The following is a 57671-nucleotide window of genomic DNA, read 5'->3' as shown; positions in this document are numbered from 1 at the left end:
GCCCCGGAACAGCACGCCCTGGACATCCTCGATTCGATCGGCCCGGCCCGCTCCTGGGATCGGTCCCCTGCACGCGACTCGACCGTCCTGTCTCGGGTCGCCCGTCGTCTCGCATCGCTCTTTGGAGCCTCCCGCCTGCTCGCCGAGCAGGACGCGGCGATCCGTTCCGTCCTTCTTTCTCCGGCCCCAGCGTCGCCCAGCGGCGATCCCGGCCGGTCTTGTGTGGGCCCGACGTCGGTACTGACGCCGGGTGCAGCCCCGTGTGGTCCAATCTCATTCGAGGGAGCGCGTTATGAACCTGACACCCAAGCAACTCCGCATTCTGCAACTTATCCGGGACTCACGCCTTCGCCGTGGCTTTTCCCCGACCATGCAGGAACTCGCCGACGAGATCGGCGTGAGCAAGGTCACCGTCTTCGAGCACGTCGAAGCGCTTATCAAGAAGGGCGCTTTGGTGCGCGAGCCGAACAAAGCTCGCTCTTTGTCGATCGCTGAGGGGATCGCCGTCCCCGATGAGTCCCGCCCGCTGCACTTCCCGCTCGTGGGCCGCATCGCCGCGGGCTACCCGATCGAGAAGATCGAGGACCGCGACGAACTCGACGTCATGGACATCATCGGCCCCCGCCCCGGCCGTCCCGGCTCCATCTTCGCCCTCCGAGTCCAGGGCGAGTCGATGCGCGATGAGGGGATCCTCGAGGGCGACTATATCCTCGTCGAACGGGCCGATACCGCGGCCAACGGCGACCGCGTCGTCGCGCTCCTCCCCAACGGCGAGACCACACTCAAGACCTTCTACCGCGAAGACGGCCGGATCCGCCTCCAGCCGGCCAACCCCGAGTACCAGCCCATCTACGTCAAGGACTGCAAGGTCCAGGGCATCGTCCGCAGCGTGCTCCGCAAGTACTGAGCCGCCCCGCCACCCGTACCAGGGGAAGGCAAACGCCCGGGCCCGTCAGCCGCCGGCCCGCGGCACGCACTCTCCAACCACAACGCACGCGCCCCGACTCAGCGGGCGCGTGCGTTTCTGATTGCAGACCCGTGGTACTTTGTTGCACGATTTGTCCACCTCGCAACATCCGCGGAGCCGCTCTCAATGCCGAAGCACGAGTCCAAGTCACCCGAGGAGATGTTCTGGAACTGGTTTCAACGGAACAGCGCCGCGATGCTTCAGGCGAACGACCCGGATTCGCCCCCAATCTCCGAGATGCAGGAGCAGCTGTGGAAGGTAGGGGATGGCCTCTCCTGGGAACTGTCCCAATCAGGAGTCACGCCCCGTCAGATCATCATCAGCGCCGATGGTGATATCGACAATGTCGATGCTGTCGAGCGCCTCTGTGATGCTGCCCCTGCCATTCCGCAGTGGCAGGTCATTCGATTCCGGCCTCGCATCCCCGACTCGGTTCTCGAGTCTGAGGGCGCCGGCCTTGCGTTCGAGGATCTCGAGTTCGATCTCGCCGAGATCGAGGCCGCCATCTCCCCCGGGGAAGATGGAAAGATCGACATTGAGCTCTTCCTAAAAGGATGCAAAGAGGTGAACGATGAACGGTTCATCAACCCCGGGTTCATCCTGTTGGACATGGCGCTGGGGGAGTACGACACCATGTGCAAAGTTCAGTTCCTGCAGGTCTCACCCCTGCGGAACCGCTCCGCGGCCGGCACACCGCGATTCCCATTTGTCGAACTCCGCGCAAGGTTCGACCATCTCTTTGAAAAGCTCAACGCCGGTTGATCCGGATGGTTGAGGCGCCCGACCCCTACGCCCCCCACTCCCCGGCGTACGCGGTCGAAAAGGTCGAGCCATCCCTCGCGGCCAGCTGGTACAGCCGCTTCGCGATCTGTCTCAGGTGCAACGCATCATGCGCCGCCCACGACACCAGCAGGTCCCCCGCGGCGATCGGCCCGAACTTCGGATGCCGGTGCACCGCCGACCAGTCGGGAGCGACCTGCGAGCGCAGCCACGCGACGTTCGCCGCGCGGGCCCGCTCGAACCGCTCCAGCGCCGGCCCGAGTTCCTGCTCGTTGTACCGCTGTTCAACCGCCCGCCCCTCCGGGTCGATCGGCGCCCAGGCCGAACCCGGATCCCGCAGCACCGACTCCAGCCGCGCCCGGAAATCCAGCACCTCCTCGTCCGCCAGGTGGCAGACGATCTCGAGCACGGACCAGGCTCCCTTCGGATAGTTGGGGTGTTGCGGCTTCCAGCGGGCATCATCCGCGCTGACACACCCCACCGCGCCCTTCAGGGCCGGCGGAAACGCGGCGAGTCGATTGGCGATGGATTCCAGCATGCGCGACCCGACAAAGCCGCCCCGAACGCGGCCTCAACTGCTCCCAACCCGCATCCGGTCCAGGCCCTCGGGGAACGGATACGTCGGGAAGACTCCGACGTGGGCGAATCGCCACATCGCCGGGGCCGTGTAGACGTCGCCGCGGAACCCCGCGTTGAACATGGTCCGGAGGACTGTTTCGAAACTCGGCTCGCCCTCGGCTCCCTTGCCGGGCCCGCCCTCAATGAGGCGGTTCGCTCGCGCCGCGAGGAACGACACGCTGCACACCGGCATGCGCTCGCGCCGGTCCCGCAGCATCTTGGTGATCGTGCCGAACCCTCTCGCGAGATCCTCAACGGTGAAGTGGTCCCGCCCACGGGGCCGCAGCAGGGCGAGGATCAGCAGGCTGTCGAGGTCGTACTTGAGGACGTACGGCTCGCGGTCGCCCGCGGCGTGGACCGACACCGACTCCTGGAACATCTTCGCGAAGGACGTGACGGCGCGGGCGGTCCACTGGCTCGTGTGGATCAGATCGACCAACTGGGCGATGATGCCGTGCGAGTTGTCCTGGTCGTTGACGCCGCAGATCACGGCGCGGTAGCGGCCGTCGAGGACGTCGCGGAGCATGTCCTGGCCCCACAGGATGCGGATCCGCTCTCCCGCCGCGGCGCCGCTACCGCCGCCGGCCCACGCGGCAGAGCCGGGGGCGTTGCTGGGCAACAGGCTGACCCGGTCGGGGAACTGGTCGGAGCGGAGCAGTTCTTCGGCGTTGTCGTCGTAGATCCGCACCTGGGGACGCTCGGTCTTTGCCGGTGGCGAAGCGGGATTGGGCATCTGTGATGCTAGCGGCGTCGGGCCGCGCCGGGCAGGCGATCATTCAAATACCGCGGACGGCTCCTCTGCAACGCCGTACGCGTCGAACGTGACAAGCTCGAACCTCCCCGGCGCCGCCTCTCGGACGGAATAATTGAAGGGCGAGTCTTCCTCTCTCACCTGACGGGCAGGGCGGCCGGGCGGGCGGCTTCGGGCGTCTGACTCGACCGCGGCCGCTAGCCGGGCGCGGATCCAATCCGCTGTCGGCGTGAAGTCCGAATCCGCCTCTCGAGCTCGCGCGATCTCAGTTGAGACTGCCTCGCTCGCGTTCCGAAGGTTTGGGGAAGTCGGTCGGCTCGCCCGTTCCGTCGGCGCGGTGGGGAGCGTCACGTACCATCCCACCGCGACCGCGGCTGACGCCAGCACCACCATCAGGCTCCCGATACGGCCCTTGGCCGTCCCGGCACGACTGGCGACGCACAGCATTGCCAGCACCAAGGATGCGACCACGAGGACGGCGCCACCATAGCCGGCCGCAACGGACGCCGCGGCCCCGTAGGAGTACACCTCGCGGCCGATGTCCTTCGGCGGCTCGAAGCGGATGGTCGCATCGCGACGCATCTGGTCCGGCGTGAGCGTCGCCGTGAGTTTGGTCAGTGTGGTCGACTCCGGCACGAGCCGGCGGAGCTCTTCGTGCGCGATCCTGGGCTCACGGATACTCGGGCGCCATCCCGTCGAATCAACGGGCGCGCTGACGACATCGGGGGCGCACCGGACTGCGCGAAAGCCGTCCGCCGCGGCAAGGCCGTCGCCGAAGACATAGAGGTCGACCGCGAGAGAAGTCCCGCCGGTCCCGGTGAGGACGAGCGGATACACGGCCTCTGGAGTCCTGAATCTGAACACAAGAGGATGCGGGGCGAGCCGTGCTCCCGGCCCGGAATCAGACGCCCCCAGACGCGATGCGACGAAGACCCAGCCCCGCGCGGCGTAGTCGGCAAGAACAGACTCAACACCTGGCGGGAGGTCGAAGTGGTTGGTCCTCAACCACGCCGCGAGGTTCGCGCCGGAATCGGCCGCTGGCACCGACGGGTCACCGGCGATGATCGCAACGTCGAACGAACCCACAAATGAACGCTCTAGAACTTCGACACCATCCGCCGCGGGTAGCATTGATCGCGCCCTCCCAAGCGCGGGCAACGCGAGCATCACGCAGAGGATCAGCGACAAGAGGGTCATGCCGGTGATTATGACCGGCGAACGGAAGCGAACGCAGCAACCAAGCAGAAAGGGCAGCGACAACGCGATCGCCGCGACCCAAATGCCATCGGTGTTGCTGATGACCCGGGGCGAGAAGACATGGCGAAGCGTCGGGAATACGCCGCGGGTGGTCGCCGAGACCTCCGGGATCCCCCCGGCGCCGGGGACAGGGACCACCCAAGCAAACTCACTGTCGGCGGCGGGCTGGTCGGTTGTTGCCGGACCATCAACGACAAAGCGGGTCTCGATCGCGAGGGTCTCGACGCCGTCCTTGAAGTAAACAAGCGCCTCCTGGTCGGGGATCGTCGTGGTCACGACTCGGGCGAAGACCTTGCCGTCAGCGTGAACGGGGTCGTGGCAGAACAGGAGGGCCGTGACCAATGCAGCAAACAACAGCGAGAAACGAGTAGGCATGCCCAATCTCCGAGCATTGCCGGAGGCGGAGAACGACGACCACGCCATGTGATGCGCGTGCGGATTGCTGATGGATCCGTCGCCGGACTGGAGCATGGGCAGAGGGGGCGGCGCGGCAAAGAGCAAAACAAAAGACCCCGCCCAGGTTTACCTGAACGGGGTCATACGCCGGCGACGACCTACTTTCCCGCGATGCAGTATCATCGGCGACCCAGGCTTAACTGCTGTGTTCGGGATGGGAACAGGTGTGACCCTGGGTCAGTAGTCACCGACAACTCTCGGAAGCCCCCTTTCGGGAGCCCCGAGCATGATGCTCGGATGATGGACAGGTGCCTTGAAGAAACCGATCGAGAGCGGCGAACACAATGAATCGTGCTCGAGACTCGTCCGGGCCGTCCCGTCGCTCGTCGCCCGAGTGGGGCGAGAGGACGCGGCGTCCGGTTGATGTGATCAAGCCTTCGACCGTTAGTACCGCTCCGCTGAAGGCCTTACAGCCCTTACACGCGCGGCCTATCAACCTGGTGGTCTACCAGGGGTCTCACGTCTTTCGACAAGCAAGTCTCATCTTGAGGGGGGCTTCCCGCTTAGATGCTTTCAGCGGTTATCCCTGCCGTACGTAGCTACCCAGCTGTGGGCCTAGCGGCCCAACTGGATCACCAGGGGTACGTCCAACCCAATCCTCTCGTACTAAGGTTGACTCCTCTCAAACTTGCAACGCCCACAGCAGATAGGGACCGACCTGGCTCACGCCGGTCTGAACCCAGCTCGCGTACCACTTTAATCGGCGAACAGCCGAACCCTTGGGGCCGCCTTCAGTCCCAGGATGTGATGAGCCGACATCGAGGTGCCAAACCGCGCCGCCGCTATGGACGCTCGGGCGCGATCAGCCTGTTATCCCCGGGGTACCTTTTATCCGATGAGCTACGACCCTTCCACACGGGATCGCAGGATCATTAGAGCCTACTTTCGTAACTGCTCGACTCGTCAGTCTCGCAGTAAATCCGGCTTGTGCTCTTACACTCGAGGCACGGTTTCCATCCGTGCTGAGCCGAACTTTGCACTCCTCCGTTACCTTTTTGGAGGAGACCGCCCCAGTCAAACTACCCAACACCCACTGTCCTTCGCCCGGATTCACGGGAATCGAAGTTAGGTCACAAACGTGCACAGGGTGGTATTTCACTTGGTGGCTCCATCCCCGCCGAAACAGGGACTTCAAAGCCTCCCACCTATGCTACGCAGTGTATGCTCGTGACCAATGGATGCCTATAGTGAAGGTCCACGGGGTCTTTCCGTCTTGCTGCGGGTAGGCGGCATCTTCACCGCCACTACTATTTCACCGAGTCGGTCGTGGAGACAGTGCTCCAGTGATTACGCTATTCATGCGCGTCGGAACTTACCCGACAAGGAACTTCGCTACCTTAGGACCGTCATAGTTACGGCCGCCATTCACCGGTGCTTGAGTCGCGAGCTTCGCCTTGCGGCTGACCCGCTCCCGTGACATTCCGGCATCGGGCAAGCGTCACTCTGTATACATCCTCTTGCGAGTTAGCACAGAGCTGTGTTTTTGATAAACAGTTCCCAGAGCCTTTTCTCTGCGGCCTCCCCTTGCGGGGTAGGCCCCCCTTATCGCGAACTTACGGGGTTAATTTGCCTAGTTCCTTCACGACCGTTCTCTCGAGCGCCTGAGGCTATTCGCCTCGCCTACCTGTGTCAGTTTTAGTACGGGCCTCGCTTTGCCCTCGCGGCTTTTCTAGGAACCCGCTTTGCACACTTCGGCCACAAGGGCCTGGACGTCTGACAGTCCCGTGCACTCTGCGAATCCGCACCGCGATTTGATCTCTGCGAGGGCTGGGGAATATTAGCCCCATGTCCATCGACTACGCCTTTCGGCCTCGTCTTAGGCCCCGGCTAACCCTGGGCGGATTTACCTTCCCCAGGAAACCTTAGGCTTACGGCGAACAGGATTTTCACCTGTTTTATCGTTACTTAAGCCGGCATATTCACTTCTTATCGCTCCACGACCGGTTCCCCGACCGCTTCGCCGCTGACAAGAACGCTCTCCTACCGCTCTTTCGAGCCCACAGCTTCGGCTCAATGCTTATTCCCGATAATTATCGGCGCCAGACTCCTCGACCAGTGAGCTATTACGCACTCTTTAAATGGTGGCTGCTTCTAAGCCAACATCCTGGCTGTCACTGCAGTCTGACTTCCTTTCGAACTAAGCACTGATTAGGGGCCTTAGCTGGTGATCTGGATTTTTCTCCTTTTGACGACGGATATTGTCACTCGCCGTCTATCTCCCAGGACTTGGATGCCGGTATTCGGAGTTTGGTTGAAACGTCTAGCCGGGTAGGCCGATCATTTCATCCAGTCGCTCTACCCCCGACATCTGCTCCCTGAGGCTAACCCTAAAGTTATTTCGGAGAGAACGAGCTATCTCCCAGTTTGATTACACTTTTAGTCCTCCCGTCAGTTCATCCCAGACCTTTTCAACGGTCACGAGTTCGACCCTCCAGGCGGCATTACCCGCCCTTCAGTCTGACCGACGGTAGATCACAAGGTTTCGCGTCTAGCCCGCACGACTCAACGCCGTTTCAGACTCGCTTTCGCTCCGCCTCCGGCCCGATGGGCCTTAGGCTCGCCGTGCAGACTAACTCGCCGGCTCATTATGCAAAAAGCACGCCGTCACCCCTCTTGCGAGGAGGCTCCGACCGCTTGTAAGCACACGGTTTCAGCTGCTCTTTCATTCCGCTCATCGCGGTGGTTTTCATCATTCAGTCGCCTTACTGATTCGCTATCGGTCGTCCAGTAGTACTTAGCCTTGGAGGGTGGACCCCCCATCTTCAACCCGGGTTCCACGAGCCCGAGTTTACTCGAGGGCTGATCAGCTTCCGACTACAGGGCTTTCACCTTCTTTGGCCCGGTATTCCATCCGGTTCGTTCTTCCGCCGATTGATCCGCGTTCGCTCGCCGCTACTGACGGAGTCGCGTTTGCTTTCCTTTCCTGTAGCTACTGAGATGTTTCACTTCGCTACGTTCGCTTCGTACGCCTATGCATTCAGCGTACGATACCCTTGCGGGTGGGTTGCCCCATTCAGAGATCCCAGGATCACAGTTCGGTTACCAACTCCCCTGGGCTTATCGCAGGTTCCCACGTCTTTCATCGCCTCTGGACGCCAAGACATTCACCGTGTGCCCTTCGTGGCTTGATCACATCAACCCGACGCCGCGTTCGACGTTGAGCCGTGCGCCCCGCTGCCTTCCGGCCTCGGGATTCCACGAATCTATGAGCACGATATATTTGTTCGCTTGACGCTCTCGATTCGGTGTTCTTCTTTGCAGCACTCCGGCCACGACGCCCAACGAGCGGCGGGGATACCGACCGCCCTTGGAGCCGTATTCGGCCGGAGGCAAACACCTGTCCGTATCCGATTGTCAAAGAGGCCTGTCTTGGCCGGGATCTTCCCGGTTTCGACCCCGGTCCGGCGGGAGCCGGATCGGCTGCGTCATTTCGCGACGCGAGGGGAAGCATAGGCAGGTGCCGGCGGGTGTCAAGGGTTGGTCATATCTGCCCAATAATCCCGACTTTTCCCGACACAATCCACGCAGGGTCTCCACTTTTCAACCGCCGCCCGTACTCTTGCCGCCTCCCCGACCCCCGCCGCCCGCAGGATTCGGCTGTTCCCCCGGCCGGGTCTGGGGAACCACTGGCTTCTTCTCTTCCTTCGGCCGCACAACCTCCTCCCCCTTCGCCGCCGAGTGGGAGATGGCCTGGTACTCCGGGCTTGACCGGTCGGTATCAGGCACCCGCACGCTGATATTGCCATTACGGTCACGGATGTAGGCCTGAAACTGCACGCCGGTCGTGTTCCGGCCCTCGGCCGGGATCGCCGCGACGTCCAGCAAGAACGCATCCCGGGAGACCGGCACTTCCTTGAACCGGATCGGCTCCGACTTGTCCCCCCCTGCCGCCCCACCCGCCGGGGGACTCGCTGCGGGTCCGCGGGCGGTGCCACCGCCTGCCAGCCGTCCGCCACTAGGCCGCTCAGCCTGCGGGGCGATGTTCGGGTCACCCGGCTCGGAGATCGTCGCGAGGAGACGATCAAGATCCGGCACCCGCACCGTTCCCGCGATGGCATCGCCGGGCTCGAGGCTAATGGTTCCCTTGCGCCAGTAGCCGCCAAAGAACTTGTACAGCTCCGCCGCGGCGCGGGCGCCGCCGAGTTGCCGCGCATTCCCGCCATCCTGGGCACTGGTGATGAAGTAGTACGAGTCGTCGGGGATCTTGACGGGGGCGGTCCAAGGCGAAGGGGTGCTCAGGGCAATCGGATTCTTCGCCTTCTCCTCTTCCTCGGGCTTCAGGCCCGCCCCGTGCCCGTAGATCGGGTTGCTCAGCGCGAGGATGACGCGATAGCGGTACGTCTTGCCGCGCTCGGCGGTGACGTCGTGGCTCCAGACCCGCACCGACTCGGCCTGCAACAGCGGGCCATCGACAACCTCGGGCTTCTCTGCCACGGCGGCGGCGGTGGCTCCCTCGACCGGCTCACCGAGTTCGGCCAGGCGCTCGACGATCTTCTGGCGGTCGGCCTCGTAGCGGGCAAGCGATTTTTCGATGGCCTTCTTGCTCTGCTCGCTGGCCTTGGTGGCCTGCTCCTTCAGGCGAGCGATGGCGCCATCGACATCGGCGAGCTTCCGCTTCTCGGTCGTGATCTCCTGCTGATTGCCGGCTTTGGCGTCCTTGCCCGCCTCGGTCGGGGGGGTCCAGTCCTCGCCGAACATGATCGAGTAGTACTGCGGCCGTCGCACCTGCGTGGACGACTCCGTCGCGAGCTTCACCATGTCTCGCAGCAAGTTCGGGTTGACTGGCTCCTTGGCGATCTCGGCCAGGATGTCGAGCCGGCCGGGCATGGCGGGGACCACCACGGGGTCGCTCCACGTGCCGTCGACCCGGCGCTCGGACCGCTCGAGTCGGATGCCGAGGATCTGCGTGCTGTCGCCGGTCCACCAGAATGCGGGGATTGGCTTGGCGGGGCCGGGTCCGTCCGGATCGGCCTCGAGCGCCTTGCGCAGCGCGACGCCGCTGAAGGTCGCCTCGACGGAGACGCCGGCCTTGTCGTACGGCAGTTCGGCCGGAAGGTACTTCTTCAGCTCCGGAGCCTCGGTCGCCTCGCCCGGGCTGATGGTGGCCATGTAGACCATCGCCACCGGCGACGCGGGGGCGGGGATGGTCAGCGCGACGCTCTGGCCCTCGCCGATCCCGGTCGTCGGCGCATCTTCGATCCGGGCGCCGCGGACATCGCCGCCCCAAGCCAGCCGCGGCTGGACGGCGACCGGCGCCCTGTACTTCGTGGTGAACGCGGCGAACTGCTCGACGGCGGGAACCGCGGGGGGATTGACCTCGGTCTGCTGCATCTTCCCCTGGACCTCGCGCGCCTTGCGCTCGATCTCCGGGTAGGCCAGGTCATACGAGAGGTCCTTGGGCCCGACCTTCACCGTGTTCTTCGGGCCGACGAACTGCCAGGCAACGATGCCCAGCACCGCGGCGCCGATCACGGCGACGAAGATCTTCTCGACGTGCTGCTCGAATGAGTTGATGCCTTTGAGTGCCATGATCCGCCTCGTTTCCCGCCGCGTCCGCGGCAGGCGTATTCGTTCGTTCTCGTCTCACCCACCCCAGGTCGGGACGGGCCCGCCACGTCGACTCAGTCCGGCAGGTCGATAGCCCGCCGGCCGCCCCGTTTGCCGCCGCCCTCATCGGGCGGGGGCGGCGCGGCCCGAGGCGGGGGAGCGACCGGCGCCGAGATCGTGGCGTCGGCCGCGGAAACGCCGGTGCGCTCGACGCGGATCTCCTCGGGCATGTTCACGGTTGTCCAGTCGCGGAACCAGACGGTCTCGATCTTGAGCGAGGCCTCGACGACATGCTCATCGCCGTAGTAGAAGCCCTGCTCGAGGTCCGCGTGGGTATCGACGCTTCTAAGTTCGCAGCCGACAACGGCGGCGAAGTTGGTCTGTGCCAGCGCATCGATGAACTGCGGCAGGCGCCGCGTCGAGGTCACAACGTTGAGCGTGATGAACCGCACGTCGTAGAGCATGTTGCCCGAACCCACGCCGGAGGTCCGGCCGGTGATCGACTGGCCGAAATCGGGGACGAGAAGGCTGGTGATGCCGTCGGACTTCGGCGCGGCGCTGGCCCCGGGGAATGATGGATCGCCGCCGCCCTGGGCGGAGACCACAGGGCCGACCGTGGCCTTGATGATGCGCTTGATGACGGAACCGGGCACGCCCGATGTGGCCCCGCGCCCCGAGTCGTTGACAGAGGCGATCGCCGCGACGAGGTCCTCGAGGGCCCAGATCTGCTCCTGCCACTCCCAAGCCTGCCGGAGCGACGGGGCGGAAGTCGGGGCGGTGGCGGGCAAGTCGGTGAAGACGGCCGCGTCGGCGTAGACGCGGATCTCGGAGGCCCGCCGGCGATATTCGCCAAGCCGGAGCTGAACGAGTTCGTCGACGATCTTCTTGTTCGCCTGCTCGCTGAGTTCCTGGCCGCCGGCCGTGGCGAGCTGGGCATTGTGCAGGCGATCGTATTGATCCTTAAGTCTCGCCGCGAGCCGCTCGCCGTCGGGGGGCATGCCCGCATCGATGGCCTTGAGCAGCGCGGGGGCGATCGTCCGCACCAGCGTCTTGGCGAACTCGACGGGCTTGGACTGCTTGTCGAGTTCCGACGGCGCCGGGAAGACGCCCTCGATCAGGACGCTGTGGTTCTTCTTGTTGAACTCGACAGCGGTCGACCAGACCTCGGCGGCCTCGGCCGACGTTCTCGTTCGCGCCTCGGCGAAGTACTGGATCAGCTTCTCGTTGGGCGCATCGGAGTGCTTGATGAGGCTCTCGCCGGGCACTACAGGGGACTTGACCGCGTACTCGAGCTTGTCCTTGCTGACGGCGTTGAAGTCGTCGCTCACCTTTTTCTGCATGGTCTCGCGCAGCGTGGCGTCCATGCCGGAGGAGACGAAGATGCTCGCGGGGAGCACCGCCAGGGCGACGACCGCGAGCACCGCGATCACCCAGTTGGTCTTGAGCCAGGCGACGAACGAGTTCATGGGTTGGCCTCCGTCTTTGCCTCGGTCTTCGCGGCGTTGGGGTCACGCGGGATGGCCTCGACGTAGACCTGATACGTGGTGACAGTGGAGCCCGGCTCGGCGATCGGCGGGGCCTTGGGGAGCGGCGCAACGCCGGCCAGGTTGGCGGAGCCGACTGTGCCCGAACCGCCGGGGCGCGACGGCGCGACGCCATCTCCTATCGGCTGGCCGCCACCGGCGCCCTTGCCGCCGATCCGGCCCGCCGGGGGCCGCTCGCCCATCGGCTGAGGCTGGGGTGTGCCGCCCTCGTCCGCGGGCTTCTCGGCCTCGGCGATCTGCCGCTGGCCCTTGTTGGTCATGAGGATGGAACCGACGTCGTAGGTGTAGGGCACCCCCGCCCGCGCGGCGCCGTCTGCGTGATCGGCGAGCCACTGCACCACGGTCGTGCGCACAAACCGGTCCGGGTTGGGCTGGGTCGTCTCGACCTCGAGCGTCACGCCGATGCGCGGCGAAGGGGCCGCGGCCGGCTGATCGAACGCAGGCGGCGCAGCCGTGCGACCGCCGCGGCGGCCGCTGCGCTCGTCCATCGGCGAATCCATGCCCCCGCCGCCGCCCGGGCCGGCGCCGTAGTTGGTGTCCCACCTGCGGAAGATGAACCCGACTGCCTGCGAGGATCCTTCCTTCGCGCCGCCCTCGATCGCCTTCTTCTGAGCGTCGACCATGATCTGCCCGAAGTCATCAAGCAGGTAGGCGTAGACCTCTCGCCGCGAGAGGAGGTTGGCCGCGTTGGCGGCGCGGAAATCGTCCTTGGCGTCCTTGGTGGCCTCCTGCCACTTGGCGTTCAGCACGCGGATCTCGTTCTTGACCTGCTCGACCTGCTGCGAGCGGCCCGCGTTGTCGACCTGCGGCTTGTCCATGAAGTAGCGGGCGAACGACGCGACGCCGCCCACCACCGCGAGGCCCGCGGCGAGGCCGAACCACTTGACCTTTCGCTTCCACATCGCGTCCCGAATGACCTTCACAGGCATGAGGTTGGCCGTGCACGTCTGCAGACCCAGGCCCTGCAGGGCGAGGCCGTAGCAGGTCGACATGCGGCTCGCGGCGGCCTGGAGCTCGATATCGCGGGCATCGTCGAGTTTCAACCTGGAGAAGTTCTCCAGGCGGACGACTTCCATCTGGAGCTGCTGGCTGAGGTACTTCCGCAGGCCGGGTAGGCTGAAGGTGCTTCCCAGGCCGATCAGGCGAGTGAGGTTGGCATCCTTCTGGAGCGATTGGTAGTAGCCGATCGATCGCTGCACGTCCTGGGCGAGGTCGCCGAAGACCGGCCGCATGGCCTGGAACACGTGCCGGGCGTGTTTGCTCGCCTCGGCCTCTCGCTTGAGTTTCTCGGCCTTGAGGTAGCTGAGTTTGAAGGCGCTCACGAGCGCCTCGGTGAACTGGTGGCCGCCGATCGGGAACGTGCGGATCCACATGCGGCCCGGCTCGGCGACGATCAGGTCGGTGCTGGTCGTGCCCACGTCGAGGATGACGGTGCCCGGGGTCTTCTCGCTGAAGGCCTGGTCGAAGGCGACCGCGTTGTACACGGCGACAGGGCTGAGCGTCACGATGTCGGGGGTGATCCCCGCCTCGGCCCAGAGGCTCAGCCGCTCCATCACGCGCTCGCGTGTCATCGCGAAGATGCCCACCTCGACGTCGGGGGAGTCCTTGCTGACGAACGTCTGGTAGTCCCACTCGACTTCTTCGAGCGGGAAGGGGATCTGCTGCATCGCCTCGAACTTGACGATGTCCTTGATCTTCTTCGGATCGACCGGCGGGAGCTTGGCGAACCGGGCGAACGCGGAGTGGCCGGGCACGCTTACGGCGATCGTGGCCCCGGTCAGGTCGTGCTGGCTCGTCAGCGTGCTGATCGCGAGCCGGTTGGCCTCGGTCACATCCAGGTCCGGCGCCGAGAGCACCCGTTTGTGCGGGATCTCCACCCACTCCTGGACCTCCACCCCGTCGCCCACGCGCAACAGCTTGAGCGCCTTGAGCGCGCCCGCGCCGAGTTCAATACCCCAGCAGACGTTTGATGCCGCCATCGGTCGGGCCCTCAACCCCTCCACCGCCCGTTCCCATCCCCGCCCCGCAATCCCTCCGAAGCCACGCACGCGCCACCGGCGTCACCCGCTTGCCACCGAAGGCTTGGCCGGCCGCGTGAACCCCGCCCCCGGTTCCCCGCACCACACGCTAGGCCCGTGCACACAGGCTTGATACGTGCCCGCCGGGGGCCGGGTTTCGCCGCCGCGAGCGGCCGTGACACACCGGTGACGGCCCGCCGGCGGTCGGCAGGGGCCGCATTCGACCATCCCGAGGCCGCCGCGTCAACCCCGCCGCCGGTCAACCGCCTCAAGCCAGAGCGAGCCCGTGACCCACACGAGCGCGATTCCGACCACCCAACCCCAGTACTCCACGGGGATCGCGACCGGCGTGGTGACGAATGGCGCCAGCCCCCAGACGACCAACTGGTATCCAAGCAACAGGCCCACGACACCGAGGCTCAGGCGGGTCGGCTCGGAGCACGCCGCACCCCGGGGGCCCAGTCTCTTCTTCCACAACACCCAACTCCCCCCGAGCGCGACGGCGGCGCCGAGGGGCACCATGGCAAGCGTGGCCACCTCCGCGAAGGTCATCGCAAACCTCCTCGGCCGCGGCAGCTAGTACATTGCAATCGCGGCGCTGGTCACCATCTGCATCCCCTGCTGGTCCATGGCCCCGCCGTAGTTCAGCAGGTCCACGCGTTCCGGCGCGACCGTCAGGAGAGTGGCGACGAGGTTCCCCGTGGAGCACCATCGGGTGGGATTCTGCTGCCACGCCATGGCGGAGATGAGGTCACCGGGCTTCTTCTTGACAACCAGGTCGAGCATCTCGCGGTCGTGCGCCACGACCTTGTTGCGGAAGTCGACGGCCTCCTTGGCCTCGCCGGCCAGTGCGACCTGGTCCCCGAAACCAGGGCCAACGTGGCTCAGGTCGGCCGACGAGACGATGAGGGTTTTCCCTGGGAGTTCCGCGATCGCCGCCCGCAGGGCCTCTGCGAATGGCTGCACGGCGATTCCATTCCCGTCGTAGGACTCACCATTGTTAACAGCCGGATCGTGGACCAGCACCCCCAGCACCGTGGGATATTCCCCAGCCCCTCCCTCTCCACCGGGCCCGCCACCGCCAAAGACATGCTGGATCCACGGCACATGCAACTCGATCGAATGCTCGCGTTCATGGTCGTAACGGTTGGCCAGGAGGCCGTCGCCGAGTCGAGAGACCAGGGCCTTCAGCAGCGGTTCATCGAGTTCGCAGGTCCCGAGGGGCGTCGAGAAGCCCTTGTCGCAGGCCGTCACCCCCGTGCTCAGGCCAAAGTGGTTGGTGCCGAGGATCACGACCCGGTCGGGGCGGTCGACCACCCGGAGCCGTCCGTAGACCGCCCCGTAGTTGAACCAGCCTCGCGGGTAATCAAGGTGGGGCGCCACAATCGCCTTCGGCAGCGACTCAAAGCTGGGATTCGCGGCGTCCTTGAGGGCCGTCGCGATGAACTGATCAAGGGCCTGCCGGAGCAGCCGGGGCCCTTGCTCTGTCTTGTCGGCCTCGGTTGCGTCCTTCCCGACGCTCTGCATCACCAGCGCATCCGCGAACGCGGCGGTTGTTGCTGGGGGAAGCACGGAGAGGCCGTCGTACTCCTCCCGCATCGTCTTGAGCATCCCCTCAAAGACGGGGCCGTCGAGCAGCCCGGCATCGTCCAACTGGGCGACCAGTTGCTCCACAATGGGTCGGGTCAGGCCCTGGCCAACCTCAGCAACAATCTGATCAAGGGTGTGCGCCCCATCCATTTTGGGAAGGATGAGTTGGGCGCCGGGGGTCGTAAAGACAACTTTGTCCGAGATCTGTCTGGCGTCTGAAACGCCCATCATCGGGATCTTCCGGCCGGTCCCCTGCTCCTCGGCCTGAACACCGAAAGCCCGGACCGCCCGCAGTTTGGGCTGGTTCTGATGGGGTGCGGAAGGGTTGAACACCGGCTGGGCACCTTGGCCGCCGTTGGGTGCAGTTTCGCTCATGGTTCGCGATGGTAGGGTGGGCGCGGGGCACCGACGCCGCGGCGACGCACAATCCGGGCGGATTCGGGCGGCGACGGGGCGCCATCAACCGCCGAGACTGTTCCGAGTGAAACCGCCCGCCTATCCTTCGGCCCTTTGCGATTCTGAGGTTCTGCCATGACCCAACTCAAGACCGGCCAGTCCATCCGCTGCACGATCACCAAGGCTCCGCGCGTCGTCGACCGCGAGCAGACGCTGCTGCGGCTCATGCGGAAGGACCCGGCGATCTCTCGCGGCCTGCGCAAGGCGCAGCGGACGCGCCGGCAGGACATGGTGATCTACAACCGCGGCAATCGCGACTGGGTCAAGCGGGCTACCTGCGGCAAGATTGCCCGGGTGACCAAGGGCGCCCAGTGGACGATGACCTACACGCCCGATCTCGCCTCCGATTTCGCGGCGGTCAAGGACTACATGGAAGTCCAGCCGGCCTGACGGATACGCGGCGCGTTCGTTTCGGGGGTACATCATGAGTGAGAATCGAAGCCAGTTCCTCGGGCGGGCCGTGGGACGGTTGTGTACGTGCCTGCTGCTTGCCGGGGGGATGCTGTCGGGCTGCGAGAAGCAGCCGGCTCCAGCGCCGGCTGCCAAGGACGCCTCGGATGCCCGGACCTATGTGGTCCGCGGACGAGTGGAGTCGCTCCCGGTCGCGGGCGTCGCGGACAGCGAGTTCGAGGTGCACCACGAGGCGATCCCCGAGTTTGTCGGGCGGACGGGGAAACTCGGGATGTCGTCGATGGTCATGCCGTTCCCGCTTGGGTCGGGGGTGTCGGTCGCTGACGTCGCGGTGGGTGACGTCGTGGAGGTGACGTTTGTGGTCACCTACACGCCGCGGACTCGATTTGAGGCGACTCGGGTGCGCCGGCTTCCGCCTGACACGGTGCTGAACTTTGGCCGCGCCGATGGTGGCGAGGCGCCGGCCAAGCACTAGATCAGGGTCCAAAAACAAACCCAGCGCCAAGCACGAAGCCAGGCGCCGGGTCTCGTGGGGGTCTGGATGGAAACCTGGGCAAGGGGTCGCCCGCGGTCATGGAGTTATTCTCCGGCGGCTGTCCGAAGGTTCCGAGTCTTCCCAGATTTTCTCTGGGACGCCTGGGAGGGGGGTTGCCTCCCCTAGTTGGGATTCTGGCCGAGCCGATCCCGGGCCTGCTGCAGATCGGACCAGACTTTTTCGCGGTTTTCCCGGGTGTAGGACCGGAGCAGGAACGCCGGGTGGTACGTGGGCATGACCGGGATGGCTGCCGCGGGATCAAGCCCGGGCAAGCCGGATCGGCTGAGCCGGAATGCCCCCCACCGGCCACGAAGCCGGCTCATCGTCTCATCGGAGTTCAGCACGGTCCGTGTCGCCGGGAGTCCGAGGGTCACGATGACCTCCGGGCGGATGATCTCGACCTGCTGGAAGAGGAACGGCGCGCACTTGGCGCACTCCTCGGTGGTGGGCGTGGCGTTGTTCGGGGGGCGGGTCTTGAGCACGTTGGCGATGTAGACATCCTCGCGGCGAAGGCCCATGGCCTCGATCATCTTGTCGAGCAACTGGCCAGCCCGGCCGACGAAGGGCCGGCCGGTTTTGTCCTCTTCCGCGCCGGGGGCCTCGCCGATGAACATGAGACGGGCGGCGGCGTCGCCTTCCCCGAAGACGATCTTTGTAAATGCGGTCACAAACTGCTTATGCGGCGCTTCGCGCTCGTAACGCTCGCGCAGCTCGTCAAGGCGGCGCTGGTTGTCGGCGCGGTCGCGGCGGGACGCCGCGGTTGTGGCTGTCGCAACGGGCGGCGGCGACGTGGCGGGTACCGGAGCCTGGGGAGCGGCGGCGGGCTGGACCGTGGCCGGCTCGGGCGCCACGGCGGGTGTCGCGGCGACTGCCGCGGGGGACCGGCGGTAGGCGGGCACAAAGTCGACGCCCATCAGGCGCGCGGTTTCGGCGTGCTGGCGCACCAAGAGACCGAGGCGATCGCCCGGTTTCGGTTCGATGACGCTCTGGGCTGGAGGAGGCATGGGCCTAGGGCCTGGGGGGCGGTGGCGAGCCGGTGGGCGGGGCCGGCGGGGTCTCGTGGCCGGTGGGATCGGCCTTCTTGGCCTCCTCAAGTTTCTTCATCGCTTCTTCTTCAAGTGCCTTGAGTCTCGCCTCCTGCTCGGCCTTTGCCCGGGCCTGTTCGGCGTCGTGGCCGGCGCCCCGAGCAGTCGAGGGGTTGGCCTCCGGGAGCGTGGTCGGGGTCGACAGCACGGTCGGGAGGTAGGCACCGGCGAGGCCGCCGACGATAATCCCCACGACAAGTCCGCCGACAAACATGCCGAATCCGCTGGTTTTTCCGTTTTCACCGGCCATTGGTGACACTCCTGAGGACCTAGATCGAATCCCGCCGCATCCGGTGGACCCAGCGAGCGTAGTCGAGTACTGCCTTGATCGTTTCGGCTCTCGTGGCCGGATACCCCTTCCCGAAGGCGGTCTGGAGCCGCCAAGTCCAGTAGTCACCCCGGAAGTCGAATCGGGTCATCACGGCAAGCCGCAACAGTTGATAGAGGCCGCCGATGGTGTCGAGGGTCCAGCGCATGGGACCATGATACTGGGGGGATACGGCGGGGGCACGACGGGAGAAGCTACGCGTCGGAGGCACCCGCAAAGACGGAGCGGTACCATGCGACTGTCTCGCCCAGACCCTCGGCGAACCCGACCGCGGGCTCGTAGCCGAGCAGGTCTCGGGCGCGGGAGACATCGGCCAGCGAATGGCGGACGTCGCCGGTCCTCGCCGCCTCAAAGCGGGGTTCGAGGTGGGGCACGCCGCAGAGCTCGGCCATCTTCCTCGCCAGTTCGAGCACGGTGGTGCGAGTGGCGGTGCCGATGTTGACGACCTCGCCGTGGAACTCCCGCTCACTGGCTCCGGCCAGGAGTGTGGCGAGGACGGCGTTGGCGACATAAGTGAAGTCGCGGGACTGGGCGCCGTCGCCCTGGATGCTGACCGGCTCGCCGGCGAGCAGCCGCCTGGCGAACGCCGGGATGACGGCGGCGTACCCGGAATCGCTGGGCTGGCGCGGCCCGAAGATATTAAAGTACCGAAGGCTGACGCCGGAGAGACCAAACGACCTCGACCACGCCTGCACGGCGGTCTCCGCGGCGACCTTGCTGGCCGCGTACGGGGAGAGAGGCGAAGGGGACTCGTGCTCGGTACGGGCGTGGGGCCGCTCGTTGGCGGGGGCGTCCGAGGCGACGCCGCCGTACGCGGAGCTGGAGGCGGCGTTCACAAATCGCCGGACACCGAGGCGGCGAGCGGCCTCGAGGACACGCACGGTGCCCGTAGCATTGACGCTCCAGGCCCGCTGGGGGTTCTCGATTGACTTCTGCACGGACCCGACCGCGGCGAGGTGGAACACCACGGCGGCGGCTGTTCGCCCGGCGCCGCCGGCGAGGGCTTCCTCCACGGCTTCATCGTCGAGCACCGAGCCGTGGACGAAGCGGACGCGGTCGGGGTCGAGGTCGATGAGTTCGGCGACGTGCTCCGCGGTCGAGTTGGAGAGGTCGTCGAGGACGGTCACCGTGGCGCCGACCGAAAGGAGGGCATCCAGGAGGTGGCCGCCGATGAATCCGGCGCCGCCGGTGACACAGACGGCGGCGCCCTCGAGGCGGCGGCGGAGTCGTCCGACGATCTCGGCGGGGAGACGCATGGGGACTCATCTTACCCGCGGACACATCACCCCGCCCCACGACATGCCCTGGCCGACGGGATTCAGCAGGGCGTGACGACCGATTGGAGCCACACGCTGATATACGCCGCGATGTCGGATGGCGAGATCTGGCCGTCGGCGTCGAAGTCGGCATCGGGGTTGTAGTTCGCGAGGCTCGCGGCCCAGATCGCCACGAAACCGGCCACATCCGAGGGGTCGACCACGCCGTCGCAGTTGATGTCGGCCTCGCAGAGGGACAGGCTCGCGGCGGAACTGGGAACAGAGCCGCACGAGCCGGTGACGACGCACCGGTACTCGCCGCGATCGCCGGGCCGGGGGTGGAGGATCCGGAGAGTCGGCGAGGAGGCGCCGGTGATCACAGAGCCGATGCCGGTGGCGCCGTCGAGGAGCGGGGCGCCGTCGCGCTGCCAGCGGTAGGAGATGGGTCCAGCCCCGGAGGCGGCGACGGCGAAGACCGCGTCCTGCGTCCGGCAGCCGGCGACCGAGGCAGGCTCCAAGGTCAGCGTCAGGCACGGGGCCTCGACGAGGAGGCTCTGAACGTTGTAGGCATAGTTATTGAGGATGCGCAGGCGGATGGCGCCGGGGCCCGCGGTAAGCGCGAGGTTGGCGGTCGCGGTCGGGGCGAAGATGGTGCTGGAGCCGGTGAAGGGCGCCCACAGCACGGCGACCTGGCCCGGCCCGGTGGAGACCTGGATCGACGAGGGCGTCTGGTCGGAGCCCATCATGAGGCGGATGGGGTAGATTCCGGACTGGCCGGCGCGGACGGGGAAGTAGTACTCCTGGTTGATCGCGAGCGAGCCAAGGAAAGGTTCTTCGATCGCCGCCGGGAGGTGGTACGCGTGGAAGCGGGCGTCGATCTCACCGGGGATCACCTTGCCGACGGTGGGCGAGGGCGGGCTCGCCGCGAGGATCGAGGAGATGGCGTCGAGTTTCGGGTTGCTGGTGTCGGAGATCGCCTCGACCATGGTGAACGTGCCGTTCTGCGACTGCCAGGTACCGGCGCCCGCGACGTACCACATGAAGAGGCCGCCGCCGGCGCGGGCCCAGTCGTTGAGGTAGTCCTCGCAGATGGTCTGCATGCGCGGGCTGTAGGACGCCGCTCGCTTGGCCTGGATGTAGTCGGGGCCGACGGTGTCCGGGCCGCCTTCGTACGCCAGCAGGCGGAGGCGGTGGAACGAGGCGAGGGTCGAGAGCACCCGCATCTCGCGGGACTGGGCCCAGTAGGAGGCGCTCTTGGCCATCGCGGTCAGGAGCGCATCGGCCTGGTCGGCGATGGTGCCCGACGGGGTGTGCGGGACCACGGCATTGTCAGGGCCGAAATAGGGCGCGCCGGCGATGGCATAGAAATAGTTCGACGGCGGACCGTAGTTGTCTTCGATGAAACTGAGGCCGGTGTCGTGCTGGCCGATGAAACTGATCTGGGCGGCGTAAACGGGGCGGATGCGGCTCATCATCTGATCGGGGCCGAAGACTTCGCGGAAGTCATCCGAGATCTGCTTGAGGCGGAAGGCGACGCGACGCCACGACCAGACCTGCTCATCGGTAAGCCCGTCGTAGCCGTAGGGCGCGACGCCCGAGGTTCCCTCGCGGACGGCCTGCTCCAGGTTCCACACCGCCTGCGGGAGCCCGTAGTTCCACACTTCGTTGCTGTACTCGACGTAAACCTTGAGCTGCGGCTGGAGCCGATTCTGGATCAGCGCCGCGAGCTCGGTCACGTACTCGTCGTCGGCCATGTGCGGGATGTTGACCCACAGGTCCGCCCCGACGCGGTTGCACAGGTCGATGCAGACCTCCCACGGGACGCCTTCGTCGCCGGCGTAGGAGACCGACGAGGTTGTCGCACGATCGGACCAGAGCCTCTCAGGGTCGCCGTTGGTGCGTGTCCAGTCCATGAACCGCAGTGTCCGGAAACGCTGGATGTGATTCAGGAACGGCGTCGTGAATACGGCCGTGTCGGAGTAGCCCGGGCGGATGACGCGGAGGTTGCGGATGCCGTTGACGGTGCCGGTGAACGCGAGGTTGAGGCTGCTGGCGGTAGCCTCCGGGTAGTCGAGCAGCGCGGTGACGACGCCGGTGGCCGGGTTGCGGACGACATCGTGGATGGTGCCGGGGCACACGACGGTCGAGATCGTGGGCGTCGTCACGCACTCGAAGGAGATGCGGTAGGTCCCGCCAAAGCCGGGCTGGCCATCGACGCCGCTCATGAGGACGACGCCGCAGTCGCCGATCGGCCAGCCGTTGGCATCGAGCGGGCTCGACTCGTCCCAGGGCGTGCCGGGGGAACCGAAGGGGCGGGACTGCTTCACGACATCGACGAACGCGTTGTCATACCCGAAGTCGTTGACCTGCTGGAGCCCCGCGCCGACACGACACCCCTCCGGCGGCCCGGCGAAGGCCGCCTCGACGCACCACAACGCGGCGCCGAACAGGATGGTTCGTGCGAGCACAAACAAACGCATGAAAAAGGCCCCATTGCCAGTATCCCCGGGACCACTCACCCTACTGCCAAGGGTGTGGCGGGTCAACGGCTGGCTCATCGGTTTGATGCATTCTCCACGTGCATTTGTGCGGTGGCGCGGCGACCTTGCCTATCTCCGCACAGGGTGGTTGAAGGGCGTCCGAATGACCCGTTCGGGGCATCGGCCCAACCCTCATCTTCACCCGGAGCTGGAAAACTGGGCAATTCTCGGACTCAGGGCCTCAGCACCCGTTCGAGACGCCCGCGAACCAGACGCCGATGAACGTCGCGATGTCCACTGGGTCCACCGCGCCGCTGTGGTCAAAGTCGCCCTCGAGGGTGCCGTTCTGCACGCTGGTGAACCAGACGTTGATGAACGCGCCGATGTCCGCCGGGGCGACCTCGCCGTCGCAGTCGTAGTCGCCGGGACAGCCTTGGCAGATCGAAACCCAGAGCAGGGCCTCATCGCGGCTCGTTAGCGTGTTGTAGCCAAAGCCCGCGATGTAGGTCGTCGATCCCTCGGTCCAGATGCCGCGGGCGTCGGAGGAGCGGAACGTCGCGGGGAGGTAGGCGTGCAGGTCGACCCACGTGGCGGCGGAGCCGCTCCACACGCAGGCGTGGCGGTTGCCGCCGAGCGTGGCGTGACCGGCCTGCTGCACACCGTTGGTGGCGTAGGCCTGCGACTCGGTCGCCCCCTCACCTCCCCCGCCGCCAATGGGGTGCAGGTCCACCCATGACGCCGCGGTGCCGGTCCAGAGGCCGGCGCGGCGCACGCCGCCGATGGTCGCGAAGCCCGCCTGCTGGTTGCCGCTCGCGGCGGAGATGCCCGAGCCGGTCGACCCCGCGGGGTTGAGGTCGACCCACGACTCGGGTGTACCGGTCCACATGCACGCGTGGTCCTCGTTGCCTATGCGGGCGTAGCCGGACTGCTGGGAGCCGGTGGTGGCGTAGACGTAGGACGAGGCCGCGCCGGCGGGGTGCAGATCAACCCAGGTCGCCGCGGAGCCGGACCAGGTGCCCGCGCGGGTGACGCCCGCGATGATCGCGAAGCCCGCCTGCTGCATGATGGGCACTTCGGAGGTGGGGCTCACGGCGTACGCGGCGGAGTCGGTGGCGCCGGCGGGGTTGAGGTCGATCCAAGACGCGGCGGTGCCGGTCCAGAGCCCGGCGTGGGGAAGGCCGGTGTCGAGGAAGACGACGCCCACCTGCTGCGCGCCGTTGGTGGCGTAACAGGTCGATGAGATGGCGGCGGGGAGCGCGGGGTGCAGATCGAGCCAGGTGAGCGCAGAGCCGGACCAGGCGCTGGCATGGAGCGCACCGGCCACCCCGCCGACGCGGGCCCGGCCGACCTGCTCGGCCGCGCTGACACCAAAGGCGCCCGAAGAGGATGCGGAGGCGGGCTGGAGGTTGGTCACGGTCCACTGCTGCGCCGGGGCAGCGGGGGCGAGGAGCGCGATGGAGAGGATCGCGGCGGCGACGGTGCCGGGGCGGACGGGGTAGGCGGGGATGGTCACGGGATCCCTCTCTCTCTCTGGCAGGTGTGGACGTATGAGTCACGGTACCAGAGCGGGAGGGATGTTCAAGAGGGTTGTTGTTTGCGGGGCGTTCGTCAATCTACCGGCCCAGCCGAAGCCGGGGCTCCGCACTCCGGGCATGGTGTAGACAGCGACAGTCCCCCACGGTCGTAGCCGCACATGCGACACATCCCCCGCCCATGAATCGCCCTCTTGAACCAGCCACGGCTCACCACACCGGTGATCGCGGCCGCGCTCAGGATGCACGCCCAGAGCCACCAGCGCGAGTACCACACGCGAACAATCGCGTTGTGACCGTACTGATACAGGTCGAACGTCTGCGCATGGGCACCTCCTGCCAGGAGCTCTGGTGGCACCGGCGGGATGCTGTAGCCCGCGTTGGATATGCCCTCCGCGACGGCCGCTCTCCACGCGACTGCCGATGTCGCGGGCGGGCCCGACTCGGTCGGTTCAATGTCCGTCACCGTCAGGGACCACTCTCGGGTGGTTTTCTCTGGATACCCGGAACTGGTCACGTCCAGTTCGATCATTGCAGTGCCAAGAAGGACTCCAGCGGGCGACTGGTCATCCGGATCGTTTGCATCAACACACCGGCCCACGGCGATGCTGCCGTCGTCAAGCCGAATGAGTTCATAATGCGCCGCCATCTCGGCACCGAGACTTACGACGTCAGACGGGTGGTACCTAAACGCGTCGTGCTCGCCGAGCAGCGGATTGGCAACGAGCACATAGCCACACACGGCGTACGCCAACAGAAAAACAAGGACGAACACGAGCATCGACCGCCGCACAACCGGGACCAACCTGGCGGCGAGACTGGGCCTCGCGCGCTCTTCGGCTTCGTGTGTTTCCATGCACGCGCGCCGCACTTCCCGGTCGTCCATGGCCTCCGCGCCGGCGCCCGTTCGCTTGTAGAACCGCATGTCCTCGCCGGCGTGGCACATATGAGGGGCCGCCCTGCTCTTCTCGGTCGCCAGGAGCAGGACCACTCTTCCGCTGGGCAGTGAAACGACCGCGTGCCGGAGTGACACACGCGGGTGGATGCTCGACTCGGCGCACTGGGTCAGTCGAGCGAGCAGTGCGTCGACTCCGGCGTTCTCGATCCCTTCGCACTCGCTCGCCTGCCCGTCCTTCTCGGCAACGCCGATGATGATGCAGCCGCCCTCGGTGTTCGCAAAGGCAGAGAGATCTCGGCACCACTCGCGGTCTCCCTTGTCGTTCGGCTCGTATGGCTGCGGCTTGAAGCGGAGCACCAGGCGCTCGCGCACACCAGCCGACACCAGGCCGGCGAGGTGTTCGGCGGTGATCTGGCGGATGTTGCCGGCGTCCGGAATCATGCGGAGAGAATACCGTACACCGACCGCCGCATGGCCTCATGTAGCCGCGGGCGGGTGCACGGGGAGCGCGGGCGGGGTCGAACGCGAGGTCAGCCGCGTGCGGTCATCCACGCCAAGCCCAGCAGCGCCGCCAGGGTGGCGACGCCGCGTGCCCTAGCCTTCTTGCATGGCTCGGATCGGCGGGCGAAGGGTGCGACGGATGTATGCCGCGTTGGCGGCGGTCGCGGCCGTGTCCTATGCCGGCCTGTTCCTGGAGTGCTTCTGGAGCCCGCTGCGAGTGACCTCGCCGGTTCTTGTCAGTGTCGGGGTCTGCCGCGGGTGCTTCGTGGTGGAGAGCGATTGGAGGAGTCCCCCACGCGGGTGCATGGGTTACATTCATTCGACGGCCGCGGGTCTGAATCGATCGGGTGTGGCGTGGTGGCCGATCGTCGCGGTGAACACCGTCCGATGCACCGGCATGCTGGCGTGCCCGGTGTGGATCCCGCTGTGCGGCGCGATCGGCATGGCGGTGTGGACGTATCGGCGGCATGCCGCCACTGAGGATCATCTCTGCCAGCGATGCGGGTACGACCTTCGCGGCTTCGGCCACGGCCGCGAGTGCCCGGAGTGCGGGGCGACCGCGGCCGAGGGTACCAGAGCCACCACACCCGACCCACACCTCAAAGCCCGCAGGTAAGAGTCCGTCGATCACGTTGTGACCATCTTGATACATGTCGGACATCCGAATATTGCTAGCCTCACTGCATGGCTGGCAACAGCGGTCGGCGTCTGTGGCTCATGTACGTCGTCCTCGCGGTTACGTTGGTTGTTTCGTGCATCAGTTTTCCCCTGGTGTGTTCCTGGTATCCGTATCTGCCCGGACGCCTCCCTCTTCGTGTCGGCGCGGGGTTCGAGCGTGGGAGCATCTCGGTCGGAATCCTGGCCGACGGACCGCGTCCCGTTCGGCAGTTCGGTCCATGGCCAAGCGGTGCTCTCCGCTCGTCGCTTGACTACTGGGGGCCACCACCCGGCAATCTCTGGTGGCCGAAGTTCGAGTGGCGGTGTTCCCCATCCATTCTCGGCCCCAGCGACTTCCAGACCATGACGCTGTACTGCCCCACGTGGATCCCGCTGGGCGCGGCGATCGCCGCGACGGTGTGGATGCGGCGGTGGGGCGAGGGCAGGGATGCCTTCCGGTGCCGGCGATGCGGGTACGACCTCCGCGGCCTTGACCGCGGCTGGGCGTGTCCGGAGTGCGGAACGGCGCCGCGGGGGTCCGGCGCGGGCGGGGAAGACCTCCCCGGTCATCGGGCGGCGCCGCGCTGGCTCGCCCTCTGGACGCTCCCGATCGCCTCTGGCATCGCGGGGTGCGTGGCCGCGTACATGATGATCACGGCCGCCGCGGACTGGAGGCACGCGGCGACGCTGGCGCTCGGAGCCCCGATCGCGTTCCTCTTCTTCAACCTGACGCTGACCCTGATCATCACGATCGCCACGCGGACGACCCGCCGCGCGGCGGACGCCCTGGCGGCCGCCACCGGCGTGGGGGTGATGACGCTGATTGCGGTCTCCCTGGTTGGTTACACGGCGATGTGCACGTTCACCGAGCGCTGGCACTGAGGCTCGCCGCTCACCAGCCGACGAATCTCGCGGCCAAGGCGAAGTAGCCGGCAACGAACGTCACGCCCCCAGTGCCCAGGGCGGTCGCCAGAATGATCCCCTTCTCACGAAACGACCGCGTGAGGACCGCGGTCCCGGCGGTCACGAGCATGCTGCCGACGGCGAAGACGGGGGGAATGAGCATGCCCCAGCGCTCGCCCTTGCCGAAATACTGAACCGCAAACCCCGTCACGAAAACGACCATTGGCAGGGCCCAGAGCCAGAGCCAGCGCGGGGGCGGGCGCGACACGGGGCTTTCCCGCTCCGTGGATCCGCACTCGGGGCAGGGGGCATCGGGGGCGAGGCCCCTGAGGGGGTACTTGCACTTCGCGCAGCGCTGGTGCGAGGAGACACCGGGCGGCGGGGGCGGAGCGGCGGTGTCGGTCATCGTGGCGGCAGCATACGGGCGAGATCGAACAGAGGCTCGCAGTTCACCAACCGGCGAATCTCGCACCCATGGCGAAGCCAACGGCAAGGAACGTTGCGCTCGCCGCACCCACGGCGGCCACCGCGAGGGCGATCTTGTCGCACGATGGCCGGGCGATGATCACCGTCGCGACGGTCACGAGCGCGTTGGCGATGGCGAGCACGGCGGGAAGAAACGGGTGCGGGAAAAAGAAGTACGCGACTGCGCAGCCCGCCACGAGGGTGGCTACCGGCAGAGCCCAGAGCCAGAGCCACCGCGGAGGCGGGCGCGACACGGGGCTTTCCCGCTCCGTGGATCCGCACTCGGGGCAGGGGGCGTCGGGGGCGAGGCCCCTGAGGGGGTACTTGCACTTCGCGCAGCGCTGGTACGGGGAGACACCGGGCGGCGGCGGCGGAGCGGCAGAGGCGGTCATCGTGGCGGCAGCATACGGGTGATGCGGAGGTGCACCGTGCCCCCCAACCCCCCCACCCCCCGAGGGCCTGGCCGACATTGGACCGCATGCCCTCTGGTTGGTACCTACCCAGACGCTCATCCGCCGCCCGCATCACGAACCACACCATTCTCGCTCGGAACCGCCGCAATCGCTGCCTTCGTTGGTTTGGTCGCAGCCGCACGGTCGAGTGGAGCAATCGGATTCATGCTAACTGCCAGCTCTCGAGCGAGAGCCCCTAGGTCTGGGAAAAGGACGCTTGCCCTTGCACCGAGCATGGTCGCCAGTTCTCGCAAGCCAGCTTTCATTTCGTGAGGGATAATGATTTGAGCAACGAAGTCACCTGCATCAGGTCGTTCGCACAGCTTGGATGCCGAGCCATGAAGCGTAAATCGGCTCAACTGCATCATCATCCGGGCATCGCACTCGGTTGGAAGTACTGGGTATACAACCTCTGAATTATTCTTATAGTTAAAAGCGTCCCCCAAGAGTTTATCCACATCGGTGTCGTGCATCATCCTAACCCGTCCGGCTTGCCCCGACATTGACTCATTCAGCTTCCCGGGTGACAACAACCAGATCGCCCCGTCCTTGTCGTCGTGACTGCAATCCTCCACAGCGAAATACATCGCCGTGAGCAACGAACCAGTCCAATCCAGCAACCTCGTCGGCAATCCATAGTGCTGCATCAGGCTGAGCCAGCTTCCGTGATCACCGACCGACGGACAGTTTGCATGCCGCGGCGGAGCGGCCAGCTTAAACCTCCAGCACATGTCGGACTCGTAGTCCGCAGACCGACCCAGCCGCACCTCCGCACGGAAGACCTTTGGCAGCAATGCCCAATCGGAGCAAGCATGACCTCGGAACCAGAGTTCCCCTTGTCGGGAGTCCATCCTCTCGCCGTGCTTCAAGACCAACTGAACTAGGTGCTCAACCGGCGACATGGACGACAGGAATGAACATTGGACTAAGGGGTGCATCTCGAAATGCTAGGTGCCGGGATGGGCCATCGGGCCCGAGTCCACTCCCCCCCCACCCCAGTCGGCGGAGCGGCCTGGCGCGGCCAGCAGCGCCCCGTGACACCCGGCCGCAGCGCGCTGTGCCCCGTCGCGGGTCCATGTAGAATTCCCCGCCGGCTGGGGTGTGGGCGGCCAAACGGCGGGGGTTCCGGGTCTTCCCTCAGCCCACTCCCCCAAACTCCGGCTCGCCAGCATCTCCGCCCCTCATCCCTCCAAACCCGCCCGGAACAACTCCGAATCCTGGCGAAACAACTCCTGCGCCGGCCCATATCAGACGTTCTTCAACCACCCCACAGAGTCGTGTGCTCTGCCGCCGCGGGAATGGGGACCTGGGGTTTAGCAGCCGTTGCTCACGGCCGCGAACCAGGCTCCGATGAAGCCGCCGATGTCGGCTGGTTCGACGACGCCGTTGCCGTCAAAGTCACCTGGAGCGGGAGGCGGCGTGCCGTTCTGAATGCTAGTGAACCATGCGTTGATGAAAACGGCGATGTCGGTGGGTGAGACCTCTCCATCGCAGTTTGCATCCGCCGTGCAGAGCGTGAGCATCGCCGGGGTGCTGGTCGCGGTACCGCACGCGTTCGTGACAACGCAGTCGTAGGACGCGACGTCCGCCGCGGAGACGGCAGGGATTGTGAGGGTCGCCCTCTCCGCCGTTGGATTGACGGCAAGGTCGATCGGAACAGTGTTCTTTCTCCACCGGCACGTGAATGGGCCCGCGGCGGATGTCGTGATGGAGAGCGTGGCCTGGCCGCCCGGGCACGCGGTGATCGGCGAAGGCGACGCGGTGATGCCCGGGACGTCGGCGCACGGGCGAAGGGTCATGAGGCACACACTCTGGCTCTGCACCGAGAGGCCAGACGTTTGACCATGGACGTATCCGTAGCCGAGCATGGACCCAAGCCCGTACGAGGTCGTGGCGCTCCAGAGTTGGCTCCAGCCCGAGTCGCCGAGGCCGACGGTGATGAGTTCACGCAGGTCTGTGAAGCCAATGTCCGGGCGGAAGGCAAAGGCACGCGTTTCGCCCGAGCCGACGCCGCCCGCGAAGTAGGTGTACGAGCCGAGCAGAAAGCCGTCCTCGGTAAGGACCCTTGGTATGGAGTACTTGTAGTTGTCTGTCGTGCGAACGCTGCCGACAATCGGCGTGGTGAGCCCGGTGGCGGGGTCGTAGTACCAGGCGACAAGTCCGCTGTTGGTGTTCACGCCGCTGATCCGCATTGAGTACCCAACCGTTTGTCCGGCGGAATTCAGAGACACCACACTGCTCAACTGGTATCCCGCGCTCCCGGTAAACTCGGGGTCAGTCAGCCCGACCTGTCGTGTCGTCATTCCATCCCATATCCAGGCATCCTCTCCATTGGACGTGTTCACACCGAGGTACCGCCGCGAGGTTCCCGCGGCCTTGTCCGCCGTAGGCGTCAGCAGGTAGTAATAAGGATCGCTGTATCGGTACCCCTCGCTGCCCGTGTGGGCCTCTCCGGCAAGTCCGAGGCGATGAGTGGTTACACCGTCCCAGATCCACGCATCACTTCCGTTGTTCGTCGCCACGCCGCTCACACGAATGGCATACCCACGCACCCGCCCGTTCTCACTTATTCCTAATACTGAGTTATTCTGGTACCCCTCGCTCCCGATGTAGTCGGCGCCTGTGAGCCCGATCTGCCGCGTCTCGGCACCGTCCCACAGCCACGCGTCCCAGGCGTATGTGCCGCCGGGAAGCTCTCGCCCTGACGCGCCGGCGACCTGCCCGGACTCGGTCAGCTTGGAAGCAACTCCATGCCGATAGCCCGCGCCCTCGAGGCCGATGCGAGTGGTCGTGCCGCCGCTCCAAAACCAGGCGGTGCTCCCAACTTCTGTGTTCACGCCGGTGTACAGGTATGACCTGCCGATGATCTGACCGGCCTCGTTCTGAGCTTGCAAAGTGCTCCGCTGATAGCCCGCGCTGCCGACGTATCCTTCGCCTGTGAAACCGATCTGCTGCGTGGTGGAGCCGTTCCAGACCCAGACATCATAACCGTTGGCTGTGTTCAAGCCGGTAATTCGATTGGTGTATCCTGCAACCTGCCCGGCCGCATTCAGCAACTGCGGCTCGCTGTGCCGGTAGCCCCCGCTGCCCTGGTACGGCACGCCAGCGAGGCCGATCCGCTGCGTTGACTGACCGGTCCACACCCAGGCATCATCCCCATTGGAACCCACCAATTTCGACGTCCCAGCGACCTGGCATGCGGGGTTTCCCAGCATTGCGACGCTGTACCGGAACCCCGTAATGGGATGGGTGTGCTCGGCATCAACGAGCCCGATCTGCACGGTCGAATCGCCGGTCCACACCCAAGCGTCCTGGCCGTTCTCTGTCCTTCCCGCTCCGGTATAGAGGTAGGAATAGCCCGCAAGGCACCACACCGGCCGGTAATAGGATGTATCAAACTCGAAGAAGCCGCTGGTGCGAGTCCCGAAGGACCCGGTGTAATCCTGACCAAATAGCCCAATTTGCCGAGTGGCCGAACCATCCCATACCCACGCATCGCGCCCGTCCGGCACGGCCCGCCCTAGATTGTACTGGCCGCTGGTCCCGGCCACGAGATTGGCAGGGTTGTTCGGTGTATCTGCAAAGAAACTACTGGTTTGGTGTATCGTAGCAGAAAGGTAGATACCGCCGGTCAGTCCAACCTGCCGCGTACCCATGCCGGGGGTGTAGACCCACAAATCCTGACCCTTTGCAGTGTCCACGTACATGACGCGAGTGGACATCCCCAGGATCCGACCGTCGGCGGGTGGGGTGACCGAGTGCACCGAGGTTCTCTGCACCCCAGTGCTGCCGGTGTACCCCGGTCCAAACAGCCCCAGACGCTCGATCGAGTAGTCCTTGTAGTTAGGAACCCACTGGGCGATGGCGGGCATGGAGACACTCGCGGCGAAGCCCACGCTGAAGAGCCATCGCAAGTGGAAGGGGGGGCAAACCAGGGGCCTTGCTAACGTTTGTGAGCACCTCGTCGCCATGTCATCGTTCCTCAAGTTCGACTCCGCGATCTTGATTAAGGTGGCCACCGACACTCGTCTAGGGCCCGGATGCAGGCAGACAACATAGTGCCGGATGACTTTTCATTCAAGGCCTATTTTCATTATCCGTTCGGATCCGCGATGCAGCGCGAAACGAAGAGGGCCCGGCGAGCGATCCTCGCCGGGCCCTTTTGTTCCTTCGCCGACCGCAGCCGCCCATTCACGCGGCCGCGCGATTCCCCAGCCCCCGCCAAGGCGGGGGAGGGGGGGTTAGCAGCCGTTGGAGACGGCGTCGAACCAGGCGTTGATGAAGGTGGCGATATCGGCGGGCTCGATGATGCCGTTGCCGTCGAAGTCGCCCGCGAGGTCCGGCGGGTTGTTGAGGCTGTTGAACCAGGCGTTGATGAAGGTGGCGATGTCGGTGGGGTCGACGGTGCCGTTGCCATCGAAGTCCGCCGGGCAGGTGCCGACGTTGATGCGGATCAGCGAGTAGGGCGTGCCGGAGCCGCCGTTGTAGTCGGCCCCGCCGGCCGCCTCGGTGCGGAGCTGGGCGATGACGTAGACGGTCTTGTCCGGGGCGATGCCGATGATGTTGGAGCCGCTGCCGGAGAAGGCGGCGAGCGCGGTGTTGGCGCGGCCGATGTAGACGGTGTCGCCGTTCACCGAGACGGGGTCTCCCTCGCGGAGGACGACCTCGCCGTTGACGACGATGACGTCATCGAAGGCGGGGTCGGCGTTGTCGGACTTGCCGGCGATGACGTAGTCGCCGTTGCTGTTGCCGGAGATGGTGAGGAAGGTGCCGCCCCAGTTGCTGCCGCCGCCGATGGGGTCGCCGGTCTTGGCGATGACGGTGCCGTTGCGGACGGCGAAGGCGCCGCCGGAGTAGGCGCCGCGGGCGTACCAGTCGTTGTTCGAGGCGACGCTGGTCTGGTTGATGCCGGTGACGGAGATCGTGTCGCCGGGGATGGTCTGGCCGACCTGGAGGCGGACCTGGCCGTCGACGACGACGGCGTCAGGGTCGGCGGGGATGTTGGTGCCGTTGCCGTCCTGGTCCGGGCGGGCGCGGACGACCGTGCGCGTGCCGTCGGGGGAGGTCCAGAAGAGCGAGATCGTGCCGGTGGAGGCGATGTCGGTGATGAGGATCGAGCCGACGCCGGTGATGGGCGTCACGCTGTCGAGGCGGGCCTGGAGGTACTTCACCTTGTCGTAGGCCAGTCCGGGCCGGCGCGTGGTCGAGATGTTGCCGATGGTGGTGTCGTGGGTGCCGATCCGGCCGTCGTTGAGCAGGTGGACGGTGCCGACGGAGTTGCCGAGGATCTCATCGCCGGAACTGCCGACGGGGTTGTCGACCATGCCGGTGTAGAGATCGCCCATCTGGAAGCGGAGTTCGCCGACGTCCGCGGAAGAGAACCGAAGAACCTTCTGGAAGACCGAGGCGACGCCGCCGCGGGCCCGGAGCGCGATCGCCCACTCGTTGTTCTGGTTGAAGGGGTACATGTTCGAGGTGGAGATGAAGTCGACGATCTCGCCGCCGACGGCGCCGGGGAAGGGTCGGCCGTCCTGGAGGATGACCGATCCGGCTCCGCCCGAGCCGAGCATGAGCAGGTTGTCGGCCGTGGTGGCCTGCGTCGAGGTGCCCTTGAGCAGCCACTTGGAGCCGTCGGGGCTGAGCCAGAACTCCAGCATGGTGTTCCACGCAGTGGCGGCGGGAGAGCCGTCGTTCTCCTGAGCTCCGGGGATCGCAGAGGTCGCGCCGACGCGGCTGTAGAGCACGTCGACATCGGGCACGCCGGCCATCGCGCCCGCCGCGAACATCAACGAGGCCGCCCCCATGCACACGCGAGTCTTCATCTGGGAATCTCCTGCTGAGTTTGAAACGTCAAACGACACCGCAGCCGCGAACAGCCTGCCGCACCCCGTCACGAGTCAACACCCCCTCCGTCCCATCCTCCTGCGTCCCCTCGCCCATACCTCCTGCGTTTCCGTTCCAACCGGGCGCGCACGCCATGAGGCGCGCCCGATGGGAGCCTCTGTCCTCGTCCAGCCTAATGGGATGTCGCGAGTTGTCAAACCCTTCCCGGCAAACACGGCTGCGGCCTGGATTTCGCGGGCCTCGCAGAGGCCGACAACTCCGTTCGCAAACTGATTGCAGACTGGGGCTTCCCCTCGCACACGGCGATGACCTGAGAGCGAGGCCGCGGATGGGCCGCTCAAAAAAGAACTCCCCTCGCCTGGGCGCGGGGGGAGTCGTGCAACACAGATTCACCCGTCTCCAGCGGGGCTGTCAGCACCCGTTGGTCAGTGCCGCCACCCAGGCGCTCACGAATGTCGCGATGTCCGCGGGCTCGACGGTGCCGTTGTGGTCGAAGTCGCCACCCAGGTCGGGCGGGTTCGTGAGGCTGAAGAGCCACGCGTTCACGAACGCGGCGATGTCGGTCGGCTCGATCGAGCCGTTGCCGTCGAAATCGGCCGGGCAAGGCGTGCCGATGGTCAGTGTGGCGGGGCTGCTGATCGTGCTGCCGCAGGGGTTTGTCAGGACGCAGTCGTACGTCCCGGCATCCGATTCGGCCGCGCTACTGATCGCGAGTGTGGCCAGCTGCGCTGCCGGGATCGGAACGCCGTTGCGACGCCACTGGTGGCGGATGGGGCCGGTGCCGGAGGATCCGACGGTGAACGACACGGGATCACCGGCCAGAACAGCCTGCGTCGCGGGAGGTGCTGTCTGGGCCGGCGCTTGGCAGGGCACGGACGGGGCGGTGGTGAAGATCCCCTCCGAGCCGCCCGCGAAGATGATCCGCACCGCGATATCCCCCTGGTCATTGAACGCCGTGGCAAGGCTGCCGCCGGTAGCCGCGGTATTGAAGACCGGGTCGATCTGGGAGATGAACCGTACGTCAGAGCCATCGCCGTACAGGTCGAGCGTGGTGAACTCCTTGACCACCGGCGCCAACGTGCCGTCCGCCTGCTCGATCCAGATGGCCTGTGTGAAATCGTTGTGCTGGGTGATGAACGCGACGCGCCCGGCCGCGTTGACCCAGAACCGGCTGAACTCGCCGAAGTTGAGGCCGTCATAATCCGGCCCGGAACCGGCCGGAACCGGTGAGCCCTCCCGGACGACGAGCCGGAGATTGCCGGGCAGCCCCGTGGTGGTTGATCGGGTGGACCAGATCCCGGTGTCGTTCCCGGCGCCGACGCCGGCGCTCTGCAGCAACTGCCCGCGGATCACCACGACGTTGTTGTCGGCCAGGGCTGAACTAAGGACAAACTGGGCGTTGGTATTGAAGACGACACCGGCTGGGGTGCCCGGGGCCGGACCGCCGCTGAGGGCGACCAGTTGGAGCGGGCCGAACCTTGCATCAGACCAGAACCCGCCGGAGGCCCCCGGGCCGCCCTCGTTCAGATCTGCGGCGAACGCGATCCTCCCGGCTGAGTTCAGGTGGAAGTTCAACAGGCTCCAGACGCTCGAGAACACGGCGGCCGTACCCGGCGCGATCGTGATACTGGGGATGAAGATGCGGTGAAGCGGACCAACACCCGGAACACCGAACCCGCTCCCGTCCAACGCGCGGTTGGTCCAGGGCTGAAGCCCGCCCGCGACGTCGGTCAGCCGGACGGTGAGGAAAGCGCCGGAGTCGTTGATTCGCGGATTGCTGCAGCCGGTGAAGTGGATGGTCTGTGTGCCGTCGGTCCAACTGTCGCCGCCGCGGTAGTGCTTGGCGAGGGGGCCGCCGACGTCGGAGTACACACCGAAGAGCGGGTTGAACTGCGGAGCGGGCGGGTTGAAGTCCCGCACGAAGCACCGCAGGGCCGTCTCGCCGAGGCGGTTGAGCGCCCAGCCGTTATTGCCCCACGGATCGCCCTCAAGATTGGTCCCGCCGAAAACAATCGGCGGACTGGTCTCGGGAACAATCGTCACGCCTTCGCGGATCAGCGCCATGGGCCAGCCGGACCGCTCAGAGAAGGTGCCCTCGTCCATGCCCACGCTGGAGTCGTTCCCGCCGATCATGGACTGGAACGTCACCGCCCCCGTGTCACAGATCTGCGGCGCCCTAAAGAACTCGCCGAAGGTGTAGCCGGCGGCCAAACCAGGGACCGCGTCGCCACGGCGGGCCACCAGAGAAAGGACCGATCCGCCGCGCGCCGCCCAGATGCCCGAGCCGTTTGCGGTGGTGATACCGGGGCCCCCGAGCACGCCGCCGAACACGACGGCGCCCGTCCCGCTGATGGAGGGTCCGGCCGGGAGGAAGGTGCCGAACTCGGGATGTACGGTTTTGATCAACTGCATCGAACTGAACGTGATACCGGGTCCCAGCCCGGGGCCGAGCGGGCCCGAGGTACCTGTCAGCGCGACGGGGCGCAGCGGCCCTACGGCCAGGCACACGGGCGCGACCACAGTGGCGGCCGCGAGAATCATGACTTGCTGGTGCTGAGGACGCATGGCGGACTCCAGGCCCCACGGCGCAGTGTGTTCAATCTGGTGGTCGGACGATCAAGATCTACCGGCGGCGCCGCCCAGCGAGAACCGCTCCCGCAAGGAGCAGCCCCGCGACCCCGCCCGGCGCCGGGACGACGAATGCAAGGCCGGTGGTATTCACCGCGGCGGCCCCTCCCGCGAAAACGAACGTTGCCGCGCCGGTGCTGAGATTGACGGTGAACACGTCCCCGTTGTTGGAGTTGACGGTGTATCCCGTGCCGGTATCGTCGAAGCGGAGGGCCTTGAATCGGTTGGATCCCTGGCCGAACGACCCGATGAGCGAAGCGGTCCCTGTCTGCAGGTTCATGCTCATGAGCGAGTAGTTGATCGTCCCTTCGATCGCGCTGCCCATGTCAACAATGCCGTATGCCAGCCCGGTGGTCGGGTTCACGGCGAGCGCTTCGACGTAGCTCCGCAGGCCGTTGAAGATGCCTGCGGTGTCCACGAACGCGCCGGTCGTCACGTCAAGCGTGCCGAGGTGTCCGTCGGAGTTGCGGTTGCTGTAGAACAGCCCGTCCGCTGGGCGGTACGCGATGTTGGCGTGCCTGCGAGCGGTGGCACTGCTCATCGACGCCGAGAGCAGCGCGCTGCCCGTCGCCAGGTTTGTAATCCGGTAGACCTCGTTGAAGTTGGTCGGAGGAAAGACGCCGTCGCTGAATCCTCGGACCGCGTACAGCTGCCCGTTCCCGCCGAACTCCAAGTCTTCGAACCCAGTCGGACTCGTCGGTCCGACCTGGATGTTCCCAATGGTCGTCACCGTGTGCGCCGACATATCGAACCGCGTAAGGACGCCGGTTGTGGTGACACCATAGAACTGCGAGGCCTCAGCCCCGCTCGCCATCAAACTGGAAATGGCGACCACGCCGACACATAGACCGCGCTTGATGTCCATAAGCCGTCTCTCTCCTCCCCCGGCTGGGGCCGGGAATGATCTCTCAGTCACTTTCTCAGTGACTCTCTGAGAGAATACTGCCATTTGCCGCCCCGTCAAGTAGAATGTTGGTGGAGGACGCGAAATGACCACCCAGAATGGAGAACGCCAGCCGAGAGCGGGCGCGCGGCGGGCCATGTCCACCACGAGAGCGCCGGGCACCGAGCGGCTCACCGAAAAGGAGCAAGCCTGGGCTGCCAATGTCGGGCGGCGCCTGCAGGCCGAGTTCTCTGCACTGGTCAGCGAGCTTCCGGCGCACGAACGAACCGGGCCCGGCCTCGAACGGCTCCTGGGAGTCCATCGGGCGATCGCGTACCGGGTCATCTCGGCCCTGGCGGCGACCGACGACATCGAGGTTCTGAACCGCATCCCGGGAGTTGAGGGGTTGCGGAAGTGCGTCGTCGGGGCTCGGGGAAAGCTGGGGGCGGATTCCGAGGCGGTGCTTGCGGGCGCGGCCTCGGCCATTGAGGACTTTCAGGAGTTGATCCGGGCGGGTGGCGGCAGCCATGCGAGGCTTGTCGCTCGAATCGGCGCGACGAAAGGGAACCTTGCGAAGGGCCACGTCGCGGCGCCGCCCGGGCGGCGCGAGGATGTCCGACGGGCGATGCACGAGGCGGTCCAGGTGCTCGCGGGGCGCAGCGTCGTTGCGCGCACGAGCGTGTCCATCATTCGGCCGCGGCCCGATTCGCCCGGCGAACTCGAGTATGTCCATGCCCGCGCGCACATCGGGTTCCGCGCCGTCGCCGGCGGCCTGCCGCTGGTGCTGTCGTCATGGGTGACGCAGCAGGACAACGTGAGCGGGCGGCTGCCCGGCCTGGAATACTGCGACCTGAAGGGCTCGCTGCTGGAGGGCCGCGGTACGACCGGCTTGCTCGATGCGTTCTGCTCCTCGCCCCTCCCGATCGTCACCTCGCGCGATACGACGGGTCGGCTGATCCAGGTGCTCGACCACCTGCACGCTGAACCAGGCGCCTCGATGGATGCGGTCATGGCGTACCGCCTCCCGAGGGTGGGGCCGATTCCGCAGCACGACGACCCGCCGGTCTTCCTGCAATCGACCAACCTGTCGGTTCCTGCCGAGCGCCTCGTGGCGGACCTGTACGTCCACCGATCGCTCGCGAGCGGCTGCACGCCCTCTCTCCATCTGTACCTTGGCCGGGGGACGGGAGGGTGCGACCTGATCGACCGCTGGCACGAGCAGATCGATGGCGCCCCCCTGCTGAGCCTGCTGGGGACGGGGCTGGGCAACGCGCACTCGGACGCGTGGGAACGCCATGCCGAGATGACCCGGCACGTGTTCGACCAGCTGGGATGGGATCCGCGCGAGTACGTCGGCTTCCGCGGCGACGAAACATGGCCGCTGTGGAACTGCGACTACGTCACGGCGCTGGACTACCGCGTGCGCGCCGATGAGGGAGCCCAGTCGCCAGCCTGACGCCGGACCCATCGGGCGGTTACTTCGCCTTCCAGCCGCCCTTGAACTTCGCCATGGCGTCGATGAGCTTCTTCTCGAGGTCGGCGTCGAGGGCCTTCTTCTGTTCCAGTTCGTCGCGGATGGCGCGGCCGGAGGTCTCGAAGTACTCCAGCAGGGCCTTCTCGAAGGCGGGGACGTCCTTGGTGTCGACGTCGTCGAGGAAGCCCTTGGAGCCGGCGTAGATCGAGAGGACCTGCTCGGTCACCGTCTGCGGGACGTACTGCGGCTGCTTGAGCAGCTCGACCATGCGGGCGCCGCGGTCGAGCTGCTTCTGCGTCGCCTTGTCGAGCTCGGTGCCGAGCTGGGCGAAGGCTTCCAGTTCGCGGTAGCTCGCCAGGTCCAGTCGCAGCGAGCCGGCGATCTTCTTCATGGCCTTCACCTGGGCGTTGCCGCCGACGCGGCTGACCGAGATGCCGACGTTGACCGCGGGGCGGACGCCGGAGAAGAACAGCTCGGGCTCGAGGTAGATCTGGCCGTCGGTGATCGAGATGACGTTGGTGGGGATGTACGCCGAGACGTCGCCCTCCTGCGTCTCGATGACCGGGAGAGCGGTCAGCGAGCCGGCGCCGTTCTCGTTGGAGAGCTTGGTGGCGCGCTCGAGGAGGCGGGAGTGGAGGTAGAAGACGTCGCCGGGGTACGCCTCGCGGCCCGGCGGGCGGCGGAGCAGCAGCGAGAGCTGGCGGTAGGCGACGGCCTGCTTGGAGAGGTCGTCGTAGATGCACAGGGCGTGCTTGGGCCCCCCCTTGCCGTCCTTGCCCTGCCACATGAAGTACTCGCCCATGGCGCAGCCGGAGTAGGGGGCGATGTACTGCATCGGGGCCGGGTCGGAGGCGGCGGCGTTGACGACGATGGTGTAGTCCATCGCGCCGTACTTCTTGAGCGTCTCGACGACGCCGGCGACGGTCGATTCCTTCTGGCCGACGGCGACGTAGATGCACACGACGGCCTCGGGCGTGCCCCAGTACTGCTTCTGGTTGATGATGGTGTCGACGGCGATGGCGGTCTTGCCGGTCTTGCGGTCGCCGATGATCAGCTCGCGCTGGCCGCGGCCGATGGGGATCATCGAGTCGATGGCCTTGATGCCGGTCTGCATCGGCTCGGTCACGGGCTGGCGCTCGGCGATGCCGGGGGCGATGATGTCGACCTTGCGGAACTCGGTGGCGCGGATCGGGCCGGCGTCATCGAGCGGGCGGCCCAGGGGGTCCACGACGCGGCCGAGGAGGGCCTCGCCGACGGGGACCTCGAGCAGGCGGCTGGTCGCCTTGACGACGTCGCCCTCCTTCACCTCGAGGTAGTCGCCGTAGATGACGGCGCCGACGGTGTCCTCTTCCAGGTTGAAGACCTGGCCCATCACCGAGCCCTTGGCGGTCTGGAACTCCAGGAGTTCACCGGCCATGGCCTTGGAGAGGCCGTAGATGCGTGCGATGCCGTCGCCGACCTCGAGCACGCGGCCGACTTCGGAGACCTCGAGGTCCGCGGAGAACTGCTCGATCTCCTGCTTGATCACGCTGGTGATTTCGTCGGTCCTGATCTTCACGGCTGCGATCCTCTTCAAGAAGGCCGGCCCGAACCGGGCGGCCGTAGGCGGCGGGACAAGCACCCAACCAGAACCCGGTCGGTACCGGGCCCCGTGGTGGGGCCAAAGGGTAGCGGGGTCGGTGCTGGGAATCCTGTCGCCAGGAAAGCGGACGGCCGCGTACAGGGGCACGCCTTTCTCGCTCATTGGCAAGGCAAGGAACGGCGCGTTCAAGCGGCTCCAGATGGGCGAGGTTCTTTCCTCGGTGCATCAGGGTCGCGGCGCGGCACCGATTGGGGGGCCGACGACGGCTGGGAGATCAGCTTCCGGTTCGCCCCACACACATCCCCGCCCCCCCACGGCGCCCGGCGTTGAACGTCATCGCAACCGATATGTGCCGTCACTGTCAAGAAACTCGATAAAGCCCATGTCGCGAAGTTCCTGACACTCGCGTTCAAGCGTGCGCTCCGGCGTCGCGCCACGCGAGCCGTATCTCGCACGATTTGTGACAACTCGCTCTCTCGCAACTCGTCAAGCGTGAATAGGCGAGCGGGGCGACTCCCCGCGAGGCGTGTGATCGCCTGTAGTGCTTGATGAGCTGGTCGACGACCAGGACGAACGTGGGCGGCTCCTCAGGGTCGCCGGGCTCCCCCCGTTGAGGCAGTTTCCGCCGCCGACCGAGCCTGTCTCCTCATGGGCGCGGTTGATCTGCAGCAGGCGCCCCCAGGCGTCGTACTGGTAGAAGTACGTCCCGTCGAAGGTCAGGTTGCCCGCGGCGTCGTGGCGGGTAGTGGCCTGGGTGGTGGTGGACCCCAGCGTGCGGGTGATCCCCGTCACCTGGTTCTGTGGGTTCACCGCGTGAGTTCGTCACACTCGATACATCTGTAGATTCTGGTCACGCTATTTAGGCGACACCGGCCCTACGGACACTGGAGAAAAGCTCAGATCGGCAAGCATCGCCCGCGAGAGGCGATTCACCACATCAACCGACATGATCAGCTCGCACCCGGATGGCTTTGATACAAGCGGCCTGTTCGCAACCATTCGAGCATCAAGCCACCATTCTCCGTTGGTGGGTGCTCCGAGCTGGCGACCACACACAGGGCACGTACGAAAGACACTTGGGTCTGCCGCGTACAGATTGCAGCGGCGGTCCGTGGGAACAATTACCGTGCGGTAGACTGCGTGGCCAAGTGGCGGTGGACTGCCACACGGGTGAGCGTAGCCCGTAGGGAAATCACCGAGTTCCATTGCCAACGCCTCAAAGAGATCGTTCCTCATCACGATGACGGGAACGGTGTACCACGTCGATGGGAGAATGTGGTCCGGGTATCCAATCCAGTCCAGATCGACATCCAACGGCTCTTCCCGATGCATCGGGAGGAGGCCGCCGCACTGATTGCACAGCTTGTCGGAACAGCGCCGGAGCCAGTCCGGTGTTGGCCGGATTAGTTCGTCGCCGCGTGACAAGGCCGTCCAGTAGGTCGTCATTGGGATCTCTTGTCGTTGGATTGGCCCTGCCACCGGATCCACTGCGGTGTGTGAAGCACTATTCCGAATACACGGGCTGGATCCACGAGGCATCGCGGATGTGCTCGGTTTGCATGTGCTTCATCAGGACTTCGATGGCGGCTCGATTGAAGAGAACCTGTGGGAGACCGTAAAGATGCTCGTAGGTACGCTTGATGGGATCGAATCTTGGGAAGAGTTCTTTGGGCTCGTACATCGCCACGACGGCGTGCTTCTGCGCGGCGTCGATCGCCGCCTGTGGGTATGTGAGCCGGACGGGTTCCTCCTGAGAATCTCCCTGCACTTCTCGCAGGCACACGGGACACGGGCTGATGGCTTCCGCGGGCTGTCCGATATCCGTCCGTCCGAAGCTCTTCCCCCACATGACCCCCTTGGACTTGCGGCTCAACGGCGGCATCGTGGCGCAGGGCACCGGCTCCATCCAGTCTTCGATGGGCTCCCCAGATCGAGTCACGGGGTGCCGCATGCACCAAGGCTGCTTCGTGGCCTTCACGATCTCTCTGCCGATCTCCGCGCGGATGATGATGCGAGACGACTCTTCGACCGCCAGGAAGTTCCCCTGCCGGTATTTCCGGGCGCCGGGCGAGAGCACGCACGGCTTAGTCTGTATAGCGCCCATGCCGCACCGCGGGCAGGCGCCCGAGAAATCAAAGCCGTCCTTCGGAGCAATGGTTGTTGCTGTGCAGTCGCTGTTGGCGTGGAGCAGGCCGAGGCCTCCAAGGAGGGCGTCCTCCCTCCCATACTCTGTCCGCACACGCAGCGAACAGGTCATGCCGCGCTTGTGTGCTTCCTCGTAGGCCCGACGGATGTACGCGCCGTCTTCTGCAGTCGCTATCACTGAGTCCTCGATGTTCAGTTCGATCTCAAGCTTTGGGAACTCCGATAGTATGCCTCGTGCTATATGTCTTGATCGACGTGGGAATTCCATGTCGAGTGTGTAGATGTGCCTCACAAAACCTCCTGCCGTGTCTATTCAACGCCCATCCAGCCATTTCCAGGCGGCATTGCGCACGCGCGGCGCATCGTGGTAGACTTTTTTAATAATCTCCTTCGCATCCGCCGTCTTCAGGTTCTTGATATCCATCCCGCTGCTTGCCCTATTAAACCGCTTGCGCATCTCACTCAGGTGAAACCGACTGCCAAGATTTAGCGCCGGGCCTGTACCCTTGAGGCCCGTCCGAAACGATCCCTTCATCTGCAGTTCAACCACATGATGGGAGTGCGCCTCCACTCCGCCTGCGCGTCTTGCCGCCTTGGCGATCTCGTACGTCTCGTGAATCACCGCGTTCCCAAGCTCGCGCGCCGTGGAGGCCATCTTAAGAGCCCGCTTGGCGGCAGAGCCTCCTCGGGAGTACCGGCTGCTCATCAGCCAGTCCCCTGCAGCCTCGATTTCGTCCATAAAGAACGACTCGCGGACCTGCTGCATCATCCCGCGGTAGAAGCCCATCGCGAAGGACAGCTTCACCCACTGGTTATCGCCGCGAGTGTGCCAGTCGTCCCCCATCTCCCAGTCCGCTGCCCACTCGACGTCGGCGGACATGTTGTCGGCATACTGACCGAGCATTTCCTCCATGCCGCCGCGCATGCCACCGACAAACCACATGACCGCGTCGTCATACCCAACTAACAAGCCTAGAGAATCCGAGTGAACCCCAGGGTTGCTCCTTAGGTATTGGTACAGGCTTCCGCCGTCCCCATACATCTCTTCCATCGAGAAGGCTGCGGCAATGGCGCCAAGCCCTCGACCGTGGTACACGCTGGCCTCGATGAGCACCGCCGCCGTGGCGTTGGGATCGCGCTGGAAGAACCGCCCCAGGGAGGGCGAGTACACGCGGTTGCGCATGTGGACGACCAGGTGCGCGTACGGCTCCAGGCGAGCGTTCTCGCTCCCGTCGCCGTCGGCGACGCCCACATCCAATCTGTCAAAGAACAGCGCCTTGTGGCCGCAGTGGACCTCGGGAAACCCTGCGAAGACGTCGGCCGTCAGAGCCGCGCCGTAGGCATCGTACGTCCACTGGCCCGCCACCGCGGCGGGCTGCGGCGTCCCCTGGGAGCCCAGCGGCACCTCGGCCACGGCCGCCACGTCCCCGCCCGCATCCTGCAGCACGTACCAGGGCTTGGTGCGGTTGGAGACCTGGTTGGCGCCCAGCCCCTCGGAGCCGTACTGCACCAGGAGTTCGTCAACGCCAGGAGCCGCGTCGCCGGGGCCCCAGATGTACTCCCGCGCGAGCACGGTCATCAGCAGCGGAGCCGCCCCGCCTCCCCCTCCGAAGGCATTCATCTGCATCTGCTCGAAGGTGATGGGCGTGGCGTCGCCGTCGACCTCCAGGGCCTCGGGCGCGCCCGCCGCGGCCATCTGCTGGAGCTCGAGGTTCTGGGAGAGTTCCGCGCCCTTGAGGCTGATGAGGGGATCGGTGACGACCTCCTGGAGGCGGCGGATGCCGTCGTAGTAGAAGCGTTCGGAGCGGAGGTTGCCCGCGGCGGCGGTGTCGGCGTCCGGGAAGGGCGACTGGGTGCGGATCAGCCGCCCTAGGCCGTCGTAGGTGTAGTGCTTGATGAGCTGGTCGACGACCAGGACGACCGTGGGCGGCTCCTCAGGGTCGCCGGGCTCGCCGCCGTTGAGGTAGTTTCCGCCGCCCCCCTCGCCGCCGACCGAGCCGGTCTCCTCGTGGGCGCGGTTGATCTGCAGCAGGCGCCCCCAGGCGTCGTACTGATAGAAGTACGTCCCGTCGAAGGTCAGGTTGCCCGCGGCGTCGTGTCGGGTATTGGCCTGGGTGGTGGTGGACCCCAGCGTGCGGGTGATCCCCGTCACCTGGTTCTGCGGGTTCACCGCGTGGGTCACTGCGTCGGCCGCGCTCGACCCGCCGGCCAGCAGGGTCTCGCGGCCGGGTGTGACAACCGCGCCCTCGGTGTCGCGCACGCCGGTCCAGTTGCCGAGCAGGTCGAGCGTCCAGGCGTCATCGCACAGCAGCGTGCCGCTGGCAATCGAGGGCGTCCCGTTCCCGGCGAACGCGACCGCGCCCACCTGGGTGCCGATCAGGCGATCGAGGGCGTCGTAGGCGTTGAGCTGGGACTGGGTGTTGTTCCGGCCGCCGCTAGGGCCCGGCGCATCCACCTGCGTGATCTTCGCGGTCACGCGGCTGCCGGCGGTGTCATAGGTGTACTCGCCGCGGAACAGGGTGGCGCTGGCCGAGTTGGTGTAGTGCAGGTCGCGCAGGCGGCCGAACTTGTCCAGGCCGGGGAGCCCGACGACGCCGGTGCCCGTGAACGCCTGCGTGATCGCCGAGCCGCCAAGGGACATCGACGCCCTCCGGCCGGTGCCGGAGTAGGTGAACGCGGCGATCTCGCTTGGGCTCGCCCCATCGAGGGTCGTCGTGATCGTGGCGAGGCGGGAGAGGAGCGAGTCGATCGAGTTCGATGACCCGTAGCCGAGCGTGACGGTCCGGAGCGGCTCGACCACGTCGACGGGACGTGGGTAGTCGATCGAGGCCAGCCGGAGATGGCCGGTCTGGCCCGGGGCAGTGCCGGTGGGCTCGTAGTCCCAGGCGTACCCGGTCATGGGAACGCCGACCGGCGGCTCCGGGATCATCCAGCCGTGAGACTGGTAGTCGGCGACGAGGTTGCCGCGATGGTCGTAGACGTATCGCGTATGGGCGATCGGAGCCTCGGGCTGCACCGGCGGCGTGGCGGCGCTCCGGTTCTCGTACGCGATGATGTCGGCGAGACGGCCGTTGGCGTCGTAGGCGTAGGCGGTATAACCGATGCGATCGACGGGCGATCCGCTCGACGGCGTCATCGACGACGGGTATCCCGCGGCGAACGTGCCCTCCCCATCGGGCTCGTCGTAATGACCCACCTCAACCGAGGCGAGGCGATCCTGGTCGTCGTACCGGTAGCGGAAGGCCAGCCCGCGCCGATCGATCCGCTCGGCGACCTGGCCGCTGAACGTGTACCGGAGGACGATGTCCGCGTGCTGCTCGTAGATCGGATCGTCGCTGCCCGCGCCGCGCGGCAGGAGCATGCGGCCGATCAGGCTGTTGTTCTGCGAGACACGCGAGAAGTCCTGGTTCACGATGTCGGCGCCGTAGGTGACATTGGTCACGTCGGCGTCGGACGGCGAAGTCGGCGCATCGCGGTAGGCCTTGATGTGCGTCAGCCGGCCGATGCTGTGGGCGTACTCCGTGATGCGGCGCATCGAGGCGTCGGAATCGAAGCAGTTCTCCGTCTTGCGCGTGAGGCGGCCGAGATTGGAGTACTCCGAGTGGGTGACCGACGCGGTAGCCGTGGTGGCGTGCCCCGGGTTGTTCCGGTTCGCGACGTACTCCTGGTTGCCCTTCTTGTCGTAGACATAGATCGAGATGGGCACATCGGCCGGGAGGCCATGCGGATCGATCTCACCGGTCTGAGTGTCGAGTTCGGGGCAGTCGCCCCGGGCCAGGGGCGTGCCGTTCACGTAGCTGCCCTGCCCGTCTTCGGCGCCAAGATCCGCCGTGGCGATGAGCCGCTTCTTGAGGTCGTACCAGTTCAGCGTGCGCGTGCGGACCGCGTTCGAGGTCGTCAGCTCGTCGCCCGTCGGCGACGTCCGCTCCCAGCGGGCCGTTTCGATCGTGTTGCCGAACGCGTCGTAGACGTAGTCCGTGCGTGAGAGCTGGTAGGCGTACGGATCGACACCGGAAACCCCGGGAGCGACCGTGATCGAACTCGCGACGCGGCCGACGCCGTCCTGCACCGTCAGTTGCACGCCCTGCGATGGCGTCTGCGTGAAAACTTCCTGCCCGCCCTTGCCGGAGTAGTGGTAGTCGGTGTGGAACGGGAGCGTGCCCGTCTGGTTCCAGGCCGTGTCGTAGGTGCGGCGCTCGGTCATTGTCCCGTCGGGGTCGTAGGACATCGACGAGATCGAGATCGGCCGCATCGTCGACGTGAAGAACGACTCGGGGCTGGGGATCACGTCGTCGGCGTCGCCGAGTTCGACCGGGTCCAGGGCGCCGGTGATGCCGGCGATGTTCCCGCGGCCGAAGGTCACGGTCAGGCGGGGACGGTTGGAGTGGTCGAGGTAGGTGAGCGTCGTGCTCTCGCGGATGGTGCCGGATTGTCCGGGGTCGCCGCGGGAGTACGAGTCGGTGCGCACGGGGCGCATGCGCCAGTCGTATTGGGTAACGGTGGCGATCCCGTCGGGGTCTGGGGACGGAGCGACGCCGTAGTGGTCGCGCGACCACGCCGGATTGTCCGTGTACCGCCGGGAGACCGTCGGAAGCCAGGCGTCGTGCGAGCCCGACCCGTAGTCGTAGCGCTCCAGCAACGCCATGTTGTAGCCGAGCGGTGCTTCGGGAGGCCCAGGGTAGACCCAGCCTTCGTCCTTGGTACCGACATACCTGCGGAGGTTCTGCCCGATCGAGCTCCGGGTGATGCGCGTAATTGTCGCATCGAGGTCCATCTCGCGGTAGACCTCGCCGAGGTCGTTGATCCACTTGGACCCCAGCGCCATCCAGCCGGTGGGAGTCCATTCCAGCATGTCGGCCCGCCGCACATGGCCGCTGGAATCAATACCGACCCGAACCGCCGCTAGACGTTGGAACGATGGACTGGAATCAGACAGCGCCGAGAGGTCAATGCTACTGGTGAACTCCACGCGTCTGGAGAGCAATGGCGAGACCATCAAGGGATCCGGGCCACGGTAGTCCTTTACCTCACCAATCGATTCACTGGTATGAATACCATCCTGGTCTGGATCGTACAGATCGTTAAAGATATACTGGCGAGCAATGAACTCCGGCAGGTCCTCGATCTGGTCTTCCGTAAGATCGGCGAGGAGAGCTTCTTTGGGAACTACAATCACACGACGGGCCCATCGCAAGCCATTTGCGTGCTGCGTGTCGCAGAGTCCATACCGGTCATAATCGAACGAGGTGACGTAGTTGAACGCGCCGGAAGCCGGCATCCGCGCAAGGCTGTCCGGATACGATGGGACCATAACCGTGGAACCCGACACCGACAGACCGTGACTGCCAGGGCTCGCATCGAGCACGGTGTAATCCGCTTGGCCATCGCCGAACCCGCCCATAGACTGGCGGGCGAAGTAGGTAAAGATGAGACTCTCGAGCTGATCGGCCGGGCTTGAAGCGATGGGGTTGAATGGGTCACGCACCAGCCCCGTCGCTGACCACTCGGGGTTCCCTTTGTCGTCGTACCACTCTTTCTCGATCGGGTAGTACCAGTCACCTCCGGGCCGCTGCTTTCGCGGTGTGCCGATGACGGTTCGCGTCAATACCGCTCGCTCTCGCGCCGGCAAATCGGGCTGATCGATGGGCGCCTCGATCGCACGGTGTGTAATCGTTGCCGTTACCTTGATATTGCCGGCGGCATAGCCCGCGAGAGTCGAGAGCGTGAGCGTCGGGGGCGCTGTAATCGCATCAAACTGCGTTTGCAGAACAGGATCGACAAATGCCAAGCTGATTTCAGTCTCGGCATTAATCGAAGTACTATTATTGTGAATCTGTAGCCGTTTGCCCGAGTACATTCGGGAACTAGCCGCGGCCAGGGAGTCGGCGCCACGCTGGATACCCACGCCGTCGAGTTCTACTCGCCGCTTGCCTTCCGCCAAACCGTCATCAACCAGCGAGTAGGACCGGAACTCGACGAGGCCGTCCACATCCTCCTTGTTGTCCAACTCCGCCGCAGACCAGCCGACGGAGCGGTGCTCGATGAGCAAGAGTTCCTTCTGGAGCGACAGGGGTTGCAGGTCGAGAACACCGTCTTCGACACCCTTTGCTTGGAAGTAAGGACGCGCCTCTTTGTAGATATACTGCTCACCCAAACCGCCGCCGCTCATAACCGATCCCGACGGATCAAAGTCCCAGCGTCGCTCGCGCAGAACGAATCCCGCGGCATTCATCTCAACCACACGGCGGCTCAGCTGGCCCGGCTTGTTGGCCTCGGGCCCATCATAACCGAACAGGGTCTCATCGTAATCCACTGGCGTGTCTAGAGCTAACGTGTTCCGTTGCTGGGTCGGAAACTCATCAATAATCGACACCCAGCGAGACTTGTGCAGCTCCGGAGTGTCGGCGTATCCGAGCAGCGTAGCAATATCTGCTTGTTGCGCAATATACTGCTTCATATCGCTTCGCCATGCGAACGGATGCGCAAAAACACTACGACCAGGCTCGCGGCTATACGGCGTACCAGGTCCCGGCCAAAAAGTGCCACCAGACGACTCGGGCGGAACGATGAGGCGGTTCAGCCTGAAAACACGCTGCCCAGAAGCTCTGCTGCCGATCGCTGCTACGCCGACCGTGTGCGGAGCTCCATCATTCCACGCTTCCGAACTGTCGAGTCGGAGCTGCCCAAGACTGAATAATGCTCCGTATGGAGGGGCTATATGACTTGTGCTATTTGGCCATGACGTATTTACTGACGACTCGAGCCGCAGCGATGCCAATGGTGCAATATACTGATCGAAAGTAGCTAACGAAATATTCCATTTAGCAATATTCTCTTCCGAAAGTGCCGGCCCGCCGTTCACCTGACGCCATACACTTATGGCGTTCGCAATGTCGTCCTGCTCAAAGATCATCCGCAGCCATGGCAGCTCTACGGATGACGTCACTAGTGTTGGCAAATATTGATAAACGAAGAGCCTGTGGCGCTCGGTCTCAAGTGGCGCGCCCGAGGCGCCAGGAGGTGGCTCCTGGCGCGCCTTGATGCGGGTCCGGAGCAGGATGGGCGGAGCCGCATCGGGCATGCAGCTGCCTTCATCCATGTACAATTCATAATATTCATATGCTACTTGATAAGCCCACTCAGTTGGCAGAGCCGCCGCTCCGCTCGGACGGTTCTGGTTGTAACTGCCTAGCGGATCTAGAGTGTTGCCCCAGCTTGGCCCGGAGCGATGGTTCACAGTGAGACTGGCCTGTCGGAGCGAGCTGTCAGCAATGTCGCCAGCAAAAACATAAATCCGGTCGATCGCCGAGAACCCATGGGTCTCATGGACGACTGATGGCGTGGAATTGTTATTTGGAAAGCTGCTGCAAAACCATTCTCCAAGCGGACTAGTGGCATGATAATCAGGCGTGAATGCGCCAAAGCGACGGTGCGCATAGACCAGTGTCCAGCGAGTCTCGCCTCCACTCTTGAGCTTGATGTATTTAATCTGCCCCTTTGCTGGGCCGTCCTGCACACACTCCACATGTTCGGTTGTAGTTGAGTTATCGACGGAGACCCTCTCAACATCACAATACGATATCTCTACGGCGTGCCCAAACTGATCCTCGACTCGGACGCAGAGTCCGTAGTACGGAATACCGAATCCCGGATTAGACTCCGATTCCGACGAGATATGGTGTCGCCTCGGGTCGTCTTGGTCGAGTTCTTCGCTGCCTTGCAGCTTCAGGAACTGGTTGCGAGTGCATGGTCTTTCATGATAACTATTGCTTGCCCAAATAGCCCCCTCGGGAGGATCTGAATCGCCAGAATTGATGTATGACCAGTTCCAGCTATGTTCCGGGATGTCCTCCCGTACCACTACAAAGGTGTAATGAATCTGGCCGTCGTAGAGATAGACTTCGTATTGTGTCGGCCACGTTGACCACCCTGCAAACTGAGGGGGCGTGGTACTCGTACCGGTTGTGCCCTGATCCCAAACGCCGTTGTGCTCAATCCTTGCGCGAAACCGTGGCGGAGCCTCGTACTCCATTCGACCCGGCTGGCCTCCTGCTCCCGGGTGCCATACCTGTTGAAAGGGAATCGAGTGGTGCGCGTCAAGCCAGAGCCATGTAGTGGCCGGGCCATCACCGGTGACTTCGTGCATCGCTGCATCAATAAGCAGTATTGGATTCTCACCCGCCATCCACCCGGATCCAACCCAATCCCACCACCGATCGGCACCGGGCACGTGTGAACTGTTCATGGGGCCTCTGAAATCGCTCACGCCGGGACCGCCAGAGCGGGTCCGCGTAAGACGGAAAACAGCCCCATCCAGTGGGAGTTCCAGATCAACTACCTTGTACAGCGGCAGTCCTGTTACCAAATCCACGACGCCATCGAGCGTCGGCCGCGTTACCCCATTCCAACCCGTAGGAGCTCCGCCCTGCCCAGGTGGGAGCAAGCAGAGCGACGATTCACCGAGGGTCTTGGCAGGCGTAAGAAAATCGCCAGGAGATGGCGAGGATGCAAGACAAATACCCAGTCGAGAGCCCATAGGCTGATTTGGAGCACGCGCGAATGGCGCATACGAACTTTCAGGCTGCAGCGTCGGGAGCATCAGCGAAGACCAGCACGCTGATGGGAATGGCGCTGTGGGATATGGCGGCTCTCCTACCCCGGCCACTCCCGGGGTCGGGACAAACGGAGATGGCGCCCATTCCGTTTCCGAAATGCGGAGGCCAGTCATCCATTCGTACTTGTGGCGACCGTTTTCAAACGTATGCTTGACGTTTGAGACGGCGTTTGGAGCGTCCGTGGTTTGACCTAGAGGGAAGGTAAAGCCTGGTTGCTGCATCGGGTGAGGAGGAGGAGTTTGCGCCAGCCCTCCACTGGATCCCGTGCCGATCAATGCGCTCGCAGCAAGCACCGAGCGTTGAAGCCCTTGAACTCTGGATTGTTGACTCACATTCGAACTCCTATTATCAGTAGATGCTGCGCTAGCATAGCTCTTGTGTTGTACAGATAAATCAGTACAGCCGGATACTTCCGGCGGATTACGCGAGCAATGTGGACCTCGTATGTCGCTGCGCAGAGGTATTAACTCTGCGGCATCACAGTGTGAGTTCTACAGGTGGCTCTCCGAATCTGACGAGCAGAGTCAGTGTGCCGTGTGTCATTCATGGTGTCAAGCCGGGATTCGACATGTGCATAACTTTGTTTTGACTTGGAGATAGAGCGATAGCCCATTGGAGCTTTGATGAGAGTGCTGCTTTGTGGTAGACTGGCCGCACCATGGCCCAACGCACGCATCACCACGGATCGGTCTTCTTTGGCGCCGCGTGTGGAGTGGCCACCCTGGTGGCGTTTGCGAGTGCCCAGTCGCTCGCCGCACAGCCCGAGCCCGCCTCTCCGATCACCCAACCCCTGACCATCCCCGCCGGCCAGATCGAGCTCGCCCGCCTTCTGGACCTGGTCGGCCAGCGGCTGAAACTCAACATTGATTACGACGCCGCCTCGCTCAAGGGGGTGGTCACCCTCCGCCTCGAAGCGGGGATGACCGACACAGAACTGTGGGCTCTGCTCAATCGGGTGCTCGCAGTTCGAGGGTTTACCACAGTTCGCATGCCCGGTCCAGCGTCATATAGCGTCGTCAAGGTATCAGAAGCACCCGGGGTGGCGACTGTTAAGGACGTCGCCGCGGAAGGCCCAGCCGAGCCCCCGCCCGGGTTCCGGATGGAGGTGGTGCGGGTCCAGCACCGCTCGGGCCGGGAGGTCATAGACGCGATCTCCAAGGTGCTCTCCAAGCCGATAGGGTCGGTCGTGCAACTCGGGGACGGCGGCCTGCTCATGATCGCGGATCTGTCGCCACGGGTGGATCTTGCGTTGGAGCTGCTGCATCAACTCGACAGTTCTTCAGCGCAGGCCGTGGTCGAGGAGGTCCCGCTCCGGTACCTCGGCGCGATCCCGATGGCGGCGTTGGTGTCGCAGGTGACGCTTAGGCGGGACCAGGTGTCGGGGGAGAAGACGCCGGGAGAGGTGCTGGCCTCGCCGACGGGGAACGGGCTGATCCTGGTCTGCCCGGAGGCGTCCCGGGCGTCGTGGCTGGGCCTGATCGCGCAGCTGGACCGGCGGGAGAGCGTGGAGACGATGACGTACTCGCCGCGGACCTTCGCCGTCGGCGATGTGGCGCGGCTGATCGAGCAGAGCGTGCGGGACCCCGCCCCGGGCGCCGCGGCCGCGGCGGGCGAGGACCGCTGGCGGCTGGTGGTCGACGACCTGACCGGCTCGCTGATCATCACCGCGACCGCGAGCGAGCACGGGCGGATCCGGGAGTTGCTGGCGCGGCTCGACTCGGTCCCGAGCGCTGCGCGCCGGCCGGTGCGGTCCTTCAAGATCCGCAACCGGAGCGTGACGGAGCTCAAGGCGGTGCTGGACTCGCTGCTGCAGGCGGGCGTGGTCTCGGCGGCGGCGGACCAGGGGGCGGCGCCCACGGGCGCCGCCGCTCTCACCCCCGGCCTGGCCCCGCAGCCGACCGACCCGGTCGTGCCGCCGGTGAACTCGCTGACGCCGGCCACGGCGGCGTCGAACGCCACCCCGCTCGCGGGCGACACCGCGATGGGAGTCCCCGCCAACAGGGCCCTCGCGCGTCGCAGCGCGGCGGGCGCCGGCAACGCAAGCCGCGGCGAGGGCGCCCCGGCCCCGTACGAGCCGCCGCTGGTCTTGACCTGCGACGAGGGGACCAGCACGCTGATCGCCGTGGGGGAGCCGCGGCTGCTGGCGCAGCTGGCGGAGCTGATCAAGGCCCTGGACGTCCGCCAGCCGCAGGTGATGCTGGAGGTGATCCTGCTCTCGCTGAGCGAGGCGCAGACGATCAGCCTCGGGATCGAGATCACCAAGTCGGTGGACCTGAACGACGACACCAAGGCGGACCTGCTCTCGCTCTTTGGCCTCTCCACCGCCGCGGCCAACGGCGCCCGCGCCATCGCGGGCGACCCGCTGGGCTTCACGGGGCTGGTGCTCAACCCGGGGAACTTCAGCATCCTCGTCCGCGCCCTGGAGACGCTCAACGACGGGCGGTCGGTGAGCAAGCCCAGGCTGCTGGTGACCAACAACCAGCAGGCGGTCTTCTCCTCGGTGCTCCAGCAGCCGGTGGCGACGACCAGCACCAACAACACCAGCACGGTGACGGCCTTCGGCGGCACGCAGGATGCGGGGACCACGGCGACGATCAGGCCGCAGATCGCCGAGGGGGACCACCTGATCCTGGAGTACGACGTCAAGCTGAGCGCCTTCACCGGCAACTCCCCGGGCGAGGGGCTCCCGCCGCCGCGGCAGCAGAACCAGGTGCACAGCACGGTCACGATCCCCGATGGGTTCACCGTCGTGGTGGGCGGGCTGGAGCTGGTCTCGGAGACCAAGGGGACCTCGCAGATCCCGCTGATCGGGGACATCCCCGGGCTGGGCGAGCTGTTCAAGAACCGCAACAACGCCAACAGCCGGTCGCGGTTCTTCGTGTTCATCCGCGCCAACGTGCTGCGGCAGGCGAGCTTCGACGACCTCAAGTACCTCAGCGAGGCCGACACCCGCGCCGCGAAGATCGACGACGGCTTCCCCCAGGTCCACCCCCGAATCATCCGATGACCTCCCCCTCCCCCCTGGCCCCCCTTGCCCCCGTGCTGGCGGTACTTGGAGAAGACTCTCTCCAAGCCGCAGCGCGCCGACCTGTCGAGGTGCGAGTTCCCCCCGCATCCCTCTCACCGACCTCGTGCACCCCATCGCCGGACTTCCTTCGCCTGGTCGACCACGACTTCGCGCGCCGGCACCTGATCCTGAGCGCGGGAGTGAGCCCTGATGGCGACGGCGCTCCCGTGGAGTCGCTGCTGATCGCCGCCTCGACGCCGCCCGCCGCGGTGCACAACACCGGCGTGGCCCTCGGGCGCCGGGTGACCACGACACCGGCCCAGCCCGAGGAGATCGCCTCGGCGATCGACCGCGTCTACGCCGCCGCGGGGGGGGTGCAGGGATCGGTCGCGGTCGTGGAGACCGATGCCCCGGCGGTGCACGTGGAGGGATCGCTGGATGTGCAGGCCGACCTGGAGCACGCGGTCAAGGAGGCGGAGCGAGACCTGTTGAGCACCCACGGCAAGGCCCCGGCGGTGCGGCTGGTGGACCTGATCCTCTTCGAGGCCCTCACGCGCGGGGCGAGCGATGTGCACGTGCAGCCGATCCGCGAGCGGACGCTGGTCCGCTACCGCCTCGACGGCGCCCTGCACACCGCGCGGGAGCTCCCCGGCTCGCTCGCGAGCGCGGTGGTGACGCGCATCAAGGTCATGGCCCGCCTGGACGTCGCCGAGCGGCGGTCGGCGCAGGACGGCCGGGCGACCGTGACCATCGGCGGCCGGTCGGCCGCAGGGGGAACATCGGCGGGCGGCAGGCGCGTGGACCTGCGGATCAGCACGCTGCCGAGCACGTATGGCGAGCGGGTGGTGGTGCGCCTGCTGGACCCTTCGCGCTCGCCGCACACCCTGAGCTTCGCGGCCCTGGGGATGCCGCCGCCGGTGGAGTCGGCGTACCTCGCCCAGGTGGCACGCACCAGCGGCATCGTCCTCTCGACCGGCCCCACCGGCAGCGGCAAGACCACGACCTTGTACACCACGCTCGCGTGGATTAGTTCCACCAACTCACCGAGTGGCGCACAGGCCAGCGGAGGCCAACCGCATGCACGGGGGAATGGGAGGGGGGTCGGGAGGGGGGGCTGCGAAGTGAACATGATGACCGTTGAGGACCCGGTCGAGTACGACCTGGCGTGCTCCGGGCTCTCGGTGAGCCAGACGCAGGTGGACCCCAAGAAGAACGTCACCTTTGCCACGGGCCTGCGGCACATCCTCCGGCAGGACCCGGATGTGATCATGGTCGGCGAGGTCCGCGACGAGGAGACGGCGCGGATCGCGGTGCAGTCCTCGCTGACCGGCCACATGGTCCTCTCGACGCTGCACACCAACGACGCGGCGAGCGCGATCGCGCGACTGCTGGACCTGGGCGTCGAGCCCTTCCTCGTTGCCTCGTCTCTCTCCGCCGTCCTCGCCCAGCGGCTGGTCCGCAAGGTGCACCGGGAGTGCGGCGGTCCCGAGGGTCGTGGAGGCGAGGCGGGGGAAGGGGGGAGGGGGGGGTGTGAGGCGTGCTTCCACACCGGCTACCGCGGCCGCACCGGCATCTTCGAGCTGCTGGTGGTCGAGCCGGAGGTGCGATCTCTGATCGGCCGCCGCAGCTCGGCGATCGAGGTAAAGCAGGCCGCGCGGCGGGCGGGGATGGTCACCTTGAAGGAAGCCGGGGAGGCCCTAATCGCCGCGGGCGAGACCACGCGCGAGGAGGCGGCCCGCGTCGTCGACCTGCTCGAGGAGGACATCGCCTGAGCCGCGATCTCAACCATCCCATGCGAGCCCGGCCGGCGCCGATGGCCGCGGCCGCGGCGGCTCTGGTGCTCGCCGCGTGGTGGGCGTTCGCGCCGTTGGGCTCGGTTGAGCCCCCGGAAACGATCGCGCACGCCCCTGAACCGTCCCGGCCATCCAAGCCGACACTCATCGCGCTGGACCAGGCCGCGTTCCACGCGCCCCTCTGGGTCGCCCCGCCGCCGCCGCCCGCCCCGCCCTCGCCCCCTCCGGCTCCACCGCCCGAGCCGCCGCCGCCGCCGATGCGGCTGCAACTGCTCGCGATCGTCGCCGATGGCGGGGGCGACTCGAAGAGCCCCACCGCCGGCGCCCCGTCGCTGCGCGCGGTGCTCTACGACCCGGACGCCGATCGGCTGCTCGTGCTGGGCCAAGGGGAGCAGGCGACGGCGGGGTACACGATCGACCGCGTCTCCGAGCGGCTGGTGGAACTCCGCGACGCCCGCCCGCCGCACGCGGTCCGCACCCTGGCGCTCGACGCCGAGCCCAAGGGGGCGCGCCCGTGAGCGGCCACCCTCCTTCATCACCGTCGCCGCACCAACGCTGGCCCGCGGACCGCTTCTACTGGGCCGTGCTCGAAGCCCCCGGCTGGCGCCGGACCGGCCCGCTCCCCGAGGCGCTTCGGCCGGACTTCGAAGACCTGGTACCCCGGGCCGCGGCGGGTGCCCCCCTGCACGCGGTCTGCACGCCGGCCGCCGACACCCGAGTCGTCGTGTGCGCGGTGCCGATGGACGCGCTGGCCTCCCTGCCCGTTGGCGTGCTCCGCCTGAGCCCCGAGTCGCTGCCATCGTGCATCGACGCCGCGGTCCACGTGGACCACCTCGACCTGCTCGTCGGCGACGCCGAGCCCGCGCCGATCCGCCGCGCCCGACTGCGGCGCCACCTCGCGGCGATGGCCCTCGTGCTCGCCCTCGCCTCGCTCGCCGCGATCGGGCTGCTCCGCCGGGCCGCGCACTGGACGCACGCCGCCGACCTCGCATCCGCCGCAGCGCGAGAGGCCCTTGAGGGCGCGGGGCTGGATGAGTCGCACCTGGACCTGGCCCAGCGCCTGGCCGAAGCGCGGCAGTTCAAGACCCTCACCACCTCGGCCCCCGAACAGGCCGACGCCGCCGGTGTGCTCGCGGAGATCCTCGCCTTGTGGCCGAGCGTTCCCGGCGGTCCGCAGGCCAAGCCCCAGAGCCTGGCTATCACGGATGCTTCCATCACCGCTTCGGTCCTGATCGAAGGAAGCCCGACCCCGTTCCTGGACGCCTTCGCGCCCCCGCCCGGCTGGGCCCTCGAGGAACCGCGCCTCAGCACCCAGGAGTCGTTCACGCGCGTGTCGATCACCCTTCGACGCGGCGACCGGGAACGCGCGCCATCGAGCACGGGACTGCTGAGCCGTTCCGGAGGTCATCCATGAATCGAGCCTCCAATCCCCTCCTCCTGCTGTGGACCATCGTGCTGGGCGCGGCGATCGGCGCCGTCGCTTGGTCCGCCTCCGCCGCGGCGGGTGCGCACGCGGCGGTTGTCGGCCGGCAGGCCGGGCTGCACGCCATCGCGGCGCAGTCGGATGAACTGGCGGCGATCGCCTCATTGATCCCCGAATGGGCGATGCGGCCGCGCCCCGTCAGCGGCCTGGCCACCCGGGTCACGACGGCCCTGGAGACCGCGGGCCTCCCCGCTTCAACGCTGTCTACGCTCACCGGCGACGGCGAGTCGCCGCCCTCCCGCGAGCCGCGGGTCGCCAAGCGCCGGGTCACGTTCACGCTCACCGGGATCACCCTGCCGGCGCTGGGCCGCTTCCTCGGCGCGTGGCGCTCGGCCCAGCCGGACTGGACCGTCGCCTCCATCGACCTCTCGCCCGCCACCGGGCCGATGCGTGGCGCTCCGCGCCGGTCATCGGACCCCATCGCCGCGGGCACCGACCTGCCCCTCGCCGCAGTCATCGCCGTCGAGTACGTCTTCCTCGACGGCCCGCCGATCCTCGCACCCCGAACGCCCACCGCCGGAGCCACGCCGTGATGCGAGCCCCCATCCTTCTCTGTACCGGCGCCCGCGCTGTCACCACCGCCCTCATGCTCGGCGCCCTGGCCGCGGCGGGGTCCTGCGCCGGCACGAACTCTTCCAGTCCCTACGCCCCGCAGTCGGAGGAGTCGCGCAACACGATCGAGGCCCAGCGGCTCACACAGCAGGCCGCGGCGCTCATGGACTCGGACCCC

General features: G+C 66.0%; 39 protein-coding genes and 2 rRNA genes. 13 read left to right on the top strand and 28 right to left on the bottom strand.

Annotated features, from left to right (window positions below; genetic code table 11):
• Positions 1-292: 292 nt before the first annotated feature.
• Positions 293-907, top strand: a complete 615-nt coding sequence (gene lexA / locus KF745_14250) for a transcriptional repressor LexA (protein MBX3359576.1) — start codon at positions 293-295, stop codon at positions 905-907.
• 186 nt (positions 908-1093) lie between these two features.
• Positions 1094-1729, top strand: coding sequence for a hypothetical protein (locus KF745_14245; protein ID MBX3359575.1), 636 nt, complete (start codon positions 1094-1096; stop codon positions 1727-1729).
• Positions 1730-1754: 25 nt separating this feature from the next.
• On the opposite strand, the gene KF745_14240 is transcribed toward KF745_14245, so the two are convergent.
• The 10 genes from KF745_14240 to amrB all read right to left on the bottom strand — a co-directional run bounded on the left by KF745_14240 (position 1755) and on the right by amrB (position 15903).
• Positions 1755-2285, bottom strand: coding sequence for a DinB family protein (locus tag KF745_14240; protein ID MBX3359574.1), 531 nt, complete (start codon positions 2283-2285; stop codon positions 1755-1757).
• Positions 2286-2318: 33 nt separating this feature from the next.
• Entirely contained in the window at positions 2319-3098 is a 780-nt protein-coding gene (locus tag KF745_14235; GenBank protein ID MBX3359573.1) for a hypothetical protein, read from the bottom strand.
• A gap of 39 nt (positions 3099-3137) precedes the next feature.
• Positions 3138-4748 (bottom strand): DUF2330 domain-containing protein, encoded by a 1611-nt coding sequence (locus KF745_14230; protein MBX3359572.1) that lies wholly within the window; start codon positions 4746-4748, stop codon positions 3138-3140.
• 166 nt (positions 4749-4914) lie between these two features.
• Positions 4915-5021 (bottom strand): 5S ribosomal RNA (gene rrf / locus KF745_14225).
• A 173-nt stretch (positions 5022-5194) separates the two neighbouring features.
• Positions 5195-7960: ribosomal RNA gene (locus KF745_14220) — 23S ribosomal RNA — on the bottom strand.
• A gap of 409 nt (positions 7961-8369) precedes the next feature.
• Positions 8370-10358: a hypothetical protein gene (locus KF745_14215; GenBank protein MBX3359571.1), complete on the bottom strand. Its 1989-nt coding sequence runs from the start codon at positions 10356-10358 to the stop codon at positions 8370-8372.
• Positions 10359-10450: 92 nt separating this feature from the next.
• A complete protein-coding gene (locus tag KF745_14210) occupies positions 10451-11842 on the bottom strand; it encodes a hypothetical protein (protein ID MBX3359570.1) in 1392 nt (463 codons plus the stop codon).
• Positions 11839-13899 carry a type IV pilus assembly protein PilM gene (gene pilM / locus KF745_14205; GenBank protein MBX3359569.1) on the bottom strand — a complete coding sequence of 687 codons (2061 nt, stop codon included), beginning with the start codon at positions 13897-13899 and terminating at the stop codon, positions 11839-11841. The genes KF745_14210 and pilM overlap by 4 nt, the downstream gene beginning before the upstream one ends.
• Positions 13900-14181: 282 nt before the next feature.
• A complete protein-coding gene (locus KF745_14200; protein MBX3359568.1) occupies positions 14182-14490 on the bottom strand; it encodes a hypothetical protein in 309 nt (102 codons plus the stop codon).
• A gap of 24 nt (positions 14491-14514) precedes the next feature.
• Entirely contained in the window at positions 14515-15903 is a 1389-nt protein-coding gene (amrB, locus tag KF745_14195) for an AmmeMemoRadiSam system protein B (protein ID MBX3359567.1), read from the bottom strand.
• 156 nt (positions 15904-16059) lie between these two features.
• Between amrB and KF745_14190 the strand changes: the two genes are divergently transcribed.
• Both KF745_14190 and KF745_14185 read left to right on the top strand, forming a co-directional pair.
• Complete coding sequence (locus KF745_14190; protein ID MBX3359566.1) at positions 16060-16374, top strand: hypothetical protein; 315 nt, start codon at positions 16060-16062, stop codon at positions 16372-16374.
• 34 nt (positions 16375-16408) lie between these two features.
• A complete protein-coding gene (locus tag KF745_14185) occupies positions 16409-16870 on the top strand; it encodes a copper-binding protein (protein MBX3359565.1) in 462 nt (153 codons plus the stop codon).
• Positions 16871-17052: 182 nt separating this feature from the next.
• Here the strand turns inward: KF745_14185 and KF745_14180 are convergent, their stop codons facing one another.
• The 7 genes from KF745_14180 to KF745_14150 form a co-directional block, all read right to left on the bottom strand.
• Positions 17053-17934, bottom strand: a complete 882-nt coding sequence (locus tag KF745_14180; protein ID MBX3359564.1) for a uracil-DNA glycosylase — start codon at positions 17932-17934, stop codon at positions 17053-17055.
• Between the two features lie 4 nt (positions 17935-17938).
• Positions 17939-18265 carry a hypothetical protein gene (locus KF745_14175; protein ID MBX3359563.1) on the bottom strand — a complete coding sequence of 109 codons (327 nt, stop codon included), beginning with the start codon at positions 18263-18265 and terminating at the stop codon, positions 17939-17941.
• Positions 18266-18284: 19 nt separating this feature from the next.
• Positions 18285-18491 (bottom strand): hypothetical protein, encoded by a 207-nt coding sequence (locus tag KF745_14170; GenBank protein MBX3359562.1) that lies wholly within the window; start codon positions 18489-18491, stop codon positions 18285-18287.
• 46 nt (positions 18492-18537) lie between these two features.
• Positions 18538-19599, bottom strand: coding sequence for an NAD-dependent epimerase/dehydratase family protein (locus KF745_14165; GenBank protein MBX3359561.1), 1062 nt, complete (start codon positions 19597-19599; stop codon positions 18538-18540).
• Positions 19600-19661: 62 nt separating this feature from the next.
• On the bottom strand, positions 19662-22079 hold the full coding sequence (locus KF745_14160) for a hypothetical protein (GenBank protein MBX3359560.1): 2418 nt from the start codon (positions 22077-22079) through the stop codon (positions 19662-19664).
• 241 nt (positions 22080-22320) lie between these two features.
• Positions 22321-23592, bottom strand: a complete 1272-nt coding sequence (locus tag KF745_14155) for a hypothetical protein (GenBank protein ID MBX3359559.1) — start codon at positions 23590-23592, stop codon at positions 22321-22323.
• A 95-nt stretch (positions 23593-23687) separates the two neighbouring features.
• Positions 23688-24950 carry an ATP-binding protein gene (locus KF745_14150; GenBank protein ID MBX3359558.1) on the bottom strand — a complete coding sequence of 421 codons (1263 nt, stop codon included), beginning with the start codon at positions 24948-24950 and terminating at the stop codon, positions 23688-23690.
• Between the two features lie 166 nt (positions 24951-25116).
• Between KF745_14150 and KF745_14145 the strand changes: the two genes are divergently transcribed.
• Together KF745_14145 and KF745_14140 are read left to right on the top strand one after the other, a co-directional pair.
• Complete coding sequence (locus KF745_14145) at positions 25117-25626, top strand: hypothetical protein (GenBank protein MBX3359557.1); 510 nt, start codon at positions 25117-25119, stop codon at positions 25624-25626.
• 68 nt (positions 25627-25694) lie between these two features.
• Positions 25695-26549, top strand: a complete 855-nt coding sequence (locus tag KF745_14140) for a hypothetical protein (protein MBX3359556.1) — start codon at positions 25695-25697, stop codon at positions 26547-26549.
• A gap of 10 nt (positions 26550-26559) precedes the next feature.
• On the opposite strand, the gene KF745_14135 is transcribed toward KF745_14140, so the two are convergent.
• The 7 genes from KF745_14135 to KF745_14105 all read right to left on the bottom strand — a co-directional run bounded on the left by KF745_14135 (position 26560) and on the right by KF745_14105 (position 36824).
• Complete coding sequence (locus tag KF745_14135; protein MBX3359555.1) at positions 26560-26976, bottom strand: hypothetical protein; 417 nt, start codon at positions 26974-26976, stop codon at positions 26560-26562.
• Between the two features lie 43 nt (positions 26977-27019).
• The gene (locus tag KF745_14130) at positions 27020-27427 is read right to left on the bottom strand and encodes a hypothetical protein (GenBank protein ID MBX3359554.1); all 408 of its coding nucleotides are present in this window, start codon (positions 27425-27427) and stop codon (positions 27020-27022) included.
• A gap of 116 nt (positions 27428-27543) precedes the next feature.
• Positions 27544-28281 (bottom strand): FRG domain-containing protein, encoded by a 738-nt coding sequence (locus KF745_14125; protein MBX3359553.1) that lies wholly within the window; start codon positions 28279-28281, stop codon positions 27544-27546.
• A 519-nt stretch (positions 28282-28800) separates the two neighbouring features.
• On the bottom strand, positions 28801-31359 hold the full coding sequence (locus KF745_14120) for a hypothetical protein (GenBank protein MBX3359552.1): 2559 nt from the start codon (positions 31357-31359) through the stop codon (positions 28801-28803).
• A 369-nt stretch (positions 31360-31728) separates the two neighbouring features.
• Positions 31729-33309, bottom strand: a complete 1581-nt coding sequence (locus tag KF745_14115) for a hypothetical protein (protein MBX3359551.1) — start codon at positions 33307-33309, stop codon at positions 31729-31731.
• A 433-nt stretch (positions 33310-33742) separates the two neighbouring features.
• Positions 33743-35896, bottom strand: a complete 2154-nt coding sequence (locus KF745_14110) for an immunoglobulin domain-containing protein (GenBank protein MBX3359550.1) — start codon at positions 35894-35896, stop codon at positions 33743-33745.
• Between the two features lie 58 nt (positions 35897-35954).
• Positions 35955-36824, bottom strand: coding sequence for a hypothetical protein (locus tag KF745_14105; protein ID MBX3359549.1), 870 nt, complete (start codon positions 36822-36824; stop codon positions 35955-35957).
• Positions 36825-36948: 124 nt separating this feature from the next.
• On the opposite strand from KF745_14105, the gene KF745_14100 reads away from it, so the two are divergent.
• Positions 36949-38298: a hypothetical protein gene (locus KF745_14100; GenBank protein ID MBX3359548.1), complete on the top strand. Its 1350-nt coding sequence runs from the start codon at positions 36949-36951 to the stop codon at positions 38296-38298.
• A 19-nt stretch (positions 38299-38317) separates the two neighbouring features.
• Here KF745_14100 and atpA read toward each other — a convergent pair whose 3' ends face one another.
• The 4 genes from atpA to KF745_14080 form a co-directional block, all read right to left on the bottom strand.
• A complete protein-coding gene (atpA, locus tag KF745_14095; protein MBX3359547.1) occupies positions 38318-40060 on the bottom strand; it encodes a F0F1 ATP synthase subunit alpha in 1743 nt (580 codons plus the stop codon).
• A gap of 324 nt (positions 40061-40384) precedes the next feature.
• Positions 40385-40708, bottom strand: a complete 324-nt coding sequence (locus KF745_14090) for a hypothetical protein (protein MBX3359546.1) — start codon at positions 40706-40708, stop codon at positions 40385-40387.
• A gap of 694 nt (positions 40709-41402) precedes the next feature.
• Positions 41403-42335 (bottom strand): hypothetical protein, encoded by a 933-nt coding sequence (locus KF745_14085; GenBank protein ID MBX3359545.1) that lies wholly within the window; start codon positions 42333-42335, stop codon positions 41403-41405.
• 21 nt (positions 42336-42356) lie between these two features.
• Positions 42357-48500: a hypothetical protein gene (locus tag KF745_14080; GenBank protein MBX3359544.1), complete on the bottom strand. Its 6144-nt coding sequence runs from the start codon at positions 48498-48500 to the stop codon at positions 42357-42359.
• Between the two features lie 2816 nt (positions 48501-51316).
• Between KF745_14080 and KF745_14075 the strand changes: the two genes are divergently transcribed.
• The 6 genes from KF745_14075 to KF745_14050 form a co-directional block, all read left to right on the top strand.
• The gene (locus tag KF745_14075; GenBank protein MBX3359543.1) at positions 51317-53665 is read left to right on the top strand and encodes a hypothetical protein; all 2349 of its coding nucleotides are present in this window, start codon (positions 51317-51319) and stop codon (positions 53663-53665) included.
• A complete protein-coding gene (locus KF745_14070; GenBank protein MBX3359542.1) occupies positions 53662-55437 on the top strand; it encodes a type II/IV secretion system protein in 1776 nt (591 codons plus the stop codon). Before KF745_14075 ends, KF745_14070 begins: the two co-directional genes overlap by 4 nt.
• 20 nt (positions 55438-55457) lie before the next feature.
• The gene (locus tag KF745_14065) at positions 55458-55976 is read left to right on the top strand and encodes a hypothetical protein (protein MBX3359541.1); all 519 of its coding nucleotides are present in this window, start codon (positions 55458-55460) and stop codon (positions 55974-55976) included.
• On the top strand, positions 55973-56872 hold the full coding sequence (locus KF745_14060; protein ID MBX3359540.1) for a hypothetical protein: 900 nt from the start codon (positions 55973-55975) through the stop codon (positions 56870-56872). Before KF745_14065 ends, KF745_14060 begins: the two co-directional genes overlap by 4 nt.
• Entirely contained in the window at positions 56869-57474 is a 606-nt protein-coding gene (locus KF745_14055; GenBank protein ID MBX3359539.1) for a hypothetical protein, read from the top strand. Before KF745_14060 ends, KF745_14055 begins: the two co-directional genes overlap by 4 nt.
• A partial coding sequence (locus tag KF745_14050; protein ID MBX3359538.1) for a hypothetical protein occupies positions 57471-57671 on the top strand: 201 nt, incomplete at its 3' end. The genes KF745_14055 and KF745_14050, both read left to right, overlap by 4 nt.

Source organism: Phycisphaeraceae bacterium, from assembly GCA_019636655.1.
GTDB lineage: Bacteria > Planctomycetota > Phycisphaerae > Phycisphaerales > UBA1924 > JAHBXB01.
This window is presented reverse-complemented; position numbering and strand designations above follow the sequence as displayed.

What these genes read in the sequence shown, in the direction of transcription:
- KF745_14100 (MBX3359548.1), top strand. Translation starts at nt 36,949, where the DNA reads ATGACCACCCAGAATGGAGAACGCCAGCCGAGAGCGGGCGCGCGGCGG.
- KF745_14200 (MBX3359568.1), bottom strand. Translation starts at nt 14,490, where the DNA reads ATGACCTTCGCGGAGGTGGCCACGCTTGCCATGGTGCCCCTCGGCGCC.
- KF745_14140 (MBX3359556.1), top strand. Translation starts at nt 25,695, where the DNA reads ATGGCTGGCAACAGCGGTCGGCGTCTGTGGCTCATGTACGTCGTCCTC.
- KF745_14150 (MBX3359558.1), bottom strand. Translation starts at nt 24,950, where the DNA reads ATGATTCCGGACGCCGGCAACATCCGCCAGATCACCGCCGAACACCTC.
- KF745_14185 (MBX3359565.1), top strand. Translation starts at nt 16,409, where the DNA reads ATGAGTGAGAATCGAAGCCAGTTCCTCGGGCGGGCCGTGGGACGGTTG.
- KF745_14145 (MBX3359557.1), top strand. Translation starts at nt 25,117, where the DNA reads ATGGCTCGGATCGGCGGGCGAAGGGTGCGACGGATGTATGCCGCGTTG.
- KF745_14190 (MBX3359566.1), top strand. Translation starts at nt 16,060, where the DNA reads ATGACCCAACTCAAGACCGGCCAGTCCATCCGCTGCACGATCACCAAG.
- KF745_14160 (MBX3359560.1), bottom strand. Translation starts at nt 22,079, where the DNA reads ATGCGTTTGTTTGTGCTCGCACGAACCATCCTGTTCGGCGCCGCGTTG.
- KF745_14055 (MBX3359539.1), top strand. Translation starts at nt 56,869, where the DNA reads ATGAATCGAGCCTCCAATCCCCTCCTCCTGCTGTGGACCATCGTGCTG.
- KF745_14075 (MBX3359543.1), top strand. Translation starts at nt 51,317, where the DNA reads ATGGCCCAACGCACGCATCACCACGGATCGGTCTTCTTTGGCGCCGCG.
- KF745_14135 (MBX3359555.1), bottom strand. Translation starts at nt 26,976, where the DNA reads ATGACCGACACCGCCGCTCCGCCCCCGCCGCCCGGTGTCTCCTCGCAC.
- KF745_14165 (MBX3359561.1), bottom strand. Translation starts at nt 19,599, where the DNA reads ATGCGTCTCCCCGCCGAGATCGTCGGACGACTCCGCCGCCGCCTCGAG.
- pilM (MBX3359569.1), bottom strand. Translation starts at nt 13,899, where the DNA reads ATGGCGGCATCAAACGTCTGCTGGGGTATTGAACTCGGCGCGGGCGCG.
- KF745_14170 (MBX3359562.1), bottom strand. Translation starts at nt 18,491, where the DNA reads ATGCGCTGGACCCTCGACACCATCGGCGGCCTCTATCAACTGTTGCGG.
- KF745_14210 (MBX3359570.1), bottom strand. Translation starts at nt 11,842, where the DNA reads ATGAACTCGTTCGTCGCCTGGCTCAAGACCAACTGGGTGATCGCGGTG.
- KF745_14245 (MBX3359575.1), top strand. Translation starts at nt 1,094, where the DNA reads ATGCCGAAGCACGAGTCCAAGTCACCCGAGGAGATGTTCTGGAACTGG.
- KF745_14080 (MBX3359544.1), bottom strand. Translation starts at nt 48,500, where the DNA reads ATGAAGCAGTATATTGCGCAACAAGCAGATATTGCTACGCTGCTCGGA.
- KF745_14065 (MBX3359541.1), top strand. Translation starts at nt 55,458, where the DNA reads ATGCGAGCCCGGCCGGCGCCGATGGCCGCGGCCGCGGCGGCTCTGGTG.
- KF745_14180 (MBX3359564.1), bottom strand. Translation starts at nt 17,934, where the DNA reads ATGCCTCCTCCAGCCCAGAGCGTCATCGAACCGAAACCGGGCGATCGC.
- KF745_14110 (MBX3359550.1), bottom strand. Translation starts at nt 35,896, where the DNA reads ATGCGTCCTCAGCACCAGCAAGTCATGATTCTCGCGGCCGCCACTGTG.
- KF745_14120 (MBX3359552.1), bottom strand. Translation starts at nt 31,359, where the DNA reads ATGCCCGCCATCGCCCAGTGGGTTCCTAACTACAAGGACTACTCGATC.
- KF745_14230 (MBX3359572.1), bottom strand. Translation starts at nt 4,748, where the DNA reads ATGCCTACTCGTTTCTCGCTGTTGTTTGCTGCATTGGTCACGGCCCTC.
- KF745_14235 (MBX3359573.1), bottom strand. Translation starts at nt 3,098, where the DNA reads ATGCCCAATCCCGCTTCGCCACCGGCAAAGACCGAGCGTCCCCAGGTG.
- KF745_14105 (MBX3359549.1), bottom strand. Translation starts at nt 36,824, where the DNA reads ATGGACATCAAGCGCGGTCTATGTGTCGGCGTGGTCGCCATTTCCAGT.
- KF745_14215 (MBX3359571.1), bottom strand. Translation starts at nt 10,358, where the DNA reads ATGGCACTCAAAGGCATCAACTCATTCGAGCAGCACGTCGAGAAGATC.
- KF745_14130 (MBX3359554.1), bottom strand. Translation starts at nt 27,427, where the DNA reads ATGACCGCCTCTGCCGCTCCGCCGCCGCCGCCCGGTGTCTCCCCGTAC.
- KF745_14240 (MBX3359574.1), bottom strand. Translation starts at nt 2,285, where the DNA reads ATGCTGGAATCCATCGCCAATCGACTCGCCGCGTTTCCGCCGGCCCTG.
- KF745_14070 (MBX3359542.1), top strand. Translation starts at nt 53,662, where the DNA reads ATGACCTCCCCCTCCCCCCTGGCCCCCCTTGCCCCCGTGCTGGCGGTA.
- KF745_14175 (MBX3359563.1), bottom strand. Translation starts at nt 18,265, where the DNA reads ATGGCCGGTGAAAACGGAAAAACCAGCGGATTCGGCATGTTTGTCGGC.
- atpA (MBX3359547.1), bottom strand. Translation starts at nt 40,060, where the DNA reads ATGAGCGAGAAAGGCGTGCCCCTGTACGCGGCCGTCCGCTTTCCTGGC.
- lexA (MBX3359576.1), top strand. Translation starts at nt 293, where the DNA reads ATGAACCTGACACCCAAGCAACTCCGCATTCTGCAACTTATCCGGGAC.
- amrB (MBX3359567.1), bottom strand. Translation starts at nt 15,903, where the DNA reads ATGAGCGAAACTGCACCCAACGGCGGCCAAGGTGCCCAGCCGGTGTTC.
- KF745_14115 (MBX3359551.1), bottom strand. Translation starts at nt 33,309, where the DNA reads ATGAAGACTCGCGTGTGCATGGGGGCGGCCTCGTTGATGTTCGCGGCG.